Below are 56,330 nucleotides of genomic sequence, written 5' to 3'. Positions count from 1 at the left end.
CGCAATGTCCGCACGCCGGAACCGATCTCGGCCGTATACGAGCTCAGGTTTGCCGAGGTCAGCGTCGTCGTCGGCTGGCCCGCTGCGGTGTCGTTGATACCGTACAACGCCTGCACCGCCGTATCGCTCTCGTCACCGTAGTAGGAGAAGCTGCCGGTGCCGAAGATCAGCATCACGCCACCGGACGGTCCGGTGGTCACCGTCATGCCACCGGTGATCGGCTGACGGTAGGTCCGGCGGTCGGCGGGATCGACATGGGTATCGGTGGTGAACAACGGTACGGTTGGCGCGGTGGTCCCGCGCAGGTCGAACTTCCAGATAACGCCACGCTTGTCGGCGCCATAGACCGTATCGGCCAGGCCATCGCGCACCTGCGCGTTCTGCCCGGTTCCGCCCCAGCGATCAACCACCACGATGTTGCCCAGCCCGTTGCTGCCCGACGGCAGGTTGGTACCCGACTCGATCGCCTCGATCATGCGGATGGTCGGCGTGCGGCCTGCCACCATGTCAACCACGAACAGTACCGCCTTGCCACTCCTGCTCTCGTAGCCGTTGCCGAAGATCGCCTTGAAGCCCATCGAACCGTCGGCATTCTTCACCGGCACGATCACCGGCTTGCCCAGCACATGGCCGATGTTGGCGCGCACAGCATCGTCAAGCGAAGCATCGAGGTCACTGATCTCCCACAGCAGGGAGCCGGTGGCGCCGAAGTTGCCCGGATCGGACACATCCAGCGCGAACACGCTGCGGCCGCCGGCACCGGCCGTGCCCACCAGTGACGTGGTCCACCCGTTGCTGCCGTAGGTGTCGCTGATCGTCACCGGGCCATCGACGTAGTAACGGTGCTGGAAACGCTGGGCGTTCTGGTTGGTCGGGTCGTTGGGCAGCAACAGGTTGCCCATGTGGCCCAACGCGGTCGAGGGAATGTAGGCGAACCGCTCCTTGCCACCGTCGGCGTCCATCTGGCCGTCGGCGCCCATGCCACCATCGAAGGCATGCAACATGCCGTCGTTGGCGCCGGCGTAGACCATGTAGCGGCGACCATTGCGCTTGGTGGTCATGTAGGCGGCGTAACTGCTGCCCATCGTGCCCGGGAGGCGGCCAAACCCATAGTCATCCAGAGGCGAACTCAGCACCGGGGTGGAGGTGATGATGTCGCCCAGTACCGTGCTGCGATCACGCAGCTTGCCGCCGTTGCGCTTCTCGCCGGAGGTTTCACCACGCAGGTAGGCCACGGCCGTGGTGGAATCCGTTGTCAGGCCGGCCAGCTCGGACGCGCTGCAGATCAGGATGCCCGGATACAGCGTCGACGACTTGGTGCACAGATTGGCCAGGCTGACATTGCTGCCGGTGAAGTCTTCCAGCGCGCCGTTGCGCCAGAACCGGATGCGGCGTGATGCAGGCGCCGGCATCTTCGCAGATGCTTCCCAGGCCTCTTCCGAAACGATCTTGCGGGTGGACGGCTCGACGCTCAGCTTGAAGGCGCGCAACTTGCTGTACCAGTCGGTGCCGTTGTTGGTGGCCTCGTAGAACGGCTCCACCGACAACGAGCCGACGCCGATGCGTGCGCCGGTCAGCGAACGCGAGCCGGACGGCGTGGCGCCCTGGGCGACGTTGCTGATGATGCGGCGCATGGCTGCAGTGATTTCGGCCGGGCGCGTAGCGTTGACCATTTCACCGCGGGTGTCATAGACCGCGTTCCACAGCTCATCAACGGCCTCAGGCTTGAGGTCCTGCGTCGTCGTCGGGAAGTTGGGCTTGACGACGTACGGGTCGGGGCTGAGCACCCACGGGCGCAGCGGATCCGGCAGGTACCGGACGCCGAACTCCTTGCCCTGCGTGCCCAGCGTCACGCCGTAGAAATTCATGTGCAGGTGGGTCTTGCAATCCAGCGACGGATTTGGATTCGGCCCCTTGCACTCGGCCGGCACCGGCACGGAATTGGTCTCCTTGCCCGGCACGAGAGAACTGTTGTAGTACGGCGCTACGAGATCCTTCATCAGCGTCGTGTTGCCGGACTCATTGATATAGCCATCGGTGAACAGCATGCCCGCGTTCTTCTGGCATGACAGGAGTACCGGCGCGTTCTGATCCGTGCGCTGGAATTGTTCGCCAAGGTACTGTGCGGCGGAACGATTGGGCGTACTGCTGCTGGCCCGCATTTCGCCGATGATCTGGCTGAGCAGCTGCTGCTTCTCCGGCTCGTTGGTCATGTTGAACATGGTCACCGCGCGGCGGCCATTGATACGGAACCAGCCCACGCGCAGATTGGTAGTGTCGTACAGCGCATTCGTGGCCGCACCGATCAGCGCTTCGCGTCGCGTCCGGTACAGGCTGAACCAGTTGGCGAAGCTCTGCATGGCAGCGTTGTACTTCGCTTGATTGTTGCCGAAGTTCGCAAGCTTGATTTCGTACTTGTACAACGTACCCGGACGGCCGCCCGGAGGATTTGCAACGGCAACAGGAGCCGCGGTGTACCCATATTCCGCCGGCAGCGTGGACGGATCTGCCAGGAAGAACGTAGCCGGATAGAAGGCGACGGCAGCATCGCAGCTTGAGCTGCTGATGGTAGTCTGGCGCGTCACGTTGTCGAACGAGCCTTCCTGCCGGACAGCCCCACCGCTCAGGTTGCATCGCCCACGCTCAATACGGGTTCCGACCGGCAGCGTCATGCCGGAACGGAAGCGGAAGCGCCAGTTCGCGCCGGTCCGCCCGCCGGTGTCCATGCTGGTCAACAGCGAGTCCACAGTCAGGTCCAGCGCGCCGGCGATCTTGTTCGGTGCATTGCCCGGACGCGGGTCCAGCGGCGCGCTGGACGCCCTGATGTCCAGATAGTTGGCAAGGGCTGTATCGGACAAGCCGGTCTTCCAGCCAGGATAGATCTCACGCGGGTCGTAGTAGGACGGGTTGACGTCCGGCGATCGGGCGAAACCGAAGCTGTCGAGCGGCGGGATGGCTACCTGGTCGTCGCGTCCATAGCTGGGGAAGACGTACAGGTAGCGCTGCCCAGACCCATCGTAGCCGTTGACGGCACCCTGGTTGTAGAAGCCACTGCCATCCCAGCGGTACACGCCATCGCGCGTGTTGTTCAACGTTTCCCACAGCATCGAGCCGGAATCATCCAGCGCCATCAGGAAGGCCGGCGGCGTCTGCACCTGGATGTTCAGCGGCGCCTGCGCCAGCGTGCCCTGGGCCTGGGCCGCCATCAGGCTGTAGATGACATAGCCCCCCCCGAGCGCCAGTGCGGCGCCGCCTGCGGCCATGAAACGGAATTTGCGCGAAGCCATGGCCTGCGTCCTCAGAGTTTGAATACGGTATCGATGACAACCGACGACGAGCTCGCATCGGCGTCGTCGGTCGCGAAGCCGGTGATCTGGTAGATCGGCGTGACGTCTTCCAGCGGACGGCCCATGTCGAGCGACGATTCGCCCATCACACAGCTGTCAATCTGGCGGACATTGACCGCAGGACGCATCTGGTTGCGGTGGCTTTCAGCCCAGATGGCCGGATCGAAGCCGTCATCGCAGACCCGCGACAGAGTGCTGGACTGCACCAGGCTGTCGTTCCCCACATCCTGACGGTTGGCGATTTTCTCCACCGAGCGTTCGGCCGCACGCACCACGCCCTCCGAGTTCTGGAAGGCCCGGTTGGCGGCGCGGTAGTTCGCTGCCATTTTCTCCTGCATGCCGGCCACCTGCATGCCCGCAATGCCGAGCAGCGCCAGCAGGATGAGCATGATCAACGCGACATAGAGCACGGCGCCGCGCTGGGCGCGAGCGGAGGCGGGCCTGAACGAACGTGAGAAGGTCGTCATGATCAGTTCCCGAACAGGCGATTGCGCAGTGCAATCGAGACTTCATAGCTGGAGCGGTAGCGGCCGTCAGGCCTGTCACTGCTGGCAAAGCCCACGCCGAGTACCGACAGCGGGTTGGCCGGCGTGCTCGAAGACGACGGCGTCGGGCTGCGTGCCAGCAGCCCCACCTGCACCTGCCCCACCCGCAGCCACTGCGCGGCACCGGCAGCGTTAGCGTTGCTGCTGACGCCAGTCGCGGCGGCCAGGCGGGTGATGTTGCCGGCCGGCGGCGTGCCCAGGCTGATGTTGGCGGTACTGTCCAGGCCATACAGCAGCTGCAGGCTTTCGATGCCTTCCACGAGTTCTTCATTGACCGCATAGGCGCCAGCACTGTTGGCGCGCGCACGGCGTAGGCCCGGCTGACCGGTCTCCGGATTGATGCCGACGTAATAGACCATCGACTCGGCGCGATAGAGCATCGTCTGCCCGGTCGGCTGCGCTGCATAGCGCGACAGGTCCAGCGAGGGCGCGGTCACACGTGCCGCACTTAACGTACCGGCGAAGATGTCCGCATGGGCACAGTCGGCGATGCCGAACAAGGTCGGTGCCGCCACGCCCCCCGAAGTGAGCCTGGCCACCCGGGTGCTGTCCATGTCCAGCAGCGCATTGCCGCCACTGGACGAAATGCCGGTCACCGGCACCCCCTCAGGGGCCAGGTAGCGCAGCACCAGCACATCGCTTCCGCCTGCCGGCGCAGGGCTGAGCCGGGTGATCGCTGCCGGCAGCGCTGACGGTGCGGACCATGTCGCCCCGAGTGCGAGCCTCCCGCCCGGTGCGGTTCCCGGTGCATCGAAGCCCTGGATGGAAACGCTGAAATCAAGCGGGCTGCCATCGCCCGAGGATGCACCCAGATGCGATACCGGATCGCCCTGGTTCTTCACCACGTGGGCCTGGTCGTTCACGCAGCCCATGTGCCCGGCCATGCGGATGTCGCGCTCAAGGAAATCCAGCGCGAAACGGGCGTTCTCCTGCACGCGCGAGGCCCCCTCGGACAGGCGCGAGGCAGCCTGCGAGGCCATGAAGACCTGCACCACCCCCAGCATCAGCACCAGGCTGATTACCAGGGCGATCATCAGTTCCACCAGCGACAGGCCGGCCATGGTGGCACGTCGGTTCAGGCGCATGCTCAAAGCTCCGTAGCCAATGCAAAGGTGGTGGCCTTGTCCGGGTCATCCGGATCCCAGCGCTGGTCGCCCCAGGTGATGGCCACATTGACCACGCCGCCATTGAAGGTGACATCGGCGCCTGCATCGTCGCCCAGCGCCTTCACCACCTGGCATTGCCAGCGCGCGATCTTCTTTTCAATGGAGACGTCGCCGGTATCGCTGGTGCACGCGGTGGCGGCGGTCTCGCTGCCTGCCGCGAACGACGCGCCGGTGTACCAGGCCGCCTGGAAGCGGTTGCTGCGCATCTGCTCGGTCAGGTCGTACGCAAGGTTGGTGGCCTGGGTTCGATAATTGGCGCTCTGCACGAAGCGGACATTCATGGTCTGCAAGAGAGCAAAACCCAGCAGGCCGAACGCCAACACGATGATGGCGATCAGTACTTCCAGCAGGGTGAAGCCCCCGGCCTGGCGCGCGCGGAAGGTACGGGTGGTCATGGACAGGCTTCCTTAGTGCTGCGGATCTGCCCGGAGGCGTTCACCGTCAGTGTGCGCTTGTGCAGTGCGCCCTTGCTGCAGACGTCCGGCTCCAGCCGTACATCCTGCTCGGCGCTGGCGCGGCGACGGCCGCGCCCGTCGAAGGCGATCTCCGTGGCCGGCCCAGTGATCTTCAGCTTGGGATTGCCACTGACGAAGCGCAGGACGGTTTCACCTGCCGACAGCGCACCGTCGCCATTGGCATCGGCAAAGGCCAGCATGCCGCCCGACCAGGCACCATCACAGCTGGCACCGTCGCTGCTTCCACAGACGCCGCCACCGCGGTTGCTGCGGATCGCCTCGCTGCGGGCAAGACTGAGCAGGCCCAGGACCTCGTTGTTGGTCGAGCTCACCCGGCTCGAACGGATCGTGCTCTGGAAACTTGGAAAGGCGATCGCAGCCAGGATCGCCACCACGGCGATGGTGACCATCAGTTCAACCAGCGTGAAGCCGTTTTGCCGGCGCAAAGACATTGGACGCTCCCCAGCGTGTTGGTGGCCACGATGGGCCATCGCCCCGCCACCGGCAAGCGGCGGCAGGATGAACGGTCAATCCGGGGCGACGGGCGTCAAAGGCTTGACGACCCGCCCTCCCCTGCCAGTGCCGGCGCGATCCCCATCGCGCCGGCCCGGGTTCAGGCCAGCACCTGGTAGCAGGGCTGGTATTCGCCGGAGATCTTCATCCGGCGCTGCTCGACGAAGGCGCGCAGCAGCGCATCCAGCGCCTGCATCATGTCCGGGTCGCCGTGGATCTGGAACGGCCCGAACTGCTCGATGCGGCGCATGCCGTCTTCCTTCACGTTGCCGGCGACGATGCCCGAGAACGCGCGGCGCAGGTCGGCCGCCAGCGCGTGCGGGGCACGCCCGTGGTGCAGGTCCAGCGCTGCCATCGCTTCGTGGGTGGGTACGAAGGGCTGCTGGTACTCCCACGGAATCTCGATCGACCAGTTGAAGAAGAACGAGTCCTTCTGCGCCAGGCGGTGCTCGCGCACGCGCTTGATGCCGCTGGCCATCTTCTTCGCAACCGCGACCGGGTCGCCGATGATGATCTCGTAGCGCTCGGCCGCCGCATCGCCCAGGGTCAGGCGGATGAAGCGATCGATCTGCTCGAAGTACGGCGCCGCTACCGTCGGGCCGGTCAGGATCAGCGGGAACGGCAGGTCCCTGTTCTCCTCGCGCAGCAGGATGCCGAGCAGGTACAGGATCTCTTCGGCGGTGCCGACGCCACCGGCGAACACGATGATGCCGTGGCCGATGCGGACGAAGGCCTCAAGGCGCTTCTCGATGTCCGGCATGATCACCAGGTGGTTGACGATCGGGTTCGGCGACTCGGCGGCGATGATGCCCGGCTCGGTCAGGCCGATGTAACGCGTCACGGTACGGCGCTGCTTGGCATGGGCGATGGTGGCACCCTTCATCGGGCCCTTCATCGCACCGGGGCCGCAACCGGTGCAGATGTCCAAGCCGCGCAGGCCCAGCTCATAGCCCACCTGCTTGGTGTACAGGTATTCGTCGCGCGAGATCGAGTGTCCGCCCCAGCACACCACCAGGTTCGGGTCGCCCGGGTTGAGGATGCGCGCGTTGCGCAGCAGGCCGAACACCGCATTGGTGATGCCCTCGGACGATTCCAGCTCGGCCGCGTAGGCCGGGCCCATCTCGATGGCCATGTAGGCCAGGTCACGCACCACGGCGAACAGCAGTTCGGCGACGCCGCGGATGATCTCGCCGTCGACGAAGGCCATCGCCGGCGCGTTGACCAGATCGATCCGCACGCCGCGATCCTGCTGCGCCACCTGGATGTCGAAATCAGGGTAGAGATCGCGCGCGGCGCGCGGATCGTCCGAGGCGCTGCCGCTGGTCAGCACGGCCAGCGCGCAGCGGCGCAGCAGCTCGTGCATGCCGCCGGCGGAGGCATCGCGCAGGCGGGCCACCTCGGCCCGCGACAGCACATCCAGCCCACCGCGCGGGTAGATCCGCGCATCCTGCACCGGCAGTGCACGGGCCGATTTTTCGTTCGTGGTCATATCCAATTTATCGCTTCCTTCAAGGTTTCCGACTGTACTGCCGCCCCCTTAAAAAGCAAAACGGCCGGGAAGCCCGACCGTTGGATGAGTGCTGCCCGCGTCCGCCTTTCCGGGACCGCATCGGCGGCGTTGGCACCGCGCACATTTCTGGATGCTACGCCGTTGCCCCACGCCCTGCAAGGACTTTCGCCTGAACGGAAAACGGCCGGGTTTCCCCGGCCGTTTCCTGTTTACAGCAACGCCACGTCAGTGCGTCAGAACTGGTAGCGGAAGCCCAGCTGCAGCGACCACTGCGAGACACCGACATCGAAGCCGTCTGCGTCGTTGTTGGCCACCGTCGGCAGGTCAGCACCGCGGAAGTTGTAGACGTACTTGCCGTCCTTCATGCCCTGCAGGGTAGCCACACGCGCATCGGCGAAGAAGCCGTAGTCGTAGATGTTGCCCCACTTCTTGTTGAGCATGTTGCCGACGTTCTGGATGTCCAGCCACACTTCCGACTTGTGACCCTTCATGAAGCCCGGCAGCTGCTGGCTGATACGGATATCGAAGGTGTTGATCCAGCCGGTACGGAACTGGTTCGCCGGAGCGTAGCCACCTGCGTACTTGGCCAGCTGCGGGTTGGCCGCCAGCCATTCGTAGAACGACTTCTCCATTGCCGCATCCGGGGTGAAGTTGCTGCCCACCAGATTGCCGAACAGAACCTCGCCCGGGTTCGGCACGTAGAACAGGTCGTTCGCGGAGCGGCCGTCGCCGTTGGCATCGTTCACGTACACGTAGCTGTACGGACGGCCGCTGCGGCCCTCATACACCAGACCGACCTTGGTTTCGTAGTCGCCGAAGAACTTGTGCTTCCAGTTCAGCGAGCCCGACAGGCGGTCACGGATCTGGTAGCGCGAGGTGTTCTCGGTTTCGCTGTTGGCGTTGAAGGCGTACTGGTAGTTCCAACCCGAGCTTGCGGTGGAGCTGGTCAGCGAACCCACTTCGGTAGCGTCGGTGTAGGTGTAACCGATGTTCCAGGACCAGTCACTGGCGTCCGACCACGGCTTGCTCAGCGACACGGTGAACTGCGAGGTGCGGCCCTTGTCGGTGTTGGCGATTTCGTAGACGGCGTCGTAGTTGCGGTTCCGCCCGAAGCGGGCATCGTTATTGGTCCACAGGTTGCCGTTGCGCGACGCAGCGTAATAGAGCTCACGACCGTCCGGACCCAACTGCTGCACCGGGCCCAAGTTCAGGTTCCTGTAGTACAGGGCATCCTTGACCTTGGTGACCAGCAGCTCGGCCGAAGCCACGATGCCGTACCACGGCGTTTCATGGTCGAAGGCCAGGTTGGCCTTGTACACCGACGGCATCTTGAAGTCGCTGCCGACGAAGTTGACGTTCTGACGGTTCGAGCCTGGGGTGGTCGGGACCGGCTGGCCGTCCTTGTTCGGGCTGAACCGCAGCGTGGGATCGTAGGCAGTGTAGGCGTACACCGAATTGTTGAAGCCGGTGGCCGAGTAGCTGTTGCTCAGCCACACCTGCGGCGCATCACCCTGGAACAGGCCCACGCCACCGCGCAGCTGGGTCGGACGCTCGCTGTCGAAGGTGTAGTTGAAACCGACGCGCGGCTGGATCAGGAACTTGTTGCTCAGCACCTCGCTGTTGTCGCGACCGAAGAAGGTCGAGGCTGCAGCGTTGTAGGTCGGGGCCGGGCTGGTGTCGGCACGGTCGGCACGCACACCCAGGGTCAGGGTCAGGTTGTTGTTGACATACCAGGTGTCCTGCACGAACAGGGCCAGGTTGCTGTACTTGTAGTCAGCCGGAATCGAGCCCGGGGTGCGCTCCGGGTTGTAGTTGTAGCTGCTCCAGCGGCCAGCGGCGAAGTTGTCCAGGCCGTAGAAGGTGTAGGCACCCCACGAGTTGGCGCCGAAGTAGTTGTAGATGTCGTTGGTGTCGTACGAGGCACCGAACTTGACGTCGTGGTCACCCAGGGTCCAGGTGGCGGCGGCGTAGTAGTTCCATGCCTTGGTCTCGAGGATGTTGTCCTGGGAGTTGACTTCGGTACCCAGGTACAGCGAGTCGCCCGTCGGCGCAGCCTCGTTGCCGCCGAAGAAGATGCGGATGCTCGGCGCGTCGGTGGACACGTTGCGGATCGCCGAGTACTCGCGGTACGACGCCTTCAATTCGGTCGAGAAGTTCGGGGTCCAGTCGCTGAACAGCTGGGCGACGTAGCTCTCGTTGGTCTTGTCATGCTGGTACCAGTACGAGCTCAACGAGGCCGAGCTGGTGGCCATGCCGTTGATGCGCAGCTTGCTCTGGTCGATCTTGCTGTAACGGATGTTGGCGCGATGGTTCTCGCTGATGTTCCAGTCCAGCTTCAGCGCGTACTCTTCCATCTCCGTGTCGCCGTTGCTTTCCAGGCCACCGGCGTTGATGCCATAGCTCTGCGCGATCTGCTGCGCGCGGGTCACGTCAGCCAGGGTGAACTGCGGATTGGCTTTGCCCAGCGCGGTGCCGCTCAGGTCGGCGCCCGGGGCGGCCTGCTTGAACTTTTCGTAGTTGGCGAAGAAGAACAGCTTGTCCTTGACGATCGGGCCGCCCAGGGTCATGCCGTAGGTTTCTTCCTTGGTGAAGCCCTTGAACGGCTGGCCTTCCGGGTTGTCGCCGAACCAGTCGCCATCACGGTAGGTGCCGTACACCGAACCGTGGAATTCATTGGTACCCGACTTGGTCACCGCGTTGACGGTGGCACCGGCGGCAGCGGCGATGCTGACATCGTAGTTGGACAGGTTGATGTCCAGTGCTTCGATCGCTTCCATCGCGACCGGCTGGCGGCGGGTCGGCATGTTATTGCCTTCCAGGCCGAAGGTGTCGCTGGCCGAGACGCCGTCGATGTTGATCGAGTTGAAGCGCGGGTTCTGGCCGCCGGCCGAGATCGAGCCCGAGGCGCGATCGATGAAGGTGACGCGCGGATCCAGGCGCATCAGATCCTGGATGTTGCCGCCGACGGACGGCGCAACTTCGATCTGCTGCTGGCTGATGTTGGTGCCCGAGCCCATCTTGGTGGCGCTGAACACTTCCGAGCCACCGCCGACAGCGGTGACCTGCACGGTGTCCAGGTTGGTCGCGGCGAGGTCGCCGGCCAGGGTGGCATTGATTGTGCCGGTCTGGTTCACGCCCAGGTAGACGCCATCTTCGGTCTTGGTACCTTCACCCGGCTTGGTGATGGTGATCGAGTACGGACCGCCCACGCGCAGGCCGCGCGCATTGTAGCGGCCGGCCGCATCGGTGGTCGCGCGCGAAACGGTGCCCGACTCGGTGTGGGTGATGGTGACTTCAGCGCCGGCAACGGGCTGGCCGCTGCGGGACACGACCTGGCCGCCGACACCGGCAGAGGTGCTCTGGGCGAAGGCGGGAGCGGCAGCAAGTGCAGCCACGAGACCAAGGGTGAGCTTGGACATCCGGAGTGGGTGGGTCATTTTTCGGTAGCCTCGATGCGAGTTGGCGATGGCGGAAAAAAAGCGCATCCAAGCAGCCCTGCGGGTGGCTGATCGGAGAGTTATCTGGGGTTCCCTACCGCTCGGCTGAAGGCAGCCCTAACGGTTAACACTAGATTAACACGCTACGCCATCAATGTGACGGTTGTGCGACAAACGGCACCGGTTCGCAACGCAATCGTGACGGGTTCTTCACTCCGCCTTTCCACGGGACTCACTTTTCCCGGGGCATCCCACTGGCGTCGAGAATCTGCCCGCGCCAGGTGCTCCCAGCGGCGGACAGCAGGGTCACCGCCGCGGCCGCCGCGGCTTCCGGGCCTTGCGCAGCCGGGTCCTGGTCGATGGAATAGGCACGTGCCCGCAGCGCCGTGCGCAGGGGGCCGGGGTACAGGCCGCTGACCCGGACGGGACTGCGGCCCAGTTCATCGTGCAGGCTGGCGATCAGGCCACGCAGGCCGTGCTGGGCCACGCCGTACCCGCCCCAATAGGCCTGCCCCACCCGGTCGGGGGCATCGACCGCGAACACCAGGGCGGCATCCTCGCGCTGCCGCAGCAGCGGCAGGCAGGCCTGGGCCAGCCAGGCCGGGGCCGTCAGGGTGACATGGACCGCGCGGGCGAAACTGGCCGGGTCAGCCAGTTCAAACGGAGTCAGCCCGGGGAAATGCGCGGCGCAGACCAGTAGTCCATCCAGCCGCCCCAGCTCGCGCTGCAGGGCCTGGGCCAGTTCGGCATAGTCATCGGGGCCGGCGCCTTCCAGGTCCAGCGGGTACAGAAGAGGTTCCGGACCGACCGCCTGGACCTGGGCATAGACCCGGTCCAGCCGGCGCGGCTTGCGTCCCAGCAGTACCACGGTGGCCCCGGCTGCCGCTGCGGCGACCGCCGCGGCACTGCCCAGCCCGCCCCCGGCGCCGGCGACCAGTACGACGCGATCCTGCAACGGACGGCCATCAATCGCCCCGTCAGTCGGTGACGTCGACGGCCAGGCACTCATCCCTGGGTCGCCTCTTCGACGATGCGCTTGAGCTCGCCGGATTCAAACAGTTCCATGACGATGTCGCAGCCGCCGATCAACTCACCGTTGATGAACAGCTGCGGGAAGGTCGGCAGATTGGAAAAGCGCGGCAGGTTGGCGCGGATCTCCGGCTCTTCGAGCACGTTGACTGTGCGCAGGGTGACGGCGCCGGCTGCCATCAACGCCTGCACGGCGCGACTGGAAAAGCCGCACATCGGGTATTGCGGGGTGCCCTTCATGAACAGCACGAGCGGGTAACGATCGACCTCGGCCTGGATTTGCTGCATTACCGCCACAACCACACTCCTTGCTTCGCCGGACAAACCGACCGTGATGGTCGGCTAGACTGCCCACGGTAGCCGCCATTGTAAGCGGATGGAACAGGCTGCCGCCGTCCCCCTGGCCACGAACCTGTCCATGCCCGTCGAATTGCCTGCCCTGCCCTACCTCCCCGGCTCCCTGCAGCCCCACCTGTCCGCGCAGACCGTTGAGTTGCATCACGGCCGCCACCACCGCGCCTACGTCGACGCGGTCAACGCCGGCACTCTCGGCACCGAGTGGGAGGAGGCGTCACTGGAAGAGATCGTGCGCCATGCCCAGGGCACGCTGTTCGATGCGGCCGCCCAGGCCTGGAACCACGGGTTCTACTGGCAGTGCCTGCGCCCGCGCGGCGGCGGCGAGCCGCAGGGCCGGCTGGGCGAGCTGGTCAAGCGCCAGTTCGGTGACGCGCAGCGCCTGCGCGAGGAATTCAACCGCACTGCGCTGGGCCTGTTCGGCTCGGGCTGGGTGTGGCTGGTGCAGCACCCCGGTGGCCAGCTGGGCATCCAGGCCACCCGCAACGCCGGCACGCCACTGACCGGCGAAAGCACCCCGCTGCTGTGCTGCGATGTCTGGGAGCACGCCTACTACACCGACTACCAGAATGATCGCGCGCGTTACCTGGATGCCTTCTGGCAGATGGTCAACTGGGATTTCGCCGAGAGCCAGCTGCGCTGAGGCAGCGGCTCGGCCCCGGGGTAGTGCCGGTCGCTGGCCGGCATCCCACTGGGCATACAAAGATGCAGGAATTGCCGGCCAGCGGCCGGCACTACCGGGAAACAGAGCGTGGCTTCACGCGTTTTCGTGCGCGGCCACCGCGTCCATCACCCGTGCCGAATACACCAGCGCCGCGCCGGCGTTGAGCGACACCGCCACGCCCAGTGCTTCGGCGATTTCCTCGCGGCTGGCGCCATGCTTCAGCGCAGCGTCCACGTGCACGGTGATGCAGCCGTCGCAGCGGGTGGTCACCGCCACCGCCAATGCGATCAGCTCACGGGTCTTGGCATCCAGATGGTTGGTCTGGGCACCGGCATTGGCCAGGGTGGCGTAGCCCTTGACCGTGTCCGGCGAGAGCTTGCCGATCTCGCCGATGCGGCCCTTCAGTTCCTTGCGGTAGGCATTCCAGTCGAGCATGGTCGTGACTCCTGTGAAAGGAGCTCCACGCTACCACCGGCAATGGTGCGCCGATGCCTGCACCGGCGCGCCACACCGTTGCAGGCATGCAGGGTTGTGCCGGCCATTGGCCGGCACGCCCGGGCTCAGCGGTTGCGCAGCGCGTGCACTGCCGGCGCCACCTGGGCCTGGCGGTCCAGCTCCAGCCCGACCTGGTCCAGCGCATCGGCCAGCGCATCGGCCTCGTCGTCGCGCAGGGTGGCATGGCCGACCTTGCGGCCCTCACGCGGCAGCTTGCCGTAGTCATGCCAGTGGCCGCCGGCCTGGGCCAGCACCGGCAACGGATCGGGCATCTCGCCCAGCCAGTTCAGCATGCAGGCGTGGCCGAGCATGCGGGTGCTGCCCAGTGGCAGGCCCAGCACGGCACGCAGGTGGTTCTCGAACTGCGAGGTCTCGCTGCCTTCGATGGTCCAGTGGCCGGAGTTGTGCACGCGCGGCGCCATCTCGTTGGCCAGCAGCTCACCATCACGGCAGAACAGTTCCAGCGCGAACACGCCGACGTACTGCAGGTGTTCGGCGACACGGCGCGCATAGCCGATCGCTGCCTGCTGCTCGGCGTCGGACAGCACCGCCGGTGCCACGCTGGCCGACAGCACGCCGTCGACATGCCAGTTGCCGGTGACCGGCCACGCTTCGAAGCTGCCATCGCGGCCACGCACGGCCACCACGCTGACCTCGCGCTGGAAGGCCACGAAGCCTTCCAGGATCAGTCCGGTGCGCTCCACCTGGGCACCCAGCGCATCCCATGCGGCGTCGATGTCGGCTTCGCTGCGCAGGCGGAACTGACCCTTGCCGTCGTAGCCGAGGCGGCGGGTCTTGAGGATGCACGGCAGGCCGAACTCAGCCGCCTTCGCCGCGAGCTCGTCGCGGTTACGGATGTCGGCGAAGGCCGGCAGCGGAATACCCAGCTGCTGGAACAGGGTCTTCTCGCTCAACCGGTCCTGGGCCACCGCCAGCGCGGCCGGCGGCGGATAGACCGGCACGCGGTCGGCCAGGAACCGTGCACTGTCGGCCGGCACATTCTCGAAATCGAAGGTGACCACATCGACCTTGGCAGCGAAGTCCGCCAGGGCCTGGCGGTCATCGAAGGCGCCCACGGTAAGCGGCGCCAGCGGGCCGCTGCACGCGTCGGCCGCCGGGTCATACAGTTCGAAGCGCAGCCCCAGCGGCGCACCGGCCAGGACCATCATGCGGGCGAGCTGGCCGCCGCCCAGGATGCCGACGGTCAGGCTCATTGGCGCGGATCGTCGTGAGCCATCACGTCTTCGGTCTGGCGTGCACGGAAGGCGTCCAGCGCCTGGCCGATCGCCGGCTGGTCGCTGGCCAGCATCGCCGCCGCGAACAGCGCGGCGTTGGAGGCGCCGGCGTTGCCGATGGCGAAGGTGGCGACCGGGATGCCGGCCGGCATCTGCACGATCGACAGCAGTGAATCCATTCCGTTGAGGGCCTTGGACTGCACCGGCACGCCCAGCACCGGCACGGCGGTCTTGGCCGCGATCATGCCCGGCAGGTGCGCGGCCCCGCCGGCACCGGCGATGATCGCGCGCAGGCCACGCGGGCCCGCCTGCTCGGCGTAACTGAACAACACATCCGGCGTCCGATGCGCGGACACCACCTTCACTTCGAACGGAACACCCAGGGCTTCAAGCTTCTGGGCGGCGTGCTGCATGGTTTCCCAGTCGGAACGGGAACCCATGACGATGCCGACAAGCGGCGCGATCGGGTTGGGGGTCATTGGCCGTCACCTGCCTTAAAGACGTATTCTAGCCATCTTCCACGCAAGACGAAGAACCATGGATCGCAAGCTGCTCGACCTGCTGGTGTCGCCGGACACCCGCCAGCCCCTGTCCCTGCTGGATGGCAAGGGCCTGGAAGCCCTCAACAAGGCCATTTCCGCCGGCACGGTGACCAAGGCCGATGGCAACCCGCTGGCGCAGCCGCTGCGCGAGGCGCTGGTCACCCGTGACCGCAAGCAGGTGTTCCGCGTCGACGACGGCATCCCGGTGCTGCTGGCCGAGGAAGCCATTCCGACCGCCCAGATCGCCGACTTCCCGGCCGCATGAGCACGCTGCCGACGCCGGATGCGGCCGTTGTCGCCGCCGATGTCGCGCGCGCGCTGGCCGAGGACCTGGGCAGCGGTGACGTCACCGCCGCCCTGCTCCCCGACCAGGTCGACAGCGCCTACCTGCTGTGCAAGCAGGATGCAGTGATCGCCGGGCGCCCCTGGTTCGACGCCACCCACCGCGCGCTCGACCCTGACGTGCGCATTGAATGGCGCATCGCCGAAGGCGATGCCGTCACCGCCGGCACCGTGCTGGCCCTGCTGCACGGGCGCAGCCGCAGCCTGGTCAGTGCCGAGCGCACTTCGCTGAACTTCCTGCAGACGCTGTCCGGCACCGCCACCACCACTGCCCGCTACGTGGCCGCGGTGGCCGGTACCGGTACCCGTATCCTCGACACCCGCAAGACCCTGCCCGGCCTGCGCCTGGCGCAGAAGTACGCGGTGCGCTGCGGCGGCGGCGAGAACCACCGCTTCGGCCTGTACGACACGGTGATGCTGAAGGAGAACCACATCCGTGCCGCCGGTTCGCTGGCCGCGGCGGTAGCCGCCGCACGCCGGCAGTGGCCTGCGCTGCCACTGGTGGTCGAGGTCGAAGACCTGGCACAGCTGCGCCAGGCGCTCGAAGCCGGTTGCGAGCGCATCCTGCTGGATGACTTCAGTCCCGACCTGCGCCGCGAGGCGGTGCGCATCACGGCCGGGCGCATTCCGCTGGAAGTCTCCGGCAGCGTCGGCCTGGGCGGCCTGCGCTCAATCGCCGAGGATGGCGTCGACTGCATCTCCATCGGCGGACTGACCAAGCATGTGCAGGCCATCGATCTGTCGTTGAAGCTGGGCCCGCCACCGGCTTGAGGCCTACGGGACCTTGTGGAGCCAAGCCCACGCTTGGCGGCTTCTCGATCTGCGGCGCGCCTTGCACCCGCCTTGCGCGATGAGCCGAGCGCAGGCTCGGCTCTACACGACCTGGGGCGCCTTCACGGCTCGGCTACGCCAGCCTCTGCGACGCTGCGGGCATCCCCCACAGGAGCCGCGCATGCGCCGGATGCTCTTGCCTGCCTGCCTGCTGCTCGCGACAGCCCCCTTGTCCGCCGCAGCCGCTGAAGCCTGCGATGTCCCTCCCCGCTTCGGCCTGAGCCCCTTGGCGGTGGCCATCCGCAATACCGCCTGCAACGAGCACCGGTTGTGGTTTCGTCCCTTCATCGATCGCGATGGCCGCGCCGCCAGCCTCAGCGTCACCGAAGCCGAAAGCGATCACCTGGCCGACAACGGCCTGATCGCCTGGCAGCGCGTGGCCGGCTACTGGCGCAACAGCGGCACGCTCAACGCAATGGGCAGCATCGCCGGTGCCAGCAGCTGCGTGGCACCGCTGGGTACGCGCTACACCGACAGCGACTGCCGCGCGTTCCTGATCGACAACCCGTGGTCGGCCGCTTTCATTTCCTGGGTGATGGTGCAGGCCGGCGTTCCCGGCTTCAACACGTCGCCACGCCACATCGACTACATCCGTGCCGCGTACCAGGGCGGTCCCTCGGGCGTGCCCTACCGGCTGGTCGACCCGGCCACGGCCAAGCCCGCGCCGGGCGATCTGCTGTGCTTCCTGCGCGACCGCAGCAGCACGCTCAGCTACAGCGGACTGGTACAGGCGCTGGGCAACGGTTCGGTGGGCCACTGGAAATCGCATTGCGAAGTGGTGGTGGCCGCCAATCTCGGCGGCGACCAGACCCTGTATCTGGTGGGCGGCAACGTGATGAACACCGTGGCGATGCGCCTGCTGCCGCTGGACCGTACCGGATTGATCAAGCTGCCACCGGCGCGCGAACGCAACAGCACCGGCATCGACCCCAGCTGCACGCCAGGCCGCGAGGACGAATGCAGTTTCAACCGCCAGGACTGGGCGGCCCTGCTGCAGTTGACGGCGACCGCGCCATTGGTGATGCCATCACCCTCCGCAGCGCCGATGCAGGCAGTACCGGCCAACGCGACCGCATCGCTGATGACGGGCCAGCCGCCGCCGAGGCGGTGATACCCGTGCTTGATCCAGCGCGCGTTCGCCGCCATCTTTGCGGGATCGACCTCTGACGGCTGACGCCATGCCTACCCTGCTGCTGTTGCTGATTGCCGGCGGAATCATCTACTTCTTCTGGAACGCCGCACGCTCGGCCGCCGAGCGCGCGGTCGAGCTGGGACGCAATGCCTGCCGCGCCGCCGACGTGCAGTGGCTGGACCAGGCGGTGCACGCCACCGGCCTGCGGCTGTCGCGTGGCGAGGATGGCCGGCTCGGTTTCGAGCGCACCTTCAAGTTCGAGTATTCCTACGATGGCATCGATCGCCACGTGGGCCGCATGGTGCTGCGTGGCGACCAGCTGATCTCGTTCACCGGCCCCGGTGCCGCGCGGATCAGCCAGATCCGGCCGGATGTGGAGGATGCCGAGGATGCCTAGGGTTTGAAGATGTGCCGACCAACGGTCGGCACCCACCGCCAGACGGGCCAAGAAAAACGCCGCCCATCGGGGCGGCGTCGGAATGGTTACTTGACCACGCGCAGGTTCGGGCGGCCCTTCGGCGGCGGGCTGGCCGGCGGCGTGTCGTCCGGCGGCGTGCCTTCCTCGTGCAGCAGCTCATCGCTGGTCGGTGCGGTTTCGCTGCCCGGAATGTCATCCGGCAATGCCATGCCCTGCCCGGTCTCGCGGGCATAGACCGCCAGCACGGCGCTGATCGGCACCTGCACCGGGTAGCTGGTTCCGGAGAAGCGGGCCGAGAAGCTCACCATTTCGTTGTCGATCATCAGCCGCACCACGGCACGTTCGGCGATGTTGAGCACGACCCGGCCATCCTTGACCGCCGAAGGCGGGACCTGCACGCCGGGGACGCCGGCGTCGACCAGGATGTGCGGGGTCAGCTGGTTGTCGTTGATCCATTCCACCAGCGCCCGCAGCAGGTACGGGCGGTGGCTGGTCATGTGGAAGAAGTCTTCGGTCATGCGTGAAGTGTACGCGCCCGGCGCCCCGCCGGGGCGGATCGTCTGCACGCCGGTCGGCCTGCAGACGGGTAACGCGGGGCCGGATCAGACCGGCAGATCGCGCAGTTTCTTTTCCTGCTCGGTCAGGCTGCGGACAAATCCCGGATGGCGGAAGATGCGGTTGCCGTAGTCCTCGATCGCCTTGCCATCCTTCGGCAGCGGCACATCCAGCGACTGCAGGCGCCAGATGATCGGCGCCATCGCGCAGTCGGCCAGGCTCATTTCCGGATTGAGGAAGAACTTGCTGGCCTTGAACAGCGGCAGCGAGGCGGTCAGCAGTTCCTTCAGGCGCTTGCGCCCGGCCTCGGCCTGGGTCTTGTTGCCCAGCTGGATGGCCTGCACCTGCGGCACCCAGTCGTGCTCGATGCGCAGCATGGCCAAGCGGATGCGCGCACGCGACAGCGGGTCGACCGGCATCAGTGGCGGATGCGGGTAGCGCTCGTCCAGGTACTCGCTGACCACCGACGCGGCGTACAGCACCAGCTCGCGTTCGACCAGGGTCGGCACCGAGTGGTACGGATTGAGGTCGATCAGGTCTTCAGGCGGGTTCTGCGGATCGACCGGAACGAAGTCGAAGGTGACGCCCTTGGCCGCCAGGACCAGGCGTACACGGTGGCACAGTACGTCGTCGTTCGAGGAAAACAGCGTCAGTGTATTGCGCATGCGTACGCTCGCCGCCATCAAAGGCTCTCCCACGACAGGAGACCGCCTGCCGCATCGGCGCCGCCGGCACCGTGCCAGCGGTCGACTCCTCCCCGAGTGTGCAACCGACCATCACAAAAGCCAATAGGCCCACGCGATGGCCGGCGGCAGAATCAGTGAACGTCCTTCCAGTATTCCTTCTTCAGCAGGTACAGCAGGAAGGTCAGCAGGGCCAGGAACAGGATCACCCACACGCCCAGCTGCTGGCGCTTGAGTGCGGCCGGTTCGCCGGCGTATTCGAGGAAGTTGGTGATGTCCCGCACGGCCTGGTCGTACTGCCCGGCATCCACCGATCCCGGCGTTTCAATCTTCAGGCCGGTCACCGGCGGGTCCATGCCGGGCGCTTCCGCCTTGCCGTGCACCGCATGCTGCAGCCCCTGCATCTCCCACAGCGGGTTGGGCATGGAGGCGTTGGCGAACAGCGCGTTGTTCCAGCCCAGCGGGCGGCTGCTGTCCAGATAGAACGACTTGAGATAGGTATAGACCCAGTCGCTGCCACGCACACGCGCGATCAGGCTGAGATCGGGCGGCATCTTGCCGAACCACTTCTCCGCGTTCTCCTTGGGCATCGCCACCGGGATCGGGTCGCCGATCGCCGAGCCGGTGAAGTTGAGGTTGTTCATCACCTCTTCTTCGGTCAGGCCCAGGTCCTGCGCCATCCGCGAGTAGCGCAGGTACTTCAGCGCATGGCAGCCGGAGCAGTAGTTCATGTACAGCTGCGCACCCCGCTGCAGCGAGGCGCGGTCACCGAGGTCGTTGCCGGCCTGCAGCAGTTTGGTGCCGCCCTCGGCGGCGGAGGCCAGGAAACTGCCCAGCATCAGGGTGGCCGTCAGGGCCAGCCGGACCATCCAGCGCTCAGTCATGCGTGGTCACCCTCTCCGGTACCGGCTTGGTCTTGTCCAACCTTGTCCATAGCGGCATGGTGATGAAGAACGCGAAGTACAGGAAGGTCAGCACCCGCCCGATGTAGGTCTCGTGCACGTCGGTACCCGGGCCGGAACCAATCACGCCCAGCCACACGAAGCACACGGCCAGCACGCCCAGCATCACCTTCGAGATCCAGCCGCGGTAGCGCACCGATTTCACCTTCGCCTTGTCCAGCCACGGCACCAGGAACAGGATCGCAATGGCCGAGAACATCACCAGCACGCCGCCCAGCTTGTTCGGCACCACGCGCAACATCGCGTAGTACGGCGTGTAGTACCAGACCGGCTTGATGTGTTCCGGGGTCACCAGGCGGTTGGCCTCGGTGAAGTTGTCGTGCTCCAGGAACAGGCCGCCGAAACCCGGGGCGAAGAAGATGATGAAGGCAGCGATGATCAGCAGGAAGCCGGCGCCGACACCATCCTTGAGCGTGTAGTACGGGTGGAACGGAATACCGTCGGCCGGAGCATTCGGCGACCAGCGGTTGCCCTTGGGCCCCTTCTTGATCTCCACGCCATCGGGGTTGTTCGACCCCACTTCGTGCAGCGCGCCCAGGTGCAGCACCACCAGCAGCAGCAGCACCAGCGGCAACGCGATGACGTGCAGCGCGAAGAAGCGGTTGAGCGTGGCGTCACTGGGCAGGTAGTCGCCCATGATCCATTCGGTCAGGCCGTTGCCGATCACCGGTATCGCGCCGAACAGCGAGATGATCACCTTGGCGCCCCAGAACGACATCTGGCCCCACGGCAGCACGTAGCCCATGAAGGCTTCGGCCATCAGCACCAGATAGATCAGCATGCCCAGGATCCACACCAGCTCACGCGGCTTCTGGTAACTGCCGTACAGCAGGCCGCGGAACATGTGCAGGTAGACCACGATGAAGAACAGCGACGCACCGGTGGAATGCATGTAGCGGATCAGCCAGCCCCACTCCACATCACGCATGATGTATTCGATGGAGCCGAACGCCTCCGCGGCGCTGGTCTTGTAGTGCATCGTCAGGAAGATGCCGGTGACGATCTGGTTGACCAGCACCAGCAGTGCCAGCGAGCCGAAGTAGTACCAGATGTTGAAGTTCTTCGGCGCGTAGTACTCGCTGACGTGCTTGCGATAGACCGGCATCAGGCCCGGCGCGCGGGCATTGACCCAGTCGGCGACGCCGCTGGCGGTACGGCTGAGGATATTGGCCATCAGGCAGCCCCCTGCGGATCGACACCGATGATGATGGTGTTGTCGTCCTGGTAGTGGTGCGCGGGCACCTTCAGGTTGATCGGCGCCGGCACATCCTTGAAGACGCGGCCGGACATGTCGAAGCGCGACTTGTGGCAGGGGCAGAAGTAGCCCCCCTTCCACTGCGGGTCATAGGGCTCGGGCCGGATCTCGGCGACCATTTCCGGCGAGCAGCCCAGGTGCGTGCACAGGCCGACCAGCACGGAGATGTCCGGCTTGATCGAGCGCAGCTCGGGATTCTGCTTCAGCACGTAGTCCGGCTGCTGGTCCTTCTCGCCGGACTCGGGGTCCTTGAGGCGGCCATCCAGCCCGTGCAGCGCATCCAGGATCGCCTTGGACCGCTTGACGATCCAGATCGGCTGGCCACGCCATTCCACGATCAGGCGCTGGCCTTCCTGCAGGGCGCTGATGTCGGCCACCACCGGTGCGCCGGCAAGCTTGGCGCGGGCACTGGGGTTCCAGGATTTGATGAAAGGAACGGCGGTGAATCCGACGCCGACGGCGCCAACCACAGCAGTGGTGGCAGAAAGAAAACGCCGACGTCCGGTGTTGACTGGATCGTGTACCCCATCGTTGGCCATCCGGCACTCCGATATTGATTAGGTAGCTTTAAGGCTGCCAGCGGATCCGGTGGGGGCCAGAGCCGCATTGAATCATGGGCGAGTGTAGCGGAACCGTCGCGCGCCACACAACGCATTGCAACAACATTGATTACGGGGTTGCCAGCCAGCGGCCGGTTGGTACCCGCCGTTGCCCAGGGGTTGCCGGCCAGCGGCCGGCACTACTGCTGCGTCAATGCGGTGCGGTAACGCTCGGCCAGCTGCCCAACCCGGCGCACGTAGTACTGGGTCTCGCTGTACGGCGGCACGCCACCGTGACGGTCGACCGCGCCTTCGCCGGCGTTGTAGCCGGCCGCGGCCAGGGTCAGGTCGCCATTGAAGCGCTTCAGCAACCACGCAAGATACTGCACGCCACCACGGATGTTCTGCCCCGCATCATAGGAATCGCTGACCCCGAAGCGCGCCGCGGTCGGCGGCATCAGCTGCATCAGCCCCTGCGCGCCGGCGCGGCTGAGCGCGGTCGGGTTGTAGGCCGATTCGGCGTGGATGATGGCACGCACCACGGCCTCCTCGACGCCGAACTCGCGTGCCGCCGAGGTGATCTCGGTCTGGAACGCGGTGGTGTTCAGGCGCACCGAACCGAAGTCCACGCGCGGGTTGACGCCGCACGCGTAGCAGCGCTCCATGAAACTGTAGCGGATGGTGCGCACCGGACCGAGGTTGGCCACCTGGGTCGGCCGCGCACTGGTGTAGTGGCGCACGCCATCCTTCATGAAGGAATAGACCTGGCCGCTGACCATCCGCCCGGCCCGCGAGCCCGTCGGTGCCGCAGCAGGCGCGGGTGCAGCAGGCGTCGACGCGACCGCAGTGGGCGCAGCGGCGCCGGCCGCCACGGCGACCGGATTGCGTTCGATGCTGGCCACGGTGGTCGGCGCAGGCTTCGGCGCGGCCACCACGGAGCGCGGTGCCGGTCGGGCATCGCGGCTGTAGCTGATGCTGCTGCAGCGCGCGCCGGCCACTCGCTTGCTCACGTAGCTGGTGACCCCGTCGGCGCCCTGGCACTTGAACAGGGTGCCGGCGCTGGCCGGCGCAGCGGTCAGCGCAGCGATGATGATCGCCGTTGTCCCCAGTATCCCCTTCATGCCGCGAGTGTCCCAGCTTCGCCGGGGCTTGCCAAGCGACGCGGCTCAGCCTGTGACCGACGGCACAGCCAGCACCTGCCCCAATCCGGCCAGGCGCTGTGCCAGCTCATCGCGCAGGCCCGGCGGTGTGGTCCACAACGCCACCGGCACCCGGTCCAGGCTGAGGATCTGCGCCAGCATCATGCCGCGGCTCTCGGCGCCCATGCGCAACAGGCAGTGGTCGGCACCATCAGCCTCCAGCACACCACACCACGGTGGGATGCGCCCTTCCAGCTCGGTGCGGCTGCCGGCCAGGCGGACGATGGCCTGCAGCGCGAACGGCGCCTGGCTGACCGCCTGCCGCACCATCACATCCGGCGGTGCGGGCGTGCGCCGATGCATGCCCGGCGCGGCGCATTCGCGCACCGCGCCCATCCGGTCCACGCGCAGGGTGCGCCAGTCCTGCCGGCCCAGGTCCCAGGCCAGCAGGTACCAGCGCCGCCCGTAGTTGACCAGGTGCTGCGCCTCGACCTCGCGCTGGGTCACCGCCTCCTGCGCACTGCGGTACTCGAAGGCCAGCCGTGACGCCTGCCGGCAATGCTGGGCCAGCCGTCCCAGCAGGCGTGCGTCGGTGGAGGGAAGGTCGGACAGGGTGGCCGTCGCCGCATGCACCTCGCCGGCCTGCTGGCGGCGGCGGGTCGGTACCAGCGGGTCGAGCTTGGACAACAGGCCCCGCGCGGTGTCGTCGATGCCGGCGACGGACGCGGACGCGGCACGCAGGGCGATGGCCAGGGTGGTCGCCTCCTCCTCGTCCAGCAGCATCGGCAGCACCGGCGCCCCAGCCCCGAGCTGATAGCCGCCGCCGACCCCCGAGGAGGCCCGCACCGGATAGCCCAGTTCGCGCAGGCGTTCGATATCACGGCGGATGCTGCGCCGGTCCACGCCCATGCGCTCGGCCAGCTCAGCCCCGGACCACTGGCGGCGGGCCTGCAGCAGGGCGATCAGGCGCAGCAGTCGATGGGCGGTATGGCGCATGAAGAATCGAGGACAGAAGTCGTCCGCAATAGTGCCCCAGGATGGCTTCCAGTTCACCACCCACCGCAAGGAGCAATGCCATGACCTCACGCCAGATCACCCTGTACCACGCCGCCCGATCCCGCTCGAGCGGCGCCGTGGCCCTGCTCGAAGCGCTGGGTGCCGACTACCGCATGCAGGTGCTGGACCTGAAGGCCGGCGCCAACCTGGCCCCGGCCTACCTGGCCATCAACCCGATGGGCAAGGTGCCGGCCATCGTCCACAACGGCGCGCTGGTGACCGAGCAGGTCGCCATTTATCTGTACCTGGCCGACCTGTATCCGGAGGCCGGGCTGGCCCCGCCGATCGGCGACGCCCTGCGCGGACCCTACCTGCGCTGGATGGCCTTCTACGGTGCCTGTTTCGAGCCGGCGATGATCGACAAGGCGATGCACCGCGAGCCGCCGCCGCGCCTGATGTCGCCGTACAACGATGCCGAGACCGTGCTGCAGGTGGTCGAGGCCCAGCTGGCACAGGGTCCCTACCTGCTCGGCGAGACGATGAGTGCCGCCGATGTGCTGTGGGGCAATGCGCTGGCCTGGACCACGGCCTTCGGCCTGGTGCAGCCTGCGCCGGCCACGGCTGATTACATTGCGCGGATGAGCGCGATGACCGCCTTCGACCGTTCGCGGCAGATCGATGCGGAGCTGGCGGCGGCGTAAGCAGCGTCGGCTGGCTTCCCTTGTAGAGCCGAGCCCACGCTCGGCTGCTCTTCCCGCTTCCCATGGGGCAGCAGCCTGGCATGGCCTGGCTCTACTGAAGCCAGCCGAGCGTGGGCTCGGCTCTACAAGGGCGCGGCGGCTGGCGCGGGATGCGGGTAGAATTGCCCGCTTTCCCGCCACCCGAATGGATTAAGCGCCATGACCGGGACGCCAGACGTCTTTCCGCCCGCCACGCCGGGCGGTACCCCGCTCGTTGCCCTGCCCGCTGGTCCGCGCAAGCCCGACCAGGTCAAGGGCAAGCTGTACATCAAGACCCACGGTTGCCAGATGAACGAGTACGACTCGGCCAAGATGGCCGACGTGCTTGCCGCCAGCGATGGCCTGGAACTGACCGACAGCCCGGACGATGCCGACGTCATCCTGGTCAACACCTGCTCCATCCGCGAGAAGGCGCAGGAGAAGGTGTTCAGCCAACTCGGCGTGTGGAAGGGCCTGAAGAACAAGGGCCGCGAGGTCATCATCGGCGTGGGCGGCTGCGTTGCCTCGCAGGAAGGCGAAGCGATCATCAAGCGCGCCCCGTTCGTGGACCTTGTGTTCGGCCCGCAGACCCTGCATCGCCTGCCGGAACTGATCCGCGCGCGGCGCGAGCAGAAGCGCCCGCAGGTGGACATCAGCTTCCCCGAGATCGAGAAGTTCGACCGCCTGCCCGAGCCACGCGCCGAAGGTGCCTCGGCGTTCGTGTCGATCATGGAAGGCTGTTCCAAGTACTGCTCGTTCTGCGTGGTGCCCTACACCCGTGGCACCGAAGTCAGCCGCCCGTTCGAGGACGTGGTGGTGGAAGTGGCGCAGCTCGCCGCGCAGGGCGTGCGCGAGATCAACCTGCTCGGCCAGAACGTCAACGCCTATCGCGGCCCGTATGGAGACGGTGAGTTTGCCGACCTCGGCCTGCTGATCCGCACCATCGCCGAGATCGATGGGGTCGGCCGCATCCGCTTCACCACCTCGCACCCGCTCGAGTTCAGCGATTCGCTGATCGATGCGTTCCGCGACGTTCCGCAGCTGGCCAACTTCCTGCACCTGCCGGTGCAGGCCGGCAGCGACCGCGTGCTGTCGGCGATGAAGCGTGGCTACACCGCGCTGGAATTCAAGTCGAAGATCCGCAAGCTGCGCGCGGTGCGCCCGGACATTTCAATCAGCTCGGACTTCATCGTCGGCTTCCCCGGCGAGACCGATGCCGACTTCGAGAAGACCATGAAGCTGATCGAGGACATCGGCTTCGACCACAGTTTCTCCTTCATCTATTCGCGTCGACCGGGTACGCCGGCGGCCGATCTGGAGGACACGATCAGCGATGCCGAAAAGCACGCTCGCCTGTCGCGCCTGCAGGAGCGCATCAATGCGCACGCCGCCAGCATCTCGGAGAAGATGGTCGGTACCGTGCAGACCGTGCTGGTGGAAGGGCCGTCGCGCAAGAACCCGAACGAGCTGACCGGCAAGACCGAGAACATGCGGTCGGTGAATTTCCCGGCGCCTGCGCGCCTGATCGGCCAGTTCGTGGATGTGGTGATCACCGAAGCGCTGACCAATTCGCTGCGCGCACGGGTGGTGGCGGAGTAAGGTCCGGGTGTGCCGACCAACGGTCGGCGCCCACCGGAAATGTTGCCGGCCAGCGGCCGGCACTACCGAATGACAGGCCTCAATCCAGGCGCTTGCGGAAGCGCAGGATCGCCAGCGCCATCATCACCACGATGAAGGCCAGCAGCGCCAGTGCGTCGTGCCATAGCTCCCACAGCGAGGCGCCGCGCAGCATGATGCCTCGCACCAGGCGCAGGAAGTGGGTCAGCGGCAGCACTTCGGCCAGCCACTGCACCGGTCTCGGCATGCCGGCGAACGGGAACATGAAACCCGACAGCAGGATCGACGGCAGAAACAGGAACAGCGTCATCTGCATCGCCTGGAACTGCGAACGCGCTCGCGTGGAGATCAGCAGGCCCAGCGCGAGGTTGGCCAGCACCAGCAGCACCGCGGCCAGGTAGATGTCCAGCAGGCTGCCGCGGATCGGCACCTGGAACAGCCAGGTGCCCAGCACCAGCACCAGCGTGGTCTGCAGCAGACCGATCGCTGCATAGGGCAGCACCTTGCCGACCATCAGTTCGCTGCGCGATACCGGCGTGGCGATCAGCAGTTCCATGTTGCCGCGCTCGCGTTCGCGCACCACCGCCACCGCCGTGAACATCACCAGGGTCATGGTCAGGATCACCCCGATCAGGCCGGGCACGATGTTCACCGCCGAGCGCCGCTGCGGGTTGTAGAAGCTGGTCACGCTGATTGGACCACCGGCGATGCTGCCTTCGCGCAGTGGCCGCGTGTTGCTGGTCGGGCGCGTGTCCAACGGCATCTGCGCCAGCTGGATCGCCGCGCTCTGCACCACGGTGTCGCTGCCATCGACCAGCACCTGCACTGCTTCGCGACCGTCGAAGCGGCGACGCTCAAAGTCGGCCGGCACCACGATGCCGACGCTGATCTCGCCGCGGCGCAGCGCCTGCATCAGCTGGTCCGGGCTGTACGCTTCAGTACGCGGCGTGATCACCCCGGTGGCGACCATGTCCTGCACCAGCGCGCGTGAGGCGGCGCTGTTGGCCTGGTCGGCGATACCCGCATCGAGGTGGCGCAGGTTGAGGTTGATCGCATACCCGAACAGCAGCAGCTGCATCACCGGAATGCCGACGATCATCGCCAGCGTGATGCGGTCGCGGCGCAGCTGCCGCAGCTCCTTGAGCATGATCGCCCACAGCCTGCGCAGGTTCATGCCGCCCGCTCCCTGCCACGGCCGCGGGTGGCGGCCACGAACACGTCCTCCAGGTTCGGCGCCACGGTTTCGACGTGCGCCTGCGGGTCGGCGCTGGCCAGCGCGCGCCGCAGCGCCGCGACATCGGCTGCGCCCTCATTGCACAGCACGCGCAGATGGGTGCCGATCTGCGCCACGCTCAGCACGCCGGGCAGCTTGGCCAGCACGCGGCTGGCCTGGCGTGGCTGCGATGACGTGACCTGCAGCGTGCGTCCTTGCAGCCGTGAACAGAGCTCGGCCGGCGTGCCATCGGCCACCAGTGCGCCGCGATCAAGGATCGCCAGGCGATGGCAGCGCTCGGCTTCGTCCATGTAATGGGTCGACACCAGCACCGTGGTTCCCGCGTCGGCCAGTTCGAACAGGGCCTCCCAGAAATCGCGGCGCGACTCGGGATCGACCGCGCTGGTCGGCTCGTCCAGGAACAGCAGTTCGGGCGAATGCACCACGGCGCCGGCCAGGGCCAGGCGCTGCTTCTGCCCGCCGCTGAGCGTACCGGCCAGCTGCGGCTGCCGGTCCTGCAACCGGTACTGCTGCAGCAGCGCATCGACCCGTTGCCGGGCCTGGTTGCGTGGCAGGTCCTGGATGGCGGCGAGGAATTCCAGGTTCTCGCGTACCGACAGGTCTTCGTACAGCGAGAAGCGCTGGGTCATGTAGCCGATGCGCCGGCGCAGTGCTTCGGCCTGCTCGGGAACCGCCAGGCCCAGCACCTCGATCTGCCCCGCACTGGGTTCCAGCAGGCCGCACAGCATGCGGATGGTGGTCGACTTGCCTGACCCGTTCGGGCCCAGGAAGCCGTACACCTGCCCGCGCGGGACGGTCAGGTCGACGTTGTCCACGGCCAGCAGTTCACCGAAGCGGCGGGTCAGGCCCTGCGCATGCACCGCGATGTCCGCACCGGTGTTCAGAAGCGCACCTGCACCGGCAGCCCGGCCGGAAGCTTCTGCATGTCGCTGGCTGCATCCACTTCGATCTCGGCCAGGTAGCTCAGCCGTTCGACGTCGTCGCCGGTGAACGCGTAGTACGGAGTGAACGAGGGCTCGCTGCGGATTGAGCGCACGTGTCCCTTCAGCACGGTGCTGCCGCCTTCCAGCTGTACCTGCGCGGCCTGCCCGACCTTGACCTTCAGGCGCAGCGGCTGCGGAAGATAGACGCGCGCGTAGGGGCGCTCGCCAACCAGCATCACCGCCAGCGGCGCCCCGATCGGTGCCTGGTCACCCTGCCGGTAGGGCAGGGCATCGACCACACCATCACGTGGCGCGCGCAGCTGCAGCTTCTGCAGGTTGACGCCCTGCACCCGCTCCTGTGCCTGCGCGGCATCAGCGGCCGCCTGGCCCTGTGCGATGTCCTGCGCGCGGCTGCCATGCACCCGCTCCAGCCAGGCCTGCTCGGCAGCCCGCACGCTGGCCTCGGCATGGCCGGCCGCCGCCCGTGCACGGTCCAGCTCGGCGGCGGCGATCAGGCGCTGGCGTGCCAATGGTTGCACCCGACGATGGTAGGCAGTGGCTTCAGCAGACTGCGCGCGCAACGCGGCCAGTTGTGCCTGGGCCTGTGCGATCTGTTCCTGGCGCGGGCCGATCTTCAGCTCTTCCAGCTGAGCCTGCGCGCGCGCCGTGTCGGCCTGCGCCGCAGCGAACTGCGCGTCGCCGCGGGCGGGGTCGAGCTGCATCAGCACGGCCCCGGCCTTGACCCGCTGGCCCTCGCGCACCTCCACCGTGGCGATCACCTCGGCCGCCGGCGCCGGCACCGTGATCCGGTCCCACTCCAGCGTGCCCAGCGCCGTTGGCGTTGACTGCCCACAGCCGGCCAGCAGGCCGATGCCCGCCAGTCCGAGTCCACGCATCCCGTTGCCGATGCCCATGCCATCCCCTCCTGCGACGGCGACACGGTGCCACCTGCCCCGTGCACCCCCAATGATTCCGATCAGCCCTGACGGTTTTTTCGCCACGCGCGGGCAAGCCTTTTGCTGCAAGGTTCCTCGCCACCTATCCACAGCTTGATTCAGCATCATTCCACAGCCGGTGTGGAGAACCGGACGGGTGCGGCCGTACTGGGTGCCTGGCAGCGGAAGATGCGCTGCCGTCACAGGAGCCGGCCGACCGTGACGGTTTTTTCACCACCGCCTCATACGCCTTGTGGCACAAGCACTGCGAAGGACTATCCACAGCTTTTCGCGCCCCCCGTCCACACCGGGTGTGGAAAACCGCGTATCGGCCCGCCGCTGGCCGCATGCCCGGTACGCGCGTAACCTTGTCACCCCGAGTCCATCGCGGTGGACGGCGACCCCGCCCCACCCCAAGCAATGAAAAGCATCGATCATCGAGACTTCACCCTGTCGCCGGAAGACAACGAGCGACTGGCCAACCTGTGCGGCCCCTTCGACGGGCACCTGCGCCAGATCGAGCTGAAGCTCGGCGTGGAGATCGCCAATCGTGGCTTCGTGTTCCGCATCAGCGGGCCCAATGAAGCCATCGTGGAGGCGCAGAAGCTGGTTGAAGCGCTGTACGCCGAAGCCGGCGAAACCACCTTCGACAACCACGCCATCCACCTGCGCCTGGCGCAGGCCAACGTCGAGCAGATCGCCGAGCGCTCCTACGAAGCGCAGGACGTGGCGATCAAGGTCAAGCGCGGCACGGTGCGCGGCCGTGGCGCCAACCAGGGCCGCTACCTGCACCAGATCGCCACGCATGACATCAACTTCGGCATCGGCCCGGCGGGAACCGGCAAGACCTTCCTGGCCGTGGCCAGCGCGGTCGAAGCACTGAACGAGTCGCGGGTGCAGCGCCTGATCCTGGTGCGCCCGGCGGTGGAAGCCGGCGAGAAGCTGGGCTTCCTGCCCGGCGACCTGAGCCAGAAGGTCGACCCCTACCTGCGACCGCTGTACGACGCCCTGTACGAGATGATGGGCGTGGAGAAGGTGGTCAAGCTGCTGGAGAAGAACGTCATCGAGATCGCGCCGCTGGCCTACATGCGCGGCCGCACGCTCAACGATGCGTTCGTGATCCTGGACGAGGCGCAGAACACCACCATCGAGCAGATGAAGATGTTCCTGACCCGCCTAGGCTACGGCTCCACCGCGGTGGTCACCGGTGACCTGACCCAGACCGACCTGCCCAAGCACGTGAAGTCCGGCCTGCGCGACGCCATCGATGTGCTGCGCGAGGTCGAGGGCGTCAGCTTCACCTTCTTCGAATCCCGCGACGTGGTCCGGCATCCGCTGGTGGCGCGCATCGTCAGCGCCTACGACCGCCGCGACCTGCATCAGATCCAGCCTGGAGCAACGCCATGACCCGTGGTCCCGTGCGACTGGACGTCGCCGTCAGTTATGCCCTGCCACGTACCGGGCTGCCGGCGGCCGTGAGCTTCCGCAAGTGGGTGGCCGCTGCGTTGAAGGGCCGCATCCGTGAGGCCGACCTGGCCATCCGCGTGGTCGATGCCAAGGAGGGGCAGTCGCTGAACCGTCATTACCGTGGCAAGGACTACGCCACCAACGTGCTCAGCTTCCCGGCCGAAGTGCCTGAAGGCCTGCCCAAGGGCGTCAAGTTTCCGCTGCTCGGCGACCTGGTGATCTGCGCACCGGTGGTGGCCCGCGAAGCCGACGAACAGGGCAAGGCGCTCAACGCCCATTACGCGCACCTGACCGTGCACGGCGTGCTGCACCTGCTTGGCTGGGACCATGAGGACGACAAGGAGGCCGAGGCGATGGAACAGCTGGAACGGGAGATCCTGGCCGAGCTCGGCATCGCCGATCCCTACGCCGGCGAGCGCTGAGGCCTATGCAGCCGCGCCTACGCTCGGCTCCAATGCATCGCCCCCGCAAACCTGACCGAAATGCAGCCGAGCATGGGCTCGGCTCTACAACGGGAATTTCTTTGTGCTGCTGCGTATTGCCCTGCCCCTGCTGCTCGTCGCGTCCGTCCCGGCCGCTGCCTTGGATCTGCCGGCGCTGATCGAATGCCGCCAGGGGGTGGCCGAGCAGGCCGCGCTGGCGCCGCTGCTGGCCGATCCGCTGAAGGCCGTGGCCCAGGGCCTGCAGCCGCTGCCCCAGGGCAACCAGTTCATGAGCGAGTACCGCCTGGCCCAGCCGATCAGGGTGTTCGGCGTGACCACCGAACGGGTGGCGGTGGCCGGCGCCAGCATCATGGCCGTCCTCGACCAGGCCGACCCTCGGCCTCTGGCCAAGCGGCTGGAACTGGAGACCGGTTACGACCAGGACGGCAAGTTCATGGCTGGCCGCGAGCTGGTCAGCCGCGACGTGACCGACCCGAAGACCGGCGAGGCCCAGATCGAGTCGATCATCCTCAGCGTGTCCACCGTGGCCTCCCATCCGGGGAAAACGCTGGCCGGCTGTACCTACAGCCTGGACCTGCCTGAAGAAGAAGCCCCTGCCCGGCCTGAACTGGCCCCGCCGCCGATCACCGGACCGGGCAGCGACGGTCACTGACAGGCCGCCACATCCTGCTAGACTTGGGCCAACGCCCGGCCTGCCGGGTGCCTTTTTTCCAGAGATGTCAGAAGACGACAGTAGTAGCTCCCCTGCGGAGCACAGTGAAAAGAAGCGCGGCTGGCTTGAACGCCTGACCTCGGCCTTCTCCGGCGAACCCCATACCCGCGACGAGCTGGTCGCTGTCCTGCACACCGCGCAGGAAGAGGGGCTGATCGCCGCCGATACCCTGAAGATGATGGAAGGCGCCATTTCGGTGGCCGAGCTGACCGTGGGCGACGTGATGATTTCGCGCTCGCAGATGGTCTCGCTGCCGGTTGAAGCGCCCTTCCTGGAACTGATGAAGCAGGTGGTCGAATCCGGCCATTCACGCTTCCCGGTGCACGGCGAGAACAAGGACGACATCCTTGGCATCCTGCTGGCCAAGGATCTGCTGCGCGGTGTGGTTGCCGACAACGGTCCGGCCAACGTGCGCGAGCTGCTGCGCCCGGCGGTGCTGATTCCGGAGGCGAAGAAGCTCAACGTGCTGCTGAAGGAATTCCGCCTGTCGCGCAACCACATGGCCATCGTGGTCGACGAGTACGGCGGTGTCGCCGGCTTGGTCACCATCGAGGACGTGCTGGAACAGATCGTCGGCGAGATCGACGACGAGCATGACGAGGCCGAGGATCCGTCCGCGCAGATCGCCATCCAGTCCGACGGCCAGTACGTGGTCGACGCGCTGACCCCGATCGGCGACTTCAACGAGCGCTTCGGTGCCACCTTCTCCGATGAGGACTACGACACCATCGGTGGCCTGGTCACCGAGGCCGTGGGCCATCTTCCGGAAGTCGGCGATGAGCTGGCGCTGGACCGCTTCATGTTCCGCGTGGCCCGCGCCGATGCGCGCCGGGTTCAGGCCTTCCACGTGACCGTGCTGCCGCCGGACGCGCAGGACGACGCTTGAAGCGCCGCGGTCTGATCCTGACGGCGTGGCTGGCACTGTGTGTGCTGGCCTTGGCCATGGCCCTGCCACTGGCCGCCTTCGCGCAGCCGGCGGCAGCCGTGCCCGCGCCTGCCACCGCCGACGCCGAGGCCCCCGCCCCGCGCATCGGCGTGGTGACCATGCAGCCGGGCACCGTGTTCTTCGAACGCTTCGGGCATGACGCCATCGTCGTGGTCGATCCGGCCAGTGGCGAAGCGACCTCGTACAACTTCGGCTACTTCGATCCGTCCGAGGACGACTTCATCAGCCGCTTCGTGCGCGGCGACATGATGTATTACCTGGTGGCGCTGCCGCTGCAGCAGGACCTGTCGTACTACGACGAGACCGGCCGCGGTGCCAGCGTGCAGTGGCTGGACCTGCGCCCCGACCAGGCGCGTGCCCTGGCCGCTGACCTGGCCGAGCGGGCCAAGCCGGAAAACGCGCGCTACCACTACGACTACTACACCGCCAACTGCGCCACGATGGTACGCGACACGGTGGACAAGGCACTGGGCGGTGGCCTGCAGTCGCAGTTGTCGGGCCGTTCGCGCGGCAACACCTACCGCAGCGAATCAGTGCGCCTGGCCTCACCGGCGCCGTGGATGTGGCTGGGCTTCGATGTCGGCCTGGGGCCGTTCGCCGACCAGCCGCTGTCGCGCTGGCAGGAAGCGTTCGTGCCGATGCGCCTGGCCGATGCGCTGCGCCAGGCTCGCAACAGTGATGGGCGGCCGCTGGTGCAGTCCGAACAGGAACTGCTGCCGCACCGCATTGATCCGGAGCCGAAGGAGTTCGCGCGTCGCTGGTGGCCGTGGCTGCTGCTTGGTCTGGTCGTGGCCGGCGGCGTGCTGGCGCTGCGCAACCGCCCGCGCCTGCTGGCCGGGCTGGCCCTGCCGTTCTGGCTGTTGTGCGCCATCGCCGGCAGCCTGCTGGTGTTCCTGTGGGGCTTCAGCACCCACTACGCCGCCTGGGCCAACCGCAACCTGCTGCTGCTTTCGCCGCTGGCCGTGCTGCTGCTGCCCGGAGCAGTCAGCCTGCTGCGCCGACGCGCGCCGGGGCGCATGTTCAGGATCGTGGTGTGGCTGCTGGCGGTACAGGCCGTGGCCGCGCTGGTGCTGCACTGGCTGAGCCTGCAGGCCCAGTACAACGTGCAGTGGATCGTGCTGCTGTTGCCCGTGCACGCGGCACTGGCCTGGGTGTTGGGGCGCCGTCCTCACTTGTCCGAAACACGGCGCTGACGCACGATGGCGGGCATGTCATTGCCCGCCTCCGCTTCCGCCCCTGCTTCAGCCAACCCTGCCTGCGTCATCAACTGCGTCCACTACGATGACGATGGCATACGCCACGACATCAGCCTGGACGCCATCAGCGATGTCATTGCCAGTGGCAATGGCTTCGTGTGGGTCGGCCTGTACGATCCCAACGACGATGTACTGCTGAAGCTGCAGGAAGAATTCTGCCTGCACGACCTGGCCATCGAGGACGCGCGCAACGCGCACCAGCGGCCCAAGGTCGAGACCTACGGCAATTCGATGTTCGTGGTGGTGACCACCGCGCAGATGGTCGACGAGCGCATCCAGTATGGCGAAACCCATGCCTTCCTCGGCCCGCGCTTCCTGGTAACGGTGCGCCACGGCGCCTCGCTGTCCTACGCGCCGGTACGTGCTCGGGTCGAGCGTGAGCCGCAGCTGCTGAAGATGGGCCCGTCGTACTGCCTGTACGCGGTGACCGACTTCGTGGTCGACAACTACCTGCCGATCATGCACCGCTTCCGCGACACCCTGGACCTGCTGGAAAAGGACATCTTCGCCGAGAACTACAAGCGCAGCACCGTGGTGCGCCTGTACGAGCTCAAGCGCGAACTGAACAAGATGCGGATGGCGGTGGCGCCGCTGCAGGATGTGCTGGCCCAGCTGCGTCGTTACCAGGGCGAGCTGGTTCCGGACGAAGTGAAGCTGTACATCCGTGACGTGCACGATCACGCGGTACGCATCAGCGATGTGATCGACACCCTGCGCGAGATGCTGGGCACCGCGCTCAGCGTGAACCTGTCGCTGGTGACTCTGGCGCAGGGCGAGACGGTCAAGCGCCTCGGTGCGTGGGCTGCGCTGCTGGCGGCACCGACGCTGATCACCAGCTGGTACGGGATGAACTTCAGCCACATGCCGGAGCTGAGCGAACCGTGGGCCTACCCACTGATGATCGTTGGTGTGGGCGGCGTCTGCGTGGGCCTGTACCGGTTGTTCAAGCGCGCGAAGTGGTTGTGACCCGCTGCTGGTAGTGCCGGCCGCTGGCCGGCAACCAGGGCAATGCCGGCCAGCGGCCGGCACCACCATTCGGCATCAAGCCACGTAAACAGTCTTGATGTTCATGAACTCATGGATGCCGTGGTCGGCCAGTTCCCGGCCAAAGCCAGACTGCTTGCTGCCGCCGAACGGCAGCCGCGCATCGCTCTTGACGATCGCGTTGACGAACGCGGCGCCGCATTCCATGCGTTGCGCGAAGGCTTCGCCGCGCACCGGATCGCGCGTCCACACGCTGCCGCCCAGGCCGAAGCGGGTGTCGTTGGCCACGCGCAGTGCCTCGCCCTCATCAGCGACCCGGATCACCGCAGCCACCGGACCGAACAGTTCCTCGTCGTAGGCCGGCATGCCCGGGCCGACCTGGTCGAGCACCGTGGCCGGATAGCCGGCATGGGTGCCGGCAATCGGCTCGCCGCCTATCAACACCCGTGCACCCTTGGCCACGCTGGCCTGTACCTGCTTGTGCAGTTCATCGCGCAGATCGGCACGGGCCATCGGCGCCAGCGTGGTGCCCCGCTCATCGGGGTCGCCGTACTGGCGCTCGGCCGCAGCTTCAACGAAGCGACGGGTGAATTCATCGGCCACCGCCTCGACCACAATGAACCGCTTGGCCGCGATGCAGGTCTGCCCACTGTTGTCGAAGCGCGACTTCACCGCTGCCGCAACCGTCTTGTCGAGGTCGGCATCGTCGAGCACCACGAAGGCATCGCTGCCCCCCAGCTCCATCACCGACTTCTTCAACTGGCTGCCGGCGTTGGAGGCGATCGAGCGCCCTGCCCGCTCGCTGCCGGTCAGCGTCACCGCCTTCACCCGTGCGTCGCGCAACACGTCGGCGGCCTGATCGTTGTCGATGTGCAGCACGTCGAACACGCCGTCCGGCAGGCCGCCATCACGGCACACCGCCAGGATCAGGTCGGCACACTGCGGTACGTTGCTGGCGTGCTTGAGCAGCGCCACGTTGCCGGCCATGAACGCCGGTGCGAGGAAGCGGAACACCTGCCAGACCGGGAAATTCCACGGCATCACCGCGAACACGCAGCCGATCGGCTCGTAGCGCACATAGCTGCGCTGGGCTTCGGTGTCGATCAGCTGCGGCTTGAGATAGCCGGCCGCGTGGTCGGCATAGTACTCGCAGGCCGCCGCGCACTTGTCGACCTCGGCCAGGGCCTCGGCCTTGAGCTTGCCCATCTCGTGGGTCATCGCCTGCTGCAGATCGTCGCGATGCGTACGCAGCTGCGCGGCGATCCCGCGCAGGATGGCGCCGCGGTCCTGTAGCGAGCGATCGGCCCACCCCGGAAATGCATCGGCAGCGGCCTGCAGGCGCTGCTCGATGTCGGCAGCGCCCATCAGTTCATGGCGGTAGGTCACCTGGCCGGTGGCCGGGTCGACGATCTCGACGGTCATAAGGGATCTCCATCAGGAAGACCCCATTGTGCGCCGCCGGCCGTGAGCCGGGTGTTGCCGGCGCTGTCGACGGACCGTGTACTCAGCCGTTGTCCTGCCGCGCCAGCTGCAGGTCGCGCTGGCGCCGCTTTTCGGCGCGGGCATTGATGTACCAGCCGATCACCGCAGCGATCGATACCGCCGACACCAGCAGCGTGGCCAGTGCATTGATCTTCGGGCTGATGCCCATGCGCACCGACGCGAACACCTTCATCGGCAGCGTGGTCGAGCCCGGCGTGGCGACGAAGCTGGCCACCACCACGTCATCCAGCGACAGGGTGAACGCCAGCAGCCAGCCCGCCACCAGCGCCGGCGCGATGATCGGCAGGGTGATGCGGGTGAACACGGTCAGCCGGCTGGCGCCCAGGTCCATCGCCGCCTCTTCCAGCGACAGGTCCATTTCCTGCAGGCGCGAAGACACCACCACGGTGACGAAGCACAGGGTGAAGGTGACGTGCGCGATCCAGATGGTGGCCAGGCCGCGCGCCGGGAAGCCCGGAATCGCGCCCATCGAGGCCAGCAGCGCCATCAGCGAGAAGCCCAGGATCACATCCGGCATCACCAGCGGCGCGGTGACCAGCGCACCGAACAGCGGCTTGCCACGGAAGCGCTTGAAGCGGGTCATCACCATCGCCGCCAGCGTGCCCAGCACGGTGGCGGTACAGGCGGTCCAGAACGCCACCACCAGGCTGGTCCACATCGCCTCCATCAGCGCGCGGTCGGCGAACAGGTCGCTGTAGGCGCGGGTGGAGAACCCGGCCCAGACCATCGCCAGCCGCGAGCTGTTGAACGAATAGAACATCAACAGCAGGATCGGCAGGTACAGAAAAGCGAAGCCGAGCAGCAGCACGCCCAGCGCCAAGCCTTTGCCGGTGCGCGGACTCATGCCTGCTTCCCTTCCAGCAGGCGCTGCTGGGAACGGTTGAACAGCAGGATCGGCACCAGCAGCAACAGGATCATCGCCACCGCCATCGCCGACGCACCCGGCCAGTTGCGGTTGTTGAAGAACTCGTTCCACAGCTGGCGGCCGACCATCAGCGTCTCCGAGCCCCCCAGCATTTCCGGAATCACGAATTCACCCACCGCTGGAATCATCACCAGCATGCAGCCGGCGATGATGCCGGCCTTCGACAGCGGCAGCGTGATGCGCAGGAAGGCCTGCCATGGCTTGGCACCCAGGTCGTAGGCCGCTTCCAGCAGGCGGTGGTCATGCTTGACCAGGTTGGCGTACAGCGGCAGCACCATGAACGGCAGGTAGCAGTAGACGATGCCGATGTAGGCGGCGGTCGGCGTATCGATCAACTGCAGTTTCGGCAGCCCCGTCGACGTCATCAGCGCCTGCAGGCCGGTGAACTGCAGGAACTGGTCGAGCAGGCCGTTGCGGTCCAGGATCGCCTTCCACGCATACACGCGGATCAGGAACGAGGTCCACGATGGCAGTACCACCAGCATCATCGCCACGTTGCGCGCGGCCGGCGACAGGCGGGAAATGGCATAGGCCATCGGGTAGCCGATCAGCAGGGTCAGGAAGGTGGAGATGGCCGCGATCCTGATCGAGCTCAGGAAGGCCTGCGCATAGATCGAATCGCGGAACAGCGCCAGGTAATTTTCCAGGTTCAGCTTCAGCGAGAAGCCGCCGTCGGCATACTGCAACAGCCAGGTGTACGGCGGCGAGCCGACCCGGCTGAGCGAGAAGCTGATCATCAGCACGATCAGGAACGGCACTGCGAAGAACAGCAGCAGCCACAGGTACGGAATGCCGATCACCGTGGCACGCAGCCCCGGCAGCCAGCGCTTCAGGCCGGCGACGCTCATGAGGTGAGCACCACGCCGTCATTGTCGCGCCAGTGCACCCACACCTCGTCGCCCCAGGTGAGGCCATCACTGGCCCAGCGCTGCGAGTTGGCAAAGTTGGCCAGCACCTTGGCGCCGCTGGGCAGGCGCACGTGATAGACCGAGTGGCTGCCGAAGTAGGCGATGTCCTCGATCACGCCCTGCGCCTTGTTGGTGTGCCCTTCCGGCTCGTCCTTGCCGATCATCACCTTCTCCGGGCGCAGCGCGAATGCGACCGGCTGCCCTTCATAGCAGGTGATGCCATGGGCGATGTAGATCGGCGCCGGGAACAGCGGCGAGCGCACGGTGACGTACTCGGGCAGGTCCTCGTCGATCACCCCGTCGAACAGGTTGACCGAACCGATGAACTCGGCAACGAAGCGGTTGGCCGGCTGCTCGTAGACCTCGTCCGGCTTGCCGACCTGCTGGATCCAGCCCGCATCCATCACCGCGATGCGGGTGGCCATGGTCATCGCTTCTTCCTGGTCGTGGGTGACCATCACGCAGGTCACGCCCGACGATTCGATGATGCTGACCAGTTCCAGCTGCATCTGCGAGCGCAGCTTCTTGTCCAGCGCGCCCATCGGCTCGTCCAGCAGCAGCAGCTTCGGCCCCTTGGCCAGCGACCGCGCCAGCGCCACGCGCTGCTGCTGGCCGCCGGACAGCTGGTGCGGCTTGCGCTTGCCCAGGTGGCCCATCTGCACCAGGTCCAGCATCTCGCCGACGCGCTTGCTGATCGCGTCCTTGCCCAGGCCATCCTGCTTCAGGCCGAAGGCGATGTTCTGCTCGACCGTCATGTGCGGGAACAGGGCATAGGACTGGAACATCATGTTGACCGGCCGCTGGTACGGCGGCAGCGCGTCCAGGCGCTGGCCATCGACGGTGATGCTGCCCTTGGTGGGCGTCTCGAAGCCGCCCAGGCAGCGCAGCAGGGTCGACTTGCCACTGCCGGAGCCACCGAGCAGGGCAAAGATCTCGCCCTTGCGCACGTCCAGGTTGACGTCGTCGACGGCGACGAAACCGTCGAATTCCTTGCGCAAATCACGAATGGAGAGATAGCCGGGCGCACCGGTCGTGTCGACGACGGCGGCTACCGGCTGGGCTTCAACGGGCATGGGGGCTCCGGGAGCGGGCGGTGGACAGCGGCGGTCATTCTAACGGCCGGGGGCCGCAGGGGATATGACGGCAGTGGGTGGAAGCGGCCGCTGGCCCGCCCAGGGACCCCGACGCGTGTCGGTTTTCCCCCGCCATGGTGGCCTGTCCGCCGGAAGGCCCGGCCCCTCCTCGACGCCCGGGCGGTCGACCCGGCCAGATACCACGGGCGGCAGCCCGATCTGCAACATTTTTCAGAACGGGATCCATTGAAAGCCCGGGACATTCCCCGCGCAATGCCCCGGATCTAGGCCTTGCATGGACCGACCCTGGTGATTTCCCCGGACAGCCCCTCCCCTTTCCCGTCCTGCCTGCCGGACTCCCAGCCTGCAAGGTTGCCGCTGGTCATCATCGGCGCCGGCCAGGCCGGGTTGTCGCTCAGCGCGCTCCTGCAGGAGGCCGGCGTCGAGCATCGCGTGCTGGAGGCCGAAACCGTTGGCTCCAGCTGGCGGCGGCGCTGGGATTCGTTCCAGACCAACACCGCCAACGCGACCATGGCCCTGCATGGCCATGCCTATGCCGGGGATGACCCGGAAGGCTTCATGGGGGCCCCGGAAGTGATCCGACGGCTGCGCGACTATGCCGACGAGCGCGCATTGCCGATCAGCGAGGGGTGCGTGGTCCATCGGGTCGGGCCCGAGTCCGGTGGTTATGCCATCGACAGCAGCCGGGGGCTGATCCGTGCCCAGGCGGTGGTGGTCGCCACCGGTGAATACCGCCGGGCGCGGTTGCCCCGGGCCCCCTTCGCGCCCGCACCAGGCCTCACCGTGCTGCACTCCAGCGACTACCGCAGTCCCGGCCAGCTACCCGAGGGCGCGGTGCTGGTCATCGGCGGCGGCCAGTCCGGCGCACAGATCGCCCAGGACCTGTGCGACGTTGGTCGCAGCGTGTACTGGTCATTGGCCGATCGTCATTCGCACACCCGTCGGCTGCGCGGCAAGGACTCGATGACCTGGTGGGACATGGCCGGGCGCATCCATCAACACGTAAGCCAATCGGCAGCCGTACTGGCAGGCGAGCCGGACGCGCTGCGCAAGGCCCGCACCGCGGAGTTCCCGCTGATATCCGGCAAGGGCGGCGCCGGCCTGGGCAGTTCGATCAGCCTGCTCGCCATGCACCGCGCAGGGATCAGGTTGCTGGGCCGGTTGCAGGAATTCAATGGGAACACCGCCCGCTTCGCCGATGTCCGCCCGCAACTTCGCACCGCGATCGAGGCGACGCGCGCCGAGTACGCCTATCTCGATTCGCTGGCCAGCGCGTACTACGCCACGCGGCCCGAGCCGCGCACCGACGATGCCCGCTACATTCCCGAAGAAGTCTACCTGCACTGGGACCCGGAACCGTCCCCGTGCGAGCTGGATCTGCAGGCCGCAGGTATCCGCTCGGTGGTGCTGGCCACCGGTTTCGTCGCCGAGTGGCCCTGGCTGGACGTGCAGGGCGCGCTGGATGCACATGGCTACCCGCTCGGGGAGTTCGGTGTTTCACCGCAGCCGGGGCTGTTCTTCATCGGCATGCACAACCTGCAGCGGATGAGTTCGTCGTTCCTGTGCAACGGCGGCCGCGATGCACGCGACCTGCTGCCAGCCATCCTGAGGCACCTTGGCGAGAGCGGCGGTACCGATTCCGGCACGGTGGAGCAGGGCGGCCGCCGGGGAACGCCCGGCGGCGCCAGACCGGCTTAGCGGCCGGTCTTCACCTCGGTCCACAGCCGGGTGTAGAGCTTGTCGGTCTCCGGCGTGTTGATCGAGTAGGTGAACATCTTCTCGGCCACGTCGGCCGGCGGGTAGATGGTCGGGTCGGTGCGGATCGCCTCGTCCACCAGCGGCGTCGCGGTCGGGATCGGGTTGGCGTAGTGGATGAAGTTGGTATTGGCCGCGGCGACCTTCGGTTCCAGCAGGTAGTTGATGAACCTGTACGCCGCTTCCGGGTGCTTGGCGTCCTTCGGGATCGCCAGCATGTCGAACCACTGCGGCGCACCTTCCTTCGGGATCGAATAAGCCACGTGCACGCCATTGCTGGCTTCCTCGGCGCGGTCGCGGGCCTGGATGATGTCACCCGACCAGCCGACCACCAGGCAGGTGCCGCCATTGGCCAGCGAGCCGACATACTGCGAGGAGTGGAAATTCTGCACGTACGGGCGGATCGACTTCAGCAGGTCGGCCGCCTTCTGCAGTTCGGCCGGGTCGCCGCTGTGCGGGTCCAGGCCCAGGTAATGCAGCGCGATCGGGATCATGTCGGCCGGCGTGTCCAGGATGGTCACGCCGCAGTCCTTCATCTTGCTGATGTTCTCCGGCTTGAACACCAGGTCCCAGCTGTTGGCGATGTCGGTGCTGCCGCCGAAGCGCTGCTTCAGCATGTCCACGTTGTAGCCGATGCCGGTGGTGCCGATCATGTACGGCACGCCGTACTGGTTGCCCGGGTCCTGGGTGGCGATGCGCTTCATCACCGCCGGATCGAGGTTGGCCAGGTTCGGGATCTTGCTCTTGTCCAGCGGCAGGAACACGCCGGCCTGGATCTGGCGGCCGAAGAAGTTCAGGGTCGGCACCACCACGTCGTAGCCGCTGTTGCCCGCCAGCAGCTTGGTCTCGACCATCTCATCGCTGTCGAATACATCGTAGGTCACCTTGATGCCGCTCTCCTTCTCGAAGGTCGGAATGGTGTCCTCGGCGATGTAATCGCTGTAGTTGTAGACGTTCAGGACCTGGCGGTCCTGCGCGCCGCCGTTGCCACCGCCACAGGCGGCAAGCATGGCGGAGGCCAGGCCGAGCGTGAGGATACGCAGCTTCATCGGGTGCTCCAGAATGCGGGAAGGGGGGCCGGCGGGGCCGGCGACGGGTGCCAGCCTACCCCCCGGCGGCGGATTTTTCTATTCCGGATGCTCAGACGTTCAGCAGCAGGAACTCGCGCTCCCACGAGCTGATGACGCGGAAAAAGGTCTCGTATTCCTTGCGCTTGACCGAGATGTAGGCGCGGCAGAAACGCTCGCCCAGCAGGGCCTGGAGCTCGCTGCACTGCTCCAGCCCGTCCAGCGCCTCGCCCAGCGAGCGCGGCAGGTTGTAGCCCAGTTCCTTCGCGCTGCCGGTCACCGGCGCGTCCGGCGCCAGCCGCTCGCGGATGCCGAGCAGGCCGCAGGCCAGGGTGGCCGCCATTGCCAGGTACGGGTTGGCGTCGGAACCGGCGAACCGGCTCTCCACGCGCATGTTTTCCGGTGTATCCAGCGGCACGCGCAGGCCGCAGGTGCGGTTGTCGAAGCCCCAGTGCACGTTGCTCGGCGAGACTTCGCCGAACACCAGCCGGCGGTAGGAATTCACGTTCGGCGCGAAGAACGCCATCGCCTGCGGCGCGTACTTCTGCAGGCCGCCCAGGTAATGGCCGAACACCGGGCTGAACTCGCCCTCGGCATCGGTCTCGCCAGCGAACACATTGCTGCCATCGCTCACCCGCACCAGGCTCTGGTGGATGTGCATGGCACTGCCCGGCTCGTTCTCCATCGGCTTGGCCAGGAACGTGGCGTAGACCCCGTGGCGCATCGCCGCCTCGCGCATGGTGCGCTTGAACAGGAACACCTGGTCGGCCAGGTCCATCGCATCGGCATGGGTGAAATTGACCTCCAGCTGCGCTGCGCCGGATTCGTGGATCAGCGTGTCCACATCCAGCTTCATCGCATCGGCGTAGTCGTACATCAGATCGAGGATCGGGTCGAACTCGTTGACCGCGTCGATCGAGTACGACTGCCGCGCGGTCTCCGGGCGCCCCGAGCGGCCGGCCGGTGGCAGCAGCGGGAAGTCCGGGTCGGTGTTCTTCTGCACCAGGAAGAACTCCAGCTCGGGTGCCACCACCGGGCGCAGGCCCAGTTCCGCATAAGCCGCCAGCACGCGGCGCAGCACGTTGCGCGGCGCAAGCTCGTGCGGTTCGCCGCTCTTGGTGTAGCAATCGTGGATGACCTGCGCGGTGGCATCGGCCGCCCACGGCACCATGCGCACCGTATCCGGGTCAGGGCGCAGCATCATGTCCGAGTCCGACGGCGAGGTCAGCTCGTAGTAGTCGTCGGGGAACTCGCCGGTGACGGTGGTGGCGAAAATGCCTTCCGGCAGGCGCGTGCCGTAGTCGTGCGAGAACTTGTCGGCAGGAATGATCTTGCCGCGGGCGTTGCCGGTGATGTCCGGCACCAGGCATTCCACCTCGGTGATGCGCCGCTCCTTCAGCCAGCGCAGCAGGCTGCTTTCCTGCGGTGCGGGGGGCGTGGCCGTCTTGCGCGGGCGCGTTCGGGAACTCATCGGGAATCCAGTCGGTTCTGTTGGTGCTGCCGGCAAGCTTGGCCGAACGCACGGAAAATAGCGTGATAGAACGGCGCCTGCGTGACACGCCACTCCGGATGCCACTGTACGCCGAGCACAAATCCATGGTGCAGGCTGCGCGCTGCCTCGACCAGTCCGTCATCGGCCATGGCCTCGACCTGCAGGCCCTGCGCGAGGCGGGCGATGCCCTGTCCGTGCACCGAGTTCACCTGCACGCGGTCGCTCCCCTGCCACCGCGACAGCCAGCCATCGGCGGCCAGGGTGACCGCGTGGGCCGGTCCGTACTGCACCTCCACCGGCGCCTGTGGGTCTTCGCGATGGTCAGCCAGGCCAGGCAACGCGTGTACCTGCGGATGCAGGCTGCCACCCAGCGCGACGTTCAACTCCTGGAAGCCGCGGCAGATCGCCAGCACTGGCAGGTCCAGCGCCAGCGCCTCGTGCAGCAGCGCGAAGGCATTGGCATCGCGGGCAGGGTCATGCGGATTGCCTGGCCAGCTGCGGCCGCCATCGTAGTGCTGCGGTTCGATATTGCTGACCGCGCCGGTCAACAGCAGGCCATCGAGCCCAACCAGCCAGTCGCTGGCCGGCAACGGTGGCTGCAGGCTCGGCAACACCACCGGCGTCACCTCGGCCGCCTCGGCCAGCGCGCGCACGTACTTCTCGCCGGCCACCGCGAAACGGTGGTGGCCGAGCACGGTGCTGTCGGTGGGCAGGCCCACCCAGGGCAGGCGGCGCATGGGAAGACTCCTTGGCGTGCGGACACGTTACCCGCCGCCTGGCAACGGCGGCAAGTCGCTGCCCTCACACCGCAGCTGCCACGCATCGGCGAAACTACGGGGGTGAACGCTGATCGACCTGCCCTGCTCCGCCCTCCCGCACTGCACCCGCGAGGCCTGCAGTGAGCGCCGCCTTTCCGCCCAGCTGGTATGCCGCCAGCCTGCCCGAACCATCCGCGCTGCCCTCATTGCAGGGGCAGGTGCAGGCCGACGTTGCGGTGCTGGGCGCCGGCTATACCGGCCTGACCGCCGCACTGGAACTGGCCGCGCGTGGCCAGCGCGTGGTGGTGCTGGACGCACAGCGGATCGGCTGGGGCGCGTCCGGTCGCAACGGTGGCCAGGCGCTGGTCGGCTATGGCTGCGAGGTGGACGAACTGGAGCGTCAGCTCGGCCGTAACGATGCGCGCCACCTGTTCGACTGGTCGCGCGACGCGGTACAGGCGATGCGCAGGCGCATCGATCGCCTTGGTATCGACTGCCACTGGGTGGAGGGCCACGCCAGCGTCGCCATCCGCGAACGCCATGAGCGCGACCTGCGCGCCAACTGCGAGCATCTTCAGCGCCACTACGACTACCCGATGCAGTGGTGGGACCGTGATGCCCTGCGCGCACAGCTGGACAGCCCGCGCTACCGCGCCGCGATGTTCGATCCGCACAGCGCGCACCTGCACCCGCTGGCCTATGCGCGTGGCCTTGCCGATGCGGCACGCGCGGCCGGCGTGGTGATCCACGAGCATTCGGCGGTCACCCGCGTGCAGCGCGGACCGCAGCCCACCCTGCATACCGCGCAGGGAAGCGTGCGCGCTGCGCATCTGGTGGTTGCCGGCAATGCCTGGCTGCAGGGCCTGCTGCCCGAGCTGGAACGCCGGATCATGCCGGTCGGCACCTATATCGGTGCCAGCGCGCCGCTGGGTGCCGAGCGCGCCCGTGCACTGATCGGCAACAACATGGCGGTGGCCGACACCGCCTGGGCACTGGATTACTTCCGCCTCAGCCACGACCACCGGCTGCTGTTCGGCGGCCGCGCCAGTTACTCGGCGCTGCCCCCACCCGGCCTGCGCGGGGTGATGGAGCGGCGCATGCACCAGGTCTTCCCGCAGCTGGCCGACGTGCCGCTGGAGCAGGTCTGGGGCGGCTACGTGGACATCACCCGCAACCGCGCCCCGCATTGGGGCCGGCTGGACGGCAACCTGTACTTCGCGCAGGGCTTCTCCGGCCATGGGGTGGCCGCCGCCGGGCTGGCCGGCGAGGTCATCGCCGCCGCGATTGCCGGCCAGAGCGAGCGCCTGGACGTGTTCCAGCGCCTGCGGCATGCGCCTTTCCCCGGCGGCCGGCTGCTGCGCATGCCGCTGCTGGTAGCGGCGATGTCCTGGTACAAGCTGCGGGATGCGTTGTGGTAGTGGAGCCATTGCCTGCCACATGACTTGATCCAATGCCGCCCTTTGTTTGCATAATCGGCGCAGGAGCTGGGGAGCACGTGGATGCAGTGGTGGAAGGACGGCCTGCTGGTGAGGATCCGGGTAAGCCCCGAAGGGCTGGCGCTGGCGTTCGTCTATGCGCTCGCCTGCTGGGCGGCGCGCAAGCTGTCCCTGGACCAGTTCTTCCTGCCCGCCGGTGTGCGGGTGGCTGCCCTTCTACTGTGCCCGCCCCGTCTCTGGCCCTATCTGCTGATCGGTGAGTACGCCTACTTCGCGCATCTGCGCATCCCCCTGCTGGGCAAGTACGGCCTGACCTGGGTGATCTGCGCATCGGTCTTCCTGATGCCAACCGTGATGCTGATCGTGCGGCTGCACCGGAAACTGCTCGCACGCACCACCGTCGTGGGTGTAATTTCCATCGCGGTCTGCGCGGCTGCGGCGATCAGCCTGCTCAACCTGGGCATCTCCTCCCTGCTTTGGCCACCGTTGCGGGAAACGCCATTTCTCACCCAAGTGCTGCGCTACGCGCTGGGCGATTTCACCGGCATCCTTATCCTGGCACCGCTGGCACTGCTGTGGATCCGCCGCGCCGAGGAACAATGGACGGCCCGGTCCGTTGCGGCCGTGACAGGTGCACTCGGAGCCATGCTGGTCATCGGCCTGCAGGCGACGCCAGTACCTGCATCGATCACCAGCCCGGGCTCGCTGCAGCTGCTGCTTATCCTGCCGATTCCAGCAATCGCCCTGACCTGCCTGCTGGGGTGGCGTGGAGCAGCCATTGGTGTTGCCGCCGTGAACATGATCCTGGGCATGAGCACACCGGCCGATCGCCCAGACGCGTTCGATGCCGCAACCTTCGCCACCCAGCAGGCCATGGCCATCGCCAGCGTCGCCCTGTTGCTGCTGGGTGCGCGCATCACCCACTTCCAGAACCAGCACCGGTTACGCGAGGAAGATGGCCGGGCGGCCCTGCAGCTTGCCCGCAACTCGCACCTGGCCAGCGAGATGGAATTGCGCGAACGGGCGGCGCATCTGCGCCAACTGGGCGATGGCATGGACCTGTCTCTGAACGAGATGGTGAATTGGCTGCACGCCCAGGGTCATCACGCCGTGGCCGACAGCCTGCGGCATACCTCGGAGGTGCATTCGCGCCTGTTCAGGGCCCAGGCCAGCATGATCTATCCCGCCGCACTGGAACGACTGGGCTTGTATGTGGCACTGCAGGCAGGTGGAGTGCGCGAGGCTTGGGACGCCACCCATCGGATCGGGCGGCCCAGGTTGATGGGTGATCCCTGCCTGCTCGGCGTCGGCCTGCAGCTTGCGGCCTATCGACTCGTGGTTGACGCGGTATCACTGCTTCTGAAAAGCGAATCCGGACAGATTTCTGTCAGTATCCGCTGCGGAAACTTCATCCATAAGCCCGGCGTATTCATCTGCATTGCCCTCGTGGGCCGAAACGAATCATTGGGAACCCGGACCTTGGAACAAGCAAATGAGCATTTGCTGGGCCGAATCCTGGTGCATGGCGGCCACATGGACATCACGGGCAACAGGCTCAGGATCGTGTTGACGGAAGCACAGGGAGATTCCCGCCAGGCGGAGGCCAACCCAGCCCTGGGGGGAAGTATGCGCTCCATCGATCCAGGCGCCCCACGGACCGCGACCTGACTCCCCCAAGGAAACGAGATGCAGATCACTACTCAAAAGTGATCTCTGTTCGGCGCCCCCCCGCTTTCCTCTCCAGGACCGCGCGCCACCGAATGATTGCGCCCCCGTGCTTCTATCGATACTGTCACCCGATGGCGAGTTCAAGCAAGCAATGGGGCCGCCGCCATGTCACGAGCAATGGAGGCTTGGGTTGAACTGGTGGAAAAGGGGAATTGAGCTGACGTTCCGCGTACGGCCCTTGGGGCTGGCGATTGCCGCGATGTACGCGATCGCCTGTTGGGCCGCCTGGCGGGTCTCTTTGGACCAGTTTTACCTGCCTGCCGGCATTCGCGTAGCGGCTTTGCTTGTGTGCCCACCCCGCCTCTGGCCCTACCTGCTCATTGGCGAATACGCGTTCTTCGCACAACTGCGCTACCCGCTGATAGATGAGTATGGACTTGCGTGGGTAATCCTGGGTTCGGCGTTCCTGCTGCCAGCCGTAGCGCTGGTTGTGTATGCGCATCGAAAATTCATGACTGCAAAGGCAGATGGATGGCTGCTTTCAGTCGCAGTTTCAGCCGCCGTGATTGCCACTGCCTTGAAGCTTGGGCTGTCTCACCTGCTTTCAGAGAGCCCTTCAAGCGTGCCGATTGCGACAAGGGCTGTGCGCTTCGCCCTCGGTGACTACATTGCCATTCTGACCGTCGCACCGCTCGCAGTTCTCTGGAGCAGACGCCACGCAATGTACGAATGGAGGCTCTGGCGCTCCCCTCCCACACTCGCTGCTCTTGCAGTGATGCTGGGGCTCGGCCTGGTTACCGCAATGGCCCCCGGCCTGTCGGATGCGAGCAAAACGAGTCTGCAGTTGACCATGGCACTGCCCGTGATCGTGTTGACATGCATCCATGGCTGGCAGGGAGCGGCCATTGGTGTTCCCCTGTTGAATATTCTCATTGCGGTGGTCACTCCTACATCCGGCCTCCTTGGCTCATACGATGAGAGAACGTTCACAACGCAGCAGCTGATTGCCATTGCAGGAACGGGGTTGCTGGCACTCGGTTCCCGGATCACCCGGCACTATCATCAGCGGGGACGTAGAGACGCAGACGGACACCAGACCGCTCGGCTATCAAGGTCGGCTCATATGGCGAGCGAGATGGATCTGCGGGAGCGCGCCCTGGATCTCAGGAGAATTGCGGATGGCATTGAAGTTTCCTTGAACAAGACGGTCGACTTGTTGAAGACACACGGCCATCACTCGCCGGCGCTGGATCTGCTTCTCACGTCCACCGCGCATTCCCGCCAGTTCCGCGAATTGACCAGCATGGTATATCCGACCGAAGTCGAGCACGTCGGGCTCTACCTGGCCCTGCAGGTCAGCGGCATTCGCGAAAGCTGGGATCAGACACACAGGGTCACATCTCCCATCCTGACCGGGGATCCCTGCAGATTGAGCATTGCTTTGCAACTGGCGGCCTACCGTACGCTCACCGAGGCCGTTTCATTGCTGCTCAAACAGGAACAAGGACAGATCCAGATACATGCCCGTTGCGGGCGACTGAAAGGGCAACAAGGAATTCTGCTCAGGATTGCGCTACTGGACCGTGATCGCGAGCTGCTCGTCGACACCACAAGGTTGGCTATTGAACGCCTGAGTTCGCGTGCACAAGCCTATGGGGGAAAAGTGCACTGCGAACGGAACCGCGTGCGTGTGCTGCTTCTGGAAACAGCGACCAGCAACGCGCAAAGCAGCATGCAAGCTGCCTGGACAAGCCGAGTGGACATCGCCTGACTGTCGCCAGCCACCAGAACGCAAGGCCCGGACGATCAGATCATCGCAGGAGCCGGCGCCCCGGCTCCTGCTTCGTCGATGTGCCCCGTCGTGGCGGCCGCGAAGAGTGTCCTCAGCCTGGAGCATCCACGGATTCGACGGCCCATACAGCGCTCGCGCCTTCTCCATAGACAACCAACGAGAACTGGGCGCTCTGGAACACCACGCGTCGGACGCTCTTTTCGGGCAGACGCAGTCGATGCGAAGGCAAAGATACCTTTGCAGCGCTGTTGCCCGCTGGAAGCGTCCAGAACGTCGCATCGACATTTCCCACGATAAGGACGACCTGTCCCGAGAGATCGTTCACCTGGTAGTAACTGATCCCATCGCGTTCAAATCCATAAACAAGCCAGTTTGGGTTCGAACTCAGATTCGTGGCTGCCGGCAGAGCCTCCCCCAGACCGCTCTGAGCCATATGGATTCCGTTGTCTCCACTCGGGCAACACGCCGATGCGCTGAAAGCGGACATGGAAAGCAGGACAGCGGCAGGCAGCAACACTCGCAATTCAGAAAATCTCACGCTCACCCCCATGGATGGTTGGAAAGACAACTCCAGGCAATTCCGTTTCGCCACCCGGCGACTGGATGGCTCTCGACCTCGCTTGAAGGGACCCTTCGTTCGGCGCAGTCGTGCCCAAGACACCAGTAGGGATGGCGCAACCCAGCATAACCACGCCGCACTGCAAGCGCCATGAAGGGAATTGCTTCCAGACCTGACCGTGTCTCCCAGGGATGCCCGGTACCCCCACCAGGACCGTGCAGGGCAGATCTGTCCGCAACCAAAGGCTCCGCTAAAGTTACACCCGAAACCGCCGCTATCCGTGCCGAGCCCCTCCCTCGTGAGCCACCGCATCATGCCCGTGCTGCCGCAGGCCGCCGTCGATGGCGACCTGGCCGATCCGCTGCCGCAGCGGATCCTGCTGGTCGAAAACTCCCGTGCGTTCACCGGCATGCTGCGCGAAGCCATCGAGCAGCGCCTGGAACTGCCGGTGGTGATCGCCTCCACCCTGGCCGAGGCCGACCGGCTGCTCAGCGAAGGCGGGGGCTGGTTCCTGGTGCTGACCGGACTGGTGCTGGCCGACGGCGACCGCGATGCAGTGGTCGAATTCTTCCTCAAGCGCGACCTGCCGACGGTGGTGGTCAGCGGCGTTTACGACGAGGACCTGCGCAAGCGCGTACTGCAGCAACAGATCATCGACTACGTGCTGAAGAATACCCCGGGCAGCATCGACTACCTGGTGTGGCTGGTGCAGCGGCTGGAACGCAACCGACGCATCGCCGCGCTGGTGGTGGACGATTCGCCGTCCGCGCGTGGCTATGCCGCCGCCCTGCTGCGCATGTATGGGCATGAGGTGCACGAAGCCGCCGACGGCAACGAGGGCCTGGCTGCCATCGAGGCGCATCCGGCGATCCGCCTGGCAGTGGTCGACCAGGAAATGCCCGGCATGCAGGGTGTGGAATTCACCCGTCGCCTGCGCACCCTGCGCTCGCGCGACAAGGTGGCGGTGATCGGCATCTCCGGCAATACCGACGCCTCATTGATCCCGCGCTTCCTGAAGAACGGCGCCAACGATTTCCTGCGCAAGCCGTTCTCGCGCGAGGAGTTCTTCTGCCGCGTCTCGCAGAACGTGGACCAGCTGGAACTGATCGGCACCCTGCAGGACCTGGCCACCCGCGACTTCCTTACCGGCCTGCCCAACCGCCGCTTCTTCCTGGAGCAGAGCCAGCGTCAGCTGCCGCAGCTGCAGCTGCACGGCCAATGCGTGGCGGTGGCGATGATCGACATCGACCACTTCAAGCACATCAACGACACCCATGGCCATGAAGCAGGCGACGACGCGCTGCGCGCGGTGGCCGGCGCGGTGACCGCGCATGCACGCAGCCACGACCTGATCGCGCGCTTCGGCGGCGAGGAGTTCTGCCTGCTGGTGCCGGACATGGAACAGGACGAGGCGCTGCTGTACTTCGAGGAGCTGCGCCAGCGCATCGCCGCACTGGAGGTGGACATCGGCACCGCTACCCTGCGCATGACGGTCAGCATCGGCCTGTGCTGCCTGCGCCCGCAGCGCGATGCGCTGCACCGGCTGATCTCCGAGGCCGACCGCCAGCTGTACCTGGCCAAGGCCGGTGGCCGCAATCGGGTCAGCTGCACCACGGTGGCCAGCCCGCTGCGTCCACGCGAGCCTGCGCTGACCTGACCGGCTCGCTTTGATCCAGATCAACGCCGTTCCCGCACGGCAGCTCTACAGTCGGCCCCGACATACGCATGAAGGGGAGCCGGGGATGGCACTACTGGTCTGGCAGGACGATCTGAACATCGGCATCGATGTGATCGATCAACAACACCGCCGCATCATCGAGATGCTCAACCACCTGCACGTGGCGCAGACCAGCCTGCAGCGTGCAGCGGTGGGTGAAGTGATCGACGAAGTCGTCGACTACACCATGTCGCACTTCGCGTTCGAGGAAGAGCTGATGGAGGAGGCGGGCTACCCGTTCTGTGCGGCACACAAGCGCGTGCATGAGATCTTCATCAAGCGCGTGGCCGAGTACCGGTTGCGCTTCCAGGCCGGCGAGGACATCAGCGACGAACTGCGCACCATGCTCTCGCGCTGGTTGTTCAACCACATCCGCGGCGATGACCAGGCCTATGCCGAACAGGTCAAGGCGCACCTGAACCAGTTCACCCGCGAGCACCAGGGTGGCGGTTGGCTGGGGCGTACGCTCAAGCGCTTCTTTGGCTGAACCGCAGCGCGCGCCGGTGCAGTGCCACCAGCGCGCACAGCGTCGCCACCGCGGTCAGGCACAGGTAGTAGCCGACCGCGACCAGGCCGAAGCGCTCGGCCAGCCAGGTGGCCAGGTAGGGCGCCGGTGCCGCACCCAGAATGCCGGCCAGGTTGAATGACAGCGATGCGCCGGTGTAGCGCACCTCCACCGGGTAGATCTCGGCCAGGAAGGTACCGCAGGGACCATAGGTCAGGCCCATCAGGAACAGGCCCAGGCACAGGAAGGCGGTGACCAGCCACGGGCTGTGCGGCTGGAACAGCGGCGCGAACAGCACGCCGAAACCGATGATCAGCACGCTGGCCACGATCATCGTACGGCGCGTCCCCCAGCGGTCGCCATAGCGCGCCGACAGCGGGATGCCCAGCGCGAAGAACAGCATGCCGGCCATCTGCATCAGCAGGAACTGCTCGCGGCTGTAACCCAGCACCGCGGTGCCATGGCCCAGACTGAACACTGTCATCAGGTAGAACAGCACGAAGGTGGCGAACGCACCCAGGGTACCCAGCAGCATCGGCACCGGGTGGTCACGCAGCACCGTCCACATCGGAAGCCGCACCGGCGCCTTGCGCTCCAGCGCCTGCTTGAAGTCGGGGGTTTCGTGGATGTTCAACCGCACCCACAGGCCGAGGCCGACCAGCAGCGCGCTGGCCACGAACGGAATGCGCCAGCCCCACTGCAGGAAGTCGGCCTGGCTCAGGCAGCGGCCAAGCACCAGGAAGATGCCAGCCGACAGCAGGAAGCCGAGCGGTGCACCCAGCTGCGGGAACATGCCGTACCAGGCACGCTTGCCCGGCGGTGCGTTTTCCGTGGCCAGCAGCACTGCCCCGCCCCACTCGCCGCCCAGCCCCAGGCCCTGGCCGAAGCGGCACAGCGCCAGCAGCGCCGGCGCCCACAGCCCGATCTGTGCGTGCGTCGGCAGCAGGCCGATCAGTACCGTGGACAGCCCCATGGTCAGCAGCGCAGCCACCAGGGTGGCTTTGCGGCCGATGCGATCGCCGAAATGACCGAACACTGCCGAGCCAACCGGGCGTGCGATGAAGGCCACCGCAAAGGTTGCCAGCGACTGCAGCAGGGCTGCCTGTTCGCTGCTGTCCGGGAAGAACAGGTGCGGGAACACCAGCACCGCGGCCGTGGCGTAGATGTAGAAGTCGAAGAACTCGATCGTGGTACCGATCAGGCTGGCCAGCAGGACACGACGGGGGGAATTCACGGGCGGCGCGGCAGCGGTGATCGTCGACATCGGCAACACAGGTAACGGCGGATCGCCCGATTCTGCCACGGGCCGGTGGCCGCACGGGACGATGGTTTCAGCCGACACCGATGCCAACGAGGGGGCAGGCGCCATTGTTCTGCAGGTTCTCGCCCCTGCTCGGCCACATTCCACGAAATGCAGCCGAGCATCGGCTCGGCTCTACAGGTGGGCGCAAGGCCCGGCGCCGTTACAGCTGTATCCAGGTGGCCTTGATCTCGCTGTACTTGTCGAACGCATGCAGCGATTTGTCGCGCCCGTTGCCGGACTGCTTGTAGCCACCGAACGGAGCGGTCATGTCGCCGCCATCCCAGCCGTTCACCCAGATGCTGCCGGCGCGCAGCTGGCGCGCGACGCGGTGGGCTCGCCCCAGGTCCCGCGTCCACAGGCCGGCGGCCAGGCCGTAGCGGCTGTCATTGGCCAGGCGCACCGCTTCGGCTTCGTCTTCGAAGCCGAGCACGGCCAGCACCGGCCCGAATACCTCCTCACGTGCCAAGGCCTGCTCCGGGCGCACCTGGTCGAACACGGTGGGTTGCACGTAGCTGCCGCCGGCTTCCACTTCGGCGCGCCGCCCACCCAGCAGCAACCGGGCGCCCTCGCCTTCGGCGCGCGCGATATCGTCCATCACCTTGTCCAGGTGCGCGGCATCCACCAACGCGCCCATCGGCGCATCGGGGTCCAATGGATGGCGGGGGTGCATGTGCTGGCCATAGGCAACCACCTGATGCACGAAATCCTCGCGGATCGAACGCTGTACCAGAAGCCGCGAACCTGCGGTACAGACCTCGCCCTGGTTGAAGAAGATGCCCTGTGCCACCGCCTTCGCAGCGGCGTCCAGATCAGGGGCGTCGGCGAACACCACATGCGGGCTCTTGCCGCCACACTCCAGCCAGACCCGCTTCAGGTTGGATCGCCCTGAACACTGCAGCAGCTTCGCGCCCGTGGCTGTGGAGCCGGTGAAGGCGAGCACGTCCACATCCATGTGCAGGGCCAACGGCTCACCGACGCGCGCACCGTGCCCCGGCAGCACGTTCAGCACGCCCTCTGGCAGGCCCGCTTCGGCGGCCAGCGCCGCCAGCCGCAACGCACTCAAGGGCGAGCGCTCGGACGGCTTGAGCACCACCGAGTTGCCCATGGCCAATGCAGGCGCGATCTTCCAGCAGGCCATCAGCAGCGGAAAGTTCCACGGAACGATCGCGGCCACGACCCCGGCGGCCTCGCGCGTGACCAGTCCCAGTTCGTGCGGGCCGGTCGGCGCGATCTCGCCGTACAGCTTGTCGACGGCCTCGGCGGTCCAGCGCAGGCAGCGCACCGCGCCTGGCAGGTCGATGCGGCGCGCATCACGCACCGGCTTGCCCATATCCAGGGTTTCCAGCAGGGCCAGCTCGTCGGCATGCGTTTCCACCAGTGCCGCCAGCGCCAACAGTACGCGCTTTCGCTGGGCCGGGCTGGCCTGCGACCAGTGGCCGGCCTCGAAGCTGCGCCGCGCGGCCATTACCGCGCGCTCCACGTCCTGCGCGTCGCAGTCGGCGACCGCGCCCAGTACGCGACCGTCGATCGGGCTGACGCAGTCGAAACGGGCGCCGCTGGCGGCATCGACATAGCGGCCATCGATGAAGGCCTGCCCCGGCATCGACAGCTGGAGGGCCAGCGCCTGCCAATGGCTGCGGTCGGGGAAATCGGCCATGGGAAGCTCCAGCATTCAACGAGCCTTGGTTATACCGGGGTCACCGCGACTCCGCCGTGACGTGGCTGCGCTACATTCGTCGCATCGGACCCGACGGAGCTGGCATGAAGCGTCCCGGAAGCGACCTGCACGACCTGGCCACACAGCGCCCCGAGTCACTGGACGCTTACTGGATGCCATTCACCGCCAACCGCCAGTACAAGGCGGCACCACGCATGCTGGTCCGCGCCGAAGGCATGCACTACGAAGACATCGATGGCCGCCCGATCCTTGACGGTACCGCGGGCCTGTGGTGCTGCAACGCCGGCCATGCCCGCCCGCGCATCGTCGAGGCCATCGCCGGGCAGGCGCGCACGCTCGACTACTCGCCGGCATTCCAGATGGGCTCGCCGCCGGCCTTCGCGCTGGCACAGCGGCTGGCCGCACTGGCTCCGGCCCCGCTCAACCATGTGTTCTTCACCAGCTCCGGCTCGGAGGCGGTGGATACCGCGATGAAGATCGTGCTGGCTTACCACCGCCAGCGTGGCGAGGGCCAGCGCACGCGCTTCATCAGCCGCGAGAAGGCCTATCACGGCGTCGGTTTCGGTGGCATGGCCCTGGGCGGTCTGCCCAACAACCGCAGGGCGTTCGGCCTGCAGCTGGGCGGCGTGGACTATCTGCGCCACACCCTGGACCTGCAGCGCAACGCGTTCAGCAAGGGCCTGCCGCGCCAGGGCGCGGAGCTGGCCGACGACCTGGAACGGCTGATCGCGCTGCATGACGCCTCGACGATTGCCGCCGTCTTCGTCGAGCCCATCGCCGGCTCCGCCGG

General features: G+C 66.5%; 52 protein-coding genes (2 of these 52 running past the window's edge). 20 read left to right on the top strand and 32 right to left on the bottom strand.

Going from position 1 to position 56,330, the window contains the following annotated elements; genetic code table 11:
• From AC5P66_RS02610 to grxD, 9 genes are all read right to left on the bottom strand, one after another.
• Positions 1-3,287, bottom strand: partial view of a pilus assembly protein gene (locus AC5P66_RS02610; RefSeq protein WP_495216072.1) — the 5' portion only. 460 nt of this gene lie to the left of the window's left edge; only the first 3,287 of its 3,747 coding nucleotides appear in the window; it begins with the start codon at positions 3,285-3,287; the stop codon falls past the left edge of the window.
• 11 nt (positions 3,288-3,298) lie between these two features.
• On the bottom strand, positions 3,299-3,814 hold the full coding sequence (locus AC5P66_RS02605) for a PilX N-terminal domain-containing pilus assembly protein (protein ID WP_049416375.1): 516 nt from the start codon (positions 3,812-3,814) through the stop codon (positions 3,299-3,301).
• A 2-nt stretch (positions 3,815-3,816) separates the two neighbouring features.
• The gene (locus tag AC5P66_RS02600) at positions 3,817-4,977 is read right to left on the bottom strand and encodes a PilW family protein (protein WP_049416378.1); all 1,161 of its coding nucleotides are present in this window, start codon (positions 4,975-4,977) and stop codon (positions 3,817-3,819) included.
• A 2-nt stretch (positions 4,978-4,979) separates the two neighbouring features.
• Positions 4,980-5,453: a type IV pilus modification protein PilV gene (pilV, locus tag AC5P66_RS02595; RefSeq protein WP_495216071.1), complete on the bottom strand. Its 474-nt coding sequence runs from the start codon at positions 5,451-5,453 to the stop codon at positions 4,980-4,982.
• Complete coding sequence (locus AC5P66_RS02590) at positions 5,450-5,965, bottom strand: GspH/FimT family pseudopilin (RefSeq protein ID WP_049416384.1); 516 nt, start codon at positions 5,963-5,965, stop codon at positions 5,450-5,452. The genes pilV and AC5P66_RS02590 overlap by 4 nt, the downstream gene beginning before the upstream one ends.
• Positions 5,966-6,126: 161 nt before the next feature.
• The gene (gene ppnN / locus AC5P66_RS02585) at positions 6,127-7,515 is read right to left on the bottom strand and encodes a nucleotide 5'-monophosphate nucleosidase PpnN (RefSeq protein WP_049416387.1); all 1,389 of its coding nucleotides are present in this window, start codon (positions 7,513-7,515) and stop codon (positions 6,127-6,129) included.
• A gap of 254 nt (positions 7,516-7,769) precedes the next feature.
• Positions 7,770-10,973, bottom strand: coding sequence for a TonB-dependent receptor (locus AC5P66_RS02580; protein WP_258391349.1), 3,204 nt, complete (start codon positions 10,971-10,973; stop codon positions 7,770-7,772).
• A gap of 232 nt (positions 10,974-11,205) precedes the next feature.
• Positions 11,206-11,982, bottom strand: coding sequence for an SDR family NAD(P)-dependent oxidoreductase (locus tag AC5P66_RS02575; RefSeq protein ID WP_049440423.1), 777 nt, complete (start codon positions 11,980-11,982; stop codon positions 11,206-11,208).
• A complete protein-coding gene (grxD, locus tag AC5P66_RS02570) occupies positions 11,979-12,299 on the bottom strand; it encodes a Grx4 family monothiol glutaredoxin (RefSeq protein WP_005415957.1) in 321 nt (106 codons plus the stop codon). Before grxD ends, AC5P66_RS02575 begins: the two co-directional genes overlap by 4 nt.
• A 121-nt stretch (positions 12,300-12,420) precedes the next feature.
• On the opposite strand from grxD, the gene AC5P66_RS02565 reads away from it, so the two are divergent.
• Positions 12,421-12,999 (top strand): superoxide dismutase, encoded by a 579-nt coding sequence (locus AC5P66_RS02565; protein ID WP_049435954.1) that lies wholly within the window; start codon positions 12,421-12,423, stop codon positions 12,997-12,999.
• Positions 13,000-13,113: 114 nt separating this feature from the next.
• On the opposite strand, the gene AC5P66_RS02560 is transcribed toward AC5P66_RS02565, so the two are convergent.
• The 3 genes from AC5P66_RS02560 to purE all read right to left on the bottom strand — a co-directional run bounded on the left by AC5P66_RS02560 (position 13,114) and on the right by purE (position 15,229).
• Positions 13,114-13,455: a carboxymuconolactone decarboxylase family protein gene (locus AC5P66_RS02560; protein ID WP_019659022.1), complete on the bottom strand. Its 342-nt coding sequence runs from the start codon at positions 13,453-13,455 to the stop codon at positions 13,114-13,116.
• 125 nt (positions 13,456-13,580) lie between these two features.
• Complete coding sequence (locus tag AC5P66_RS02555; protein ID WP_099495029.1) at positions 13,581-14,729, bottom strand: 5-(carboxyamino)imidazole ribonucleotide synthase; 1,149 nt, start codon at positions 14,727-14,729, stop codon at positions 13,581-13,583.
• A complete protein-coding gene (purE, locus tag AC5P66_RS02550; protein WP_005412808.1) occupies positions 14,726-15,229 on the bottom strand; it encodes a 5-(carboxyamino)imidazole ribonucleotide mutase in 504 nt (167 codons plus the stop codon). Before purE ends, AC5P66_RS02555 begins: the two co-directional genes overlap by 4 nt.
• Positions 15,230-15,287: 58 nt before the next feature.
• Between purE and AC5P66_RS02545 the strand changes: the two genes are divergently transcribed.
• The 4 genes from AC5P66_RS02545 (at position 15,288) to AC5P66_RS02530 (ending at position 17,994) form a co-directional block, all read left to right on the top strand.
• Positions 15,288-15,557, top strand: coding sequence for a Trm112 family protein (locus AC5P66_RS02545; RefSeq protein ID WP_005415953.1), 270 nt, complete (start codon positions 15,288-15,290; stop codon positions 15,555-15,557).
• The gene (nadC, locus tag AC5P66_RS02540; RefSeq protein WP_049414903.1) at positions 15,554-16,405 is read left to right on the top strand and encodes a carboxylating nicotinate-nucleotide diphosphorylase; all 852 of its coding nucleotides are present in this window, start codon (positions 15,554-15,556) and stop codon (positions 16,403-16,405) included. Before AC5P66_RS02545 ends, nadC begins: the two co-directional genes overlap by 4 nt.
• Positions 16,406-16,586: 181 nt before the next feature.
• Positions 16,587-17,576, top strand: a complete 990-nt coding sequence (locus AC5P66_RS02535; protein WP_099495030.1) for a DUF2272 domain-containing protein — start codon at positions 16,587-16,589, stop codon at positions 17,574-17,576.
• Positions 17,577-17,643: 67 nt separating this feature from the next.
• Positions 17,644-17,994 (top strand): DUF3301 domain-containing protein, encoded by a 351-nt coding sequence (locus AC5P66_RS02530; RefSeq protein ID WP_049414899.1) that lies wholly within the window; start codon positions 17,644-17,646, stop codon positions 17,992-17,994.
• An 86-nt stretch (positions 17,995-18,080) separates the two neighbouring features.
• On the opposite strand, the gene AC5P66_RS02525 is transcribed toward AC5P66_RS02530, so the two are convergent.
• The 7 genes from AC5P66_RS02525 to AC5P66_RS02495 all read right to left on the bottom strand — a co-directional run bounded on the left by AC5P66_RS02525 (position 18,081) and on the right by AC5P66_RS02495 (position 24,144).
• Positions 18,081-18,533 carry a ClpXP protease specificity-enhancing factor gene (locus AC5P66_RS02525; protein ID WP_019659028.1) on the bottom strand — a complete coding sequence of 151 codons (453 nt, stop codon included), beginning with the start codon at positions 18,531-18,533 and terminating at the stop codon, positions 18,081-18,083.
• An 84-nt stretch (positions 18,534-18,617) separates the two neighbouring features.
• Positions 18,618-19,253, bottom strand: a complete 636-nt coding sequence (locus tag AC5P66_RS02520; protein ID WP_005415948.1) for a glutathione S-transferase N-terminal domain-containing protein — start codon at positions 19,251-19,253, stop codon at positions 18,618-18,620.
• A gap of 134 nt (positions 19,254-19,387) precedes the next feature.
• A complete protein-coding gene (locus tag AC5P66_RS02515; protein WP_049414892.1) occupies positions 19,388-20,137 on the bottom strand; it encodes a cytochrome c1 in 750 nt (249 codons plus the stop codon).
• Positions 20,130-21,389, bottom strand: coding sequence for a cytochrome b (locus AC5P66_RS02510; protein WP_049414887.1), 1,260 nt, complete (start codon positions 21,387-21,389; stop codon positions 20,130-20,132). Before AC5P66_RS02510 ends, AC5P66_RS02515 begins: the two co-directional genes overlap by 8 nt.
• A complete protein-coding gene (petA, locus tag AC5P66_RS02505; RefSeq protein WP_004151998.1) occupies positions 21,389-22,009 on the bottom strand; it encodes a ubiquinol-cytochrome c reductase iron-sulfur subunit in 621 nt (206 codons plus the stop codon). The genes AC5P66_RS02510 and petA overlap by 1 nt, the downstream gene beginning before the upstream one ends.
• 200 nt (positions 22,010-22,209) lie before the next feature.
• The gene (locus AC5P66_RS02500) at positions 22,210-23,130 is read right to left on the bottom strand and encodes a lytic transglycosylase domain-containing protein (RefSeq protein WP_099495031.1); all 921 of its coding nucleotides are present in this window, start codon (positions 23,128-23,130) and stop codon (positions 22,210-22,212) included.
• 45 nt (positions 23,131-23,175) lie between these two features.
• A complete protein-coding gene (locus AC5P66_RS02495) occupies positions 23,176-24,144 on the bottom strand; it encodes a helix-turn-helix transcriptional regulator (RefSeq protein WP_099488541.1) in 969 nt (322 codons plus the stop codon).
• An 80-nt stretch (positions 24,145-24,224) separates the two neighbouring features.
• Between AC5P66_RS02495 and AC5P66_RS02490 the strand changes: the two genes are divergently transcribed.
• Positions 24,225-24,845 (top strand): glutathione S-transferase family protein, encoded by a 621-nt coding sequence (locus AC5P66_RS02490; RefSeq protein ID WP_049414878.1) that lies wholly within the window; start codon positions 24,225-24,227, stop codon positions 24,843-24,845.
• Positions 24,846-25,043: 198 nt separating this feature from the next.
• A complete protein-coding gene (gene miaB / locus AC5P66_RS02485; protein ID WP_049435924.1) occupies positions 25,044-26,462 on the top strand; it encodes a tRNA (N6-isopentenyl adenosine(37)-C2)-methylthiotransferase MiaB in 1,419 nt (472 codons plus the stop codon).
• 79 nt (positions 26,463-26,541) lie between these two features.
• Here the strand turns inward: miaB and AC5P66_RS02480 are convergent, their stop codons facing one another.
• The 3 genes from AC5P66_RS02480 to AC5P66_RS02470 are packed head-to-tail and all read right to left on the bottom strand — an operon-like array spanning position 26,542 to position 29,551.
• Positions 26,542-27,654, bottom strand: a complete 1,113-nt coding sequence (locus AC5P66_RS02480) for an ABC transporter permease (RefSeq protein ID WP_099495033.1) — start codon at positions 27,652-27,654, stop codon at positions 26,542-26,544.
• Positions 27,651-28,574, bottom strand: a complete 924-nt coding sequence (locus tag AC5P66_RS02475) for an ABC transporter ATP-binding protein (protein WP_099495034.1) — start codon at positions 28,572-28,574, stop codon at positions 27,651-27,653. The genes AC5P66_RS02480 and AC5P66_RS02475 overlap by 4 nt, the downstream gene beginning before the upstream one ends.
• 20 nt (positions 28,575-28,594) lie before the next feature.
• Positions 28,595-29,551 (bottom strand): HlyD family secretion protein, encoded by a 957-nt coding sequence (locus tag AC5P66_RS02470; protein ID WP_099495035.1) that lies wholly within the window; start codon positions 29,549-29,551, stop codon positions 28,595-28,597.
• Positions 29,552-29,992: 441 nt separating this feature from the next.
• Here AC5P66_RS02470 and AC5P66_RS02465 point away from each other — a divergent pair, with 441 nt between their 5' ends.
• The 6 genes from AC5P66_RS02465 (at position 29,993) to AC5P66_RS02440 (ending at position 35,362) form a co-directional block, all read left to right on the top strand.
• A complete protein-coding gene (locus AC5P66_RS02465) occupies positions 29,993-30,979 on the top strand; it encodes a PhoH family protein (RefSeq protein WP_005415936.1) in 987 nt (328 codons plus the stop codon).
• Positions 30,976-31,461, top strand: coding sequence for an rRNA maturation RNase YbeY (gene ybeY / locus AC5P66_RS02460; RefSeq protein WP_049412052.1), 486 nt, complete (start codon positions 30,976-30,978; stop codon positions 31,459-31,461). The genes AC5P66_RS02465 and ybeY overlap by 4 nt, the downstream gene beginning before the upstream one ends.
• A gap of 106 nt (positions 31,462-31,567) precedes the next feature.
• Positions 31,568-32,134 (top strand): hypothetical protein, encoded by a 567-nt coding sequence (locus tag AC5P66_RS02455; protein ID WP_428993118.1) that lies wholly within the window; start codon positions 31,568-31,570, stop codon positions 32,132-32,134.
• Between the two features lie 64 nt (positions 32,135-32,198).
• A complete protein-coding gene (locus AC5P66_RS02450) occupies positions 32,199-33,080 on the top strand; it encodes a CorC family transporter (protein ID WP_005408827.1) in 882 nt (293 codons plus the stop codon).
• Positions 33,077-34,333 carry a lipoprotein N-acyltransferase Lnb domain-containing protein gene (locus AC5P66_RS02445; RefSeq protein ID WP_049412058.1) on the top strand — a complete coding sequence of 419 codons (1,257 nt, stop codon included), beginning with the start codon at positions 33,077-33,079 and terminating at the stop codon, positions 34,331-34,333. The genes AC5P66_RS02450 and AC5P66_RS02445 overlap by 4 nt, the downstream gene beginning before the upstream one ends.
• A 6-nt stretch (positions 34,334-34,339) precedes the next feature.
• Positions 34,340-35,362 carry a magnesium and cobalt transport protein CorA gene (locus tag AC5P66_RS02440; protein WP_099495037.1) on the top strand — a complete coding sequence of 341 codons (1,023 nt, stop codon included), beginning with the start codon at positions 34,340-34,342 and terminating at the stop codon, positions 35,360-35,362.
• A gap of 75 nt (positions 35,363-35,437) precedes the next feature.
• Here AC5P66_RS02440 and AC5P66_RS02435 read toward each other — a convergent pair whose 3' ends face one another.
• The 4 genes from AC5P66_RS02435 to AC5P66_RS02420 all read right to left on the bottom strand — a co-directional run bounded on the left by AC5P66_RS02435 (position 35,438) and on the right by AC5P66_RS02420 (position 39,789).
• On the bottom strand, positions 35,438-36,802 hold the full coding sequence (locus AC5P66_RS02435) for an NAD-dependent succinate-semialdehyde dehydrogenase (RefSeq protein ID WP_495216070.1): 1,365 nt from the start codon (positions 36,800-36,802) through the stop codon (positions 35,438-35,440).
• An 82-nt stretch (positions 36,803-36,884) separates the two neighbouring features.
• Positions 36,885-37,727, bottom strand: coding sequence for an ABC transporter permease subunit (locus AC5P66_RS02430; RefSeq protein ID WP_019659047.1), 843 nt, complete (start codon positions 37,725-37,727; stop codon positions 36,885-36,887).
• On the bottom strand, positions 37,724-38,656 hold the full coding sequence (locus tag AC5P66_RS02425) for an ABC transporter permease subunit (RefSeq protein WP_099495039.1): 933 nt from the start codon (positions 38,654-38,656) through the stop codon (positions 37,724-37,726). Before AC5P66_RS02425 ends, AC5P66_RS02430 begins: the two co-directional genes overlap by 4 nt.
• The gene (locus tag AC5P66_RS02420; RefSeq protein ID WP_049412072.1) at positions 38,653-39,789 is read right to left on the bottom strand and encodes an ABC transporter ATP-binding protein; all 1,137 of its coding nucleotides are present in this window, start codon (positions 39,787-39,789) and stop codon (positions 38,653-38,655) included. The genes AC5P66_RS02425 and AC5P66_RS02420 overlap by 4 nt, the downstream gene beginning before the upstream one ends.
• Positions 39,790-40,080: 291 nt before the next feature.
• Between AC5P66_RS02420 and AC5P66_RS02415 the strand changes: the two genes are divergently transcribed.
• Entirely contained in the window at positions 40,081-41,508 is a 1,428-nt protein-coding gene (locus AC5P66_RS02415; RefSeq protein WP_495216069.1) for a flavin-containing monooxygenase, read from the top strand.
• Here the strand turns inward: AC5P66_RS02415 and AC5P66_RS02410 are convergent.
• The 3 genes from AC5P66_RS02410 to AC5P66_RS02400 all read right to left on the bottom strand — a co-directional run bounded on the left by AC5P66_RS02410 (position 41,505) and on the right by AC5P66_RS02400 (position 44,861).
• Positions 41,505-42,614, bottom strand: a complete 1,110-nt coding sequence (locus AC5P66_RS02410; protein ID WP_495216068.1) for a polyamine ABC transporter substrate-binding protein — start codon at positions 42,612-42,614, stop codon at positions 41,505-41,507. The genes AC5P66_RS02415 and AC5P66_RS02410 overlap by 4 nt on opposite strands.
• 91 nt (positions 42,615-42,705) lie before the next feature.
• Positions 42,706-44,103, bottom strand: coding sequence for a glutamine synthetase family protein (locus AC5P66_RS02405; protein ID WP_049416306.1), 1,398 nt, complete (start codon positions 44,101-44,103; stop codon positions 42,706-42,708).
• Positions 44,100-44,861: a gamma-glutamyl-gamma-aminobutyrate hydrolase family protein gene (locus AC5P66_RS02400; RefSeq protein ID WP_049416308.1), complete on the bottom strand. Its 762-nt coding sequence runs from the start codon at positions 44,859-44,861 to the stop codon at positions 44,100-44,102. The genes AC5P66_RS02405 and AC5P66_RS02400 overlap by 4 nt, the downstream gene beginning before the upstream one ends.
• A 161-nt stretch (positions 44,862-45,022) precedes the next feature.
• On the opposite strand from AC5P66_RS02400, the gene AC5P66_RS02395 reads away from it, so the two are divergent.
• From AC5P66_RS02395 to AC5P66_RS02385, 3 genes are all read left to right on the top strand, one after another.
• Entirely contained in the window at positions 45,023-46,300 is a 1,278-nt protein-coding gene (locus AC5P66_RS02395; protein ID WP_099495042.1) for an NAD(P)/FAD-dependent oxidoreductase, read from the top strand.
• An 81-nt stretch (positions 46,301-46,381) separates the two neighbouring features.
• Positions 46,382-47,986 carry an MASE1 domain-containing protein gene (locus AC5P66_RS02390; protein WP_495216067.1) on the top strand — a complete coding sequence of 535 codons (1,605 nt, stop codon included), beginning with the start codon at positions 46,382-46,384 and terminating at the stop codon, positions 47,984-47,986.
• A 190-nt stretch (positions 47,987-48,176) separates the two neighbouring features.
• On the top strand, positions 48,177-49,757 hold the full coding sequence (locus AC5P66_RS02385; protein WP_053091789.1) for an MASE1 domain-containing protein: 1,581 nt from the start codon (positions 48,177-48,179) through the stop codon (positions 49,755-49,757).
• A gap of 112 nt (positions 49,758-49,869) precedes the next feature.
• Here AC5P66_RS02385 and AC5P66_RS02380 read toward each other — a convergent pair whose 3' ends face one another.
• On the bottom strand, positions 49,870-50,295 hold the full coding sequence (locus tag AC5P66_RS02380) for a hypothetical protein (RefSeq protein ID WP_240458977.1): 426 nt from the start codon (positions 50,293-50,295) through the stop codon (positions 49,870-49,872).
• A gap of 355 nt (positions 50,296-50,650) precedes the next feature.
• Between AC5P66_RS02380 and AC5P66_RS02375 the strand changes: the two genes are divergently transcribed.
• Complete coding sequence (locus AC5P66_RS02375; RefSeq protein WP_049416322.1) at positions 50,651-51,994, top strand: diguanylate cyclase; 1,344 nt, start codon at positions 50,651-50,653, stop codon at positions 51,992-51,994.
• An 85-nt stretch (positions 51,995-52,079) separates the two neighbouring features.
• A complete protein-coding gene (locus tag AC5P66_RS02370) occupies positions 52,080-52,541 on the top strand; it encodes a bacteriohemerythrin (protein WP_049416324.1) in 462 nt (153 codons plus the stop codon).
• On the opposite strand, the gene AC5P66_RS02365 is transcribed toward AC5P66_RS02370, so the two are convergent.
• Together AC5P66_RS02365 and AC5P66_RS02360 are read right to left on the bottom strand one after the other, a co-directional pair.
• Entirely contained in the window at positions 52,522-53,823 is a 1,302-nt protein-coding gene (locus AC5P66_RS02365; protein ID WP_049416327.1) for an MFS transporter, read from the bottom strand. The genes AC5P66_RS02370 and AC5P66_RS02365 overlap by 20 nt on opposite strands.
• A gap of 199 nt (positions 53,824-54,022) precedes the next feature.
• The gene (locus AC5P66_RS02360; RefSeq protein WP_111190733.1) at positions 54,023-55,519 is read right to left on the bottom strand and encodes an aldehyde dehydrogenase; all 1,497 of its coding nucleotides are present in this window, start codon (positions 55,517-55,519) and stop codon (positions 54,023-54,025) included.
• Positions 55,520-55,623: 104 nt separating this feature from the next.
• On the opposite strand from AC5P66_RS02360, the gene aptA reads away from it, so the two are divergent.
• Positions 55,624-56,330: the 5' portion of an omega-aminotransferase AptA gene (gene aptA, locus AC5P66_RS02355; protein ID WP_049437944.1), read on the top strand. 646 nt of this gene lie beyond the right edge of the window; 707 of the gene's 1,353 nt are visible here — the first part of the coding sequence; the start codon lies at positions 55,624-55,626; its stop codon lies off the right edge, out of view.

Source organism: Stenotrophomonas sp. YJH_SMC_122 (genome assembly GCF_059369535.1).
This window is presented reverse-complemented; position numbering and strand designations above follow the sequence as displayed.

Bases quoted from the DNA above. Each gene is read 5' to 3' on its own strand.
- AC5P66_RS02605 (WP_049416375.1), bottom strand. From the start codon at position 3,814: ATGACGACCTTCTCACGTTCGTTCAGGCCCGCCTCCGCTCGCGCCCAG.
- AC5P66_RS02600 (WP_049416378.1), bottom strand. From the start codon at position 4,977: ATGCGCCTGAACCGACGTGCCACCATGGCCGGCCTGTCGCTGGTGGAA.
- pilV (WP_495216071.1), bottom strand. From the start codon at position 5,453: ATGACCACCCGTACCTTCCGCGCGCGCCAGGCCGGGGGCTTCACCCTG.
- AC5P66_RS02590 (WP_049416384.1), bottom strand. From the start codon at position 5,965: ATGTCTTTGCGCCGGCAAAACGGCTTCACGCTGGTTGAACTGATGGTC.
- ppnN (WP_049416387.1), bottom strand. From the start codon at position 7,515: ATGACCACGAACGAAAAATCGGCCCGTGCACTGCCGGTGCAGGATGCG.
- AC5P66_RS02580 (WP_258391349.1), bottom strand. From the start codon at position 10,973: ATGACCCACCCACTCCGGATGTCCAAGCTCACCCTTGGTCTCGTGGCT.
- AC5P66_RS02575 (WP_049440423.1), bottom strand. From the start codon at position 11,982: ATGAGTGCCTGGCCGTCGACGTCACCGACTGACGGGGCGATTGATGGC.
- AC5P66_RS02565 (WP_049435954.1), top strand. From the start codon at position 12,421: ATGCCCGTCGAATTGCCTGCCCTGCCCTACCTCCCCGGCTCCCTGCAG.
- AC5P66_RS02560 (WP_019659022.1), bottom strand. From the start codon at position 13,455: ATGCTCGACTGGAATGCCTACCGCAAGGAACTGAAGGGCCGCATCGGC.
- AC5P66_RS02555 (WP_099495029.1), bottom strand. From the start codon at position 14,729: ATGAGCCTGACCGTCGGCATCCTGGGCGGCGGCCAGCTCGCCCGCATG.
- purE (WP_005412808.1), bottom strand. From the start codon at position 15,229: ATGACCCCCAACCCGATCGCGCCGCTTGTCGGCATCGTCATGGGTTCC.
- AC5P66_RS02545 (WP_005415953.1), top strand. From the start codon at position 15,288: ATGGATCGCAAGCTGCTCGACCTGCTGGTGTCGCCGGACACCCGCCAG.
- nadC (WP_049414903.1), top strand. From the start codon at position 15,554: ATGAGCACGCTGCCGACGCCGGATGCGGCCGTTGTCGCCGCCGATGTC.
- AC5P66_RS02535 (WP_099495030.1), top strand. From the start codon at position 16,587: ATGCGCCGGATGCTCTTGCCTGCCTGCCTGCTGCTCGCGACAGCCCCC.
- AC5P66_RS02530 (WP_049414899.1), top strand. From the start codon at position 17,644: ATGCCTACCCTGCTGCTGTTGCTGATTGCCGGCGGAATCATCTACTTC.
- AC5P66_RS02525 (WP_019659028.1), bottom strand. From the start codon at position 18,533: ATGACCGAAGACTTCTTCCACATGACCAGCCACCGCCCGTACCTGCTG.
- AC5P66_RS02520 (WP_005415948.1), bottom strand. From the start codon at position 19,253: ATGGCGGCGAGCGTACGCATGCGCAATACACTGACGCTGTTTTCCTCG.
- AC5P66_RS02515 (WP_049414892.1), bottom strand. From the start codon at position 20,137: ATGACTGAGCGCTGGATGGTCCGGCTGGCCCTGACGGCCACCCTGATG.
- AC5P66_RS02510 (WP_049414887.1), bottom strand. From the start codon at position 21,389: ATGGCCAATATCCTCAGCCGTACCGCCAGCGGCGTCGCCGACTGGGTC.
- petA (WP_004151998.1), bottom strand. From the start codon at position 22,009: ATGGCCAACGATGGGGTACACGATCCAGTCAACACCGGACGTCGGCGT.
- AC5P66_RS02500 (WP_099495031.1), bottom strand. From the start codon at position 23,130: ATGAAGGGGATACTGGGGACAACGGCGATCATCATCGCTGCGCTGACC.
- AC5P66_RS02495 (WP_099488541.1), bottom strand. From the start codon at position 24,144: ATGCGCCATACCGCCCATCGACTGCTGCGCCTGATCGCCCTGCTGCAG.
- AC5P66_RS02490 (WP_049414878.1), top strand. From the start codon at position 24,225: ATGACCTCACGCCAGATCACCCTGTACCACGCCGCCCGATCCCGCTCG.
- miaB (WP_049435924.1), top strand. From the start codon at position 25,044: ATGACCGGGACGCCAGACGTCTTTCCGCCCGCCACGCCGGGCGGTACC.
- AC5P66_RS02480 (WP_099495033.1), bottom strand. From the start codon at position 27,654: ATGAACCTGCGCAGGCTGTGGGCGATCATGCTCAAGGAGCTGCGGCAG.
- AC5P66_RS02470 (WP_099495035.1), bottom strand. From the start codon at position 29,551: ATGGGCATCGGCAACGGGATGCGTGGACTCGGACTGGCGGGCATCGGC.
- AC5P66_RS02465 (WP_005415936.1), top strand. From the start codon at position 29,993: ATGAAAAGCATCGATCATCGAGACTTCACCCTGTCGCCGGAAGACAAC.
- ybeY (WP_049412052.1), top strand. From the start codon at position 30,976: ATGACCCGTGGTCCCGTGCGACTGGACGTCGCCGTCAGTTATGCCCTG.
- AC5P66_RS02450 (WP_005408827.1), top strand. From the start codon at position 32,199: ATGTCAGAAGACGACAGTAGTAGCTCCCCTGCGGAGCACAGTGAAAAG.
- AC5P66_RS02440 (WP_099495037.1), top strand. From the start codon at position 34,340: ATGGCGGGCATGTCATTGCCCGCCTCCGCTTCCGCCCCTGCTTCAGCC.
- AC5P66_RS02435 (WP_495216070.1), bottom strand. From the start codon at position 36,802: ATGACCGTCGAGATCGTCGACCCGGCCACCGGCCAGGTGACCTACCGC.
- AC5P66_RS02430 (WP_019659047.1), bottom strand. From the start codon at position 37,727: ATGAGTCCGCGCACCGGCAAAGGCTTGGCGCTGGGCGTGCTGCTGCTC.
- AC5P66_RS02425 (WP_099495039.1), bottom strand. From the start codon at position 38,656: ATGAGCGTCGCCGGCCTGAAGCGCTGGCTGCCGGGGCTGCGTGCCACG.
- AC5P66_RS02420 (WP_049412072.1), bottom strand. From the start codon at position 39,789: ATGCCCGTTGAAGCCCAGCCGGTAGCCGCCGTCGTCGACACGACCGGT.
- AC5P66_RS02410 (WP_495216068.1), bottom strand. From the start codon at position 42,614: ATGAAGCTGCGTATCCTCACGCTCGGCCTGGCCTCCGCCATGCTTGCC.
- AC5P66_RS02405 (WP_049416306.1), bottom strand. From the start codon at position 44,103: ATGAGTTCCCGAACGCGCCCGCGCAAGACGGCCACGCCCCCCGCACCG.
- AC5P66_RS02400 (WP_049416308.1), bottom strand. From the start codon at position 44,861: ATGCGCCGCCTGCCCTGGGTGGGCCTGCCCACCGACAGCACCGTGCTC.
- AC5P66_RS02390 (WP_495216067.1), top strand. From the start codon at position 46,382: ATGCAGTGGTGGAAGGACGGCCTGCTGGTGAGGATCCGGGTAAGCCCC.
- AC5P66_RS02375 (WP_049416322.1), top strand. From the start codon at position 50,651: ATGCCCGTGCTGCCGCAGGCCGCCGTCGATGGCGACCTGGCCGATCCG.
- AC5P66_RS02370 (WP_049416324.1), top strand. From the start codon at position 52,080: ATGGCACTACTGGTCTGGCAGGACGATCTGAACATCGGCATCGATGTG.
- AC5P66_RS02365 (WP_049416327.1), bottom strand. From the start codon at position 53,823: ATGTCGACGATCACCGCTGCCGCGCCGCCCGTGAATTCCCCCCGTCGT.
- AC5P66_RS02360 (WP_111190733.1), bottom strand. From the start codon at position 55,519: ATGGCCGATTTCCCCGACCGCAGCCATTGGCAGGCGCTGGCCCTCCAG.